This window comes from Ruegeria sp. SAZD013, from assembly GCF_059612525.1.
Genome location: NZ_JBXWQT010000013.1, coordinates 169,353 through 225,794, shown reverse-complemented (window position 1 = coordinate 225,794; position 56,442 = coordinate 169,353). Strand labels below are relative to the sequence as shown.

Genomic DNA, 56,442 nt, shown 5'->3' with positions numbered 1-56,442 from the left:
TGCCGCTGTTCTCGCAATTGCTGCCAGAGGCCGGTGTTTCTCCGGCAACCACGCAATTCATTGGCCTGACACGTTGGGATATCCCTCCGCAAACTCTGGAGCTTCCTGGGGTTCAGGGTGGGTGGTTTGCGTTGCCTGACCCGTCCAAGGCACAAGCCTACCGTCAGCGTTACAACGCAACCTACGGCGAAGCACCGCACCCGATCAGCGGTTTAGCCTATGACGGTATCGCCGCAATTGGGGCCTTGGTCAGCCAGGGCAAATCAGATGCCCTGACCGCTTCGGCCCTGACACAGAACGCCGGTTTCCAGGGCGTTGGCGGCATCTTCCGCCTGCGCCCGGACGGCACCAACGAACGCGGTCTGGCGGTTGCCACGATCCAGAACAAACAGGTGGTTGTGATTGACCCTGCCCCACAAAGCTTCTCTGGCGCCGGTTTCTGATCTGACTGGCGCGATCAACGTGCCCGAAAGCGCGTTGATCTGCCCCGCCGGGGACATCTTCGACAGCACTGCCGTCAATGATGCACTGGCTCAGGCCTTTGAGGCCTGCCCGGACAACACCAAAATGCGGTCCGAGACGGTGCGCATTCTGCGCGAGGCTCAAAAGTCTGGCCGCGCGGTCATTGCAGAGGCATTTGGCGAACGTCCTTTCGACGCGCGGGCACTCACGCGCTCATACACTTACCTGACGGATCAACTGGTTGGGACGGCGATGCTGGTCTCAAGCACACGCCTGCATCCGCTTGCAACGCCCACCCAAGGTGAAAAGATCGCCGTTCTGGCTGTTGGCGGTTATGGGCGCGGGGAAATGGCGCCGTTTTCCGACGTCGATCTGCTGTTTCTCACCCCCTACAAGATCACCGCATGGGCCGAGAGCGTTATCGAGTCGATGCTTTATATCCTTTGGGATTTGCGGCTGAAGGTCGGGCATTCCTCACGCACGATCAAGGATTGTCTGCGGCTGGGCGCCGAGGATTTCACGATCCGCACAGCGATGTTGGAGCAACGCTATCTGGCCGGTGACAAGGCGCTGGCGGACGGGTTGGACCGAAGGCTGAAAGACGAACTGTTCAAGGGAACTGAACGCGAGTTCATCGAAGCAAAGTTGCACGAACGTGATGAACGCCACCACAAACAAGGCGAGCGTTACATGGTCGAACCCAACGTGAAGGAAGGCAAAGGCGGCCTACGCGATTTGCAATCCCTCTACTGGATCGCGAAATATGTCTATGGCGTTCAGGACGTGGCCGAACTGGTGCCTTTGGGCTTGTTCACACCCGAAGAGTTCAAGACCTTCGTTCAGGCCGAAGAATTCCTTTGGGCTGTGCGTTCGCACCTGCATCTTGTCACCGGTCGTGCGACCGAGCAGCTTACCTTTGACATGCAGGTCGAGGTTGCCGCGCGCATGGGGTACGAGGACCGCGCCGGGCGTCGCGCAGTCGAAGTGTTCATGCAGCGGTATTTCCGCGAAGCCACCCGCGTGGGTGAGTTGACGCGCATCTTCCTGACCAAACTCGAATCGCTGCATATGAAAGGTGCGCCGTTGCTGGAGCGCATTTTCCGCAGACGTCGACGGGTCAAGGCAGGGTACAAGGTGGTTCACGGCCGTCTGGATCTGGTGGAACCTGAAAAATTTCTATCCGACAAAGTGAACCTGCTGCGCCTGTTCGAAGAAGGTTTGCGGACAGGTATGCTGATCCATCCCGATGCCATGCGGCTGGTGAGCGCGAACCTGCATCTGATCGATGACGAGATGCGCGGCGACAAGGAAGCCCAGCGCATTTTCCTGGATCTGATGTTGAAACACGGCAACCCGGAACGTGCATTGCGACGTATGAACGAACTGGGCGTGCTGTCCGCTTTCCTACCCGAGTTCGAGCACATCGTGGCGATGATGCAGTTCAATATGTATCACAGCTATACGGTGGACGAGCATACGATCCAATGCATCGTCAATCTTGCCCAGATCGAACGCGGAGAGCTGGTCGAATCCCTGCCTCTGGCGTCATCGATTCTGAAAGGCGGGGTGAACCGAAAGGTGCTGTACGTCGCGCTTCTTCTGCATGACATTGCGAAAGGTCGCCCCGAAGATCACTCGATCCTTGGGGCACAGATCGCGCGCAAGGTGGCGCCTCGGCTCGGCCTGAACAAATCGGATTCCGAAACCGTTGAATGGCTGGTGCGTTATCACTTGCTGATGTCCGACATGGCGCAAAAACGCGATATCTCCGACCCTCGGACGGTGCGCGATTTTGCCAAAGCCGTTCAGACAACCAAACGGCTGGATTTGCTGACGGTTCTGACGGTTTGTGACATTCGCGGTGTTGGCCCGACCACCTGGAACAACTGGAAGGCCACCTTGCTGCGCGCCCTGCATGCTGAAACAAAGCGTGCACTGGAAACCGGTATGGAAGATCTGAACCGGGCGAACCGGGGGGCCGAGGCCAAAACAGCGCTACGCCGCGCCTTGGACAACTGGTCCAAGGCTGACCTCAAGGTCGAGACCGGGCGCCACTACGCCCCGTATTGGCAGGGCCTGAACCTTGCGACGCATATCGAGTTTGCCGAGATGCTGTACGCGCTGGAACAAAGCGGCGATCCCGGCGCGATGGAAATTCGCCTGCAACCTGATGAAGACCGTGATGCGACGCGGGCCTGTTTCGCCATGGGAGATCACCCCGGTATTTTTGCCCGCATCGCCGGGGCACTGGCTCTGGTCGGCGCGAATGTCGTGGATGCACGTAGCTATACCACCAAAGACGGCTACGTGACGGACGCGTTCTGGATTCAGGACGCCGAAGGGCACCCGTTCGAGGCATCGCGCCTTCCACGCCTGACGCAGATGATTCACAAGACCCTGCGCGGCGAAGTCGTCGCCAAGGAAGCACTGAAGTCGCGTGACAAGATCAAGAAACGCGAACGCGCTTTCAACGTGCCAACTCATATCACGTTCGACAATGAGGGCTCTGAAATCTACACAATCATCGAGGTGGACACACGCGACCGCCCAGGCCTGCTGTTTGATCTGACCCGGACCCTGGCCGCGGCGAACGTGTATATCGCCAATGCCGTGATCGCGACCTATGGCGAACAGGTGGTCGATACGTTCTACGTCAAGGATATGTTTGGCTTGAAGTATTACTCGGAAAGCAAGCAGCGCGGACTTGAGGCGAAGCTGCGCACGGCAATCACCGAAGGCGCCGAGCGTGCGGCCTCATGAAGCAAATACGGTTGTTCTCTGGCCTGTTCACGGTCGGCTTCTGGACGCTCGCCAGCCGAATTCTGGGGTTTCTGCGGGAAATACTGTTGACGGCCTATATTGGACCAGGCCCTGTGATGGATGCCTTTGTTGCAGCCTTTCGCCTGCCCAACATGTTCCGCCGCTTTTTCGCCGAGGGGGCATTTAACGCGGCCTTTGTGCCGATGTTCTCCAAACGACTGGAAGCCGACGAAGACCCTCAGGGTTTCGCGCAGGACGCATTCAATCTTCTGGCCGTGGCTGTTCTGGCGCTGGTCGGGCTGGCCATGGTTTTCATGCCCGGTCTGGTGTGGCTGACCGCCGAAGGGTTTTACGGCGATGAACGGTTCGATCTGGCGGTGGATTATGGATATGTTGTGTTTCCATACATCCTGTTCATGTCTCTGGCTGCCTTGTTTTCTGGTGTTCTGAATGCAACCGGGCGGTTTGCGGCAGCGGCAGCTGCACCTGTTCTGCTGAACATTTTCGCCTGCACCGCCCTGATCGCCGGTGCCATGTCCGGCGGCGAAGTGATCCGGTGGTTGATCCCGGTCATTCCGGTGGCCGGTGTCGCGCAACTGGCGCTGGTCTGGGTTGCTACCGAACGCGCCGGCATCCACATCCGCCCCAGCATGCCGCGTCTGACGCCCGAAATGCGACGGATGGTACGTATCGCAGTCCCGGCCGCGCTGGCGATGGGGGTCACGCAGGTCAATCTGGTTGTCGGGCAATTGGTTGCATCGAAAACCGCAAATGCCGTCAGCTGGCTTTTTGCCGCAGACAGGCTCTACCAGTTGCCTTTGGGTGTTGTAGGCATTGCTGTCGGCATAGTCTTGTTGCCGGACCTGTCCCGCCGTTTGCGTGCGAATGACAAAGAAGGCGCACGCAATGCCTTTTCCCGGGCCGGTGAGTTCACACTGCTGCTGACGCTGCCTTCGACTGTCGCCCTCGTGGTTATGCCAACCCCCCTCGTGTCGGTGCTGTTCGAACGTGGTCAGTTCGGCCCCGAGGATACGGCCGCCACGGCCCTTGCGGTTGCCATCTACGGGGTCGGGCTTCCGGCTTTCATGTTGCAAAAATTGCTGCAACCGCTGTTTTTTGCGCGCGAGGATACACGTTCCCCGTTTCACTACGCGGTTGTTGCGATGATCGTGAACGCAGCTCTGGCGTTTGGTCTGTTTCCACTGGTGGGCTGGATCGCACCGGCAATTGCTGCATCGACTGCCGGGTGGGCGATGGTTGTGCTACTGGCCTTGGGCTCACGACGTATGGGTGAAGAGGCACGCTTCGATGACCGGTTCAAAAAGTGCGCGAGCAGGATTGTGGCCGCTTCGCTTGGGATGGGCGCGATCTTATACGCCGCGCTCTACCTGTTCGGGTGGGCGTTGGAAGTTCCCGGCTGGCGTTATCTGGCACTGCTGATCCTGATCATGGTCGCTGCCGTCTCATATTTCCTTCTGGGTCATATCTTCGGCGCCTTCAAACTGTCGGAGTTCAAACACACTCTGCGCCGGTCCTGATCAATCCCGGCGAATGCGTCCGACGATCCGGGACCACGCGCCCGGTGCAACAAGAAAAGACAAGCCAAAACCGGTGGCAAACCCACCCAGATCGGCAACCCATTCCCAGTTGCCACCAAAGATCAGGCCGAAAAGAAACTGTATGCCCATAAGGACTGCAATCAATTGAAATGCCCGTGCTTGGTTTGCACCTACAAGTGACAGTTTGCGCCACAACAGCCACGTGAATGCGCCGATCAGGCCATACACCGGCGGGAACCCTCCAATCAGCGGATAGCGTGGGTCCAGTAACACAGCGTAGGCAAGCGCGCCGCCAATGCCTGATACGATAAAAATCAGCAGCATCGAGAAACCGCCGAACACTTCGCCAACCATTTTGCCCATCGCCAGCACGAAAACACAGACGAAAATCGCCTGCGTGAAATTTGCGGACACGAAGGGGTAGGTCACGAAGCGGATGACATGTTCGAATGGCCAGCGCCCGTTCAGTACCATCCAGTCGAAAATATCCGCCGAGAACGCATAATGCTGGATCGCATCCAGCCGCCAGCCCACCGCTGCTGGTCCTCCAACCAGCCCGCGTGATCCCAGCGTGAAGGCAATTTCTATCCCGATGATGAACAGAACCAGCGCCACCACGGCAGGTGGCAGGGGGTTCACAGGCGGTGTGTAATGTTCACTGCTCATTGGGCTGGCCTTTCGCGGCTGTTGACGTCCCTTTGCCTCATGGGTAAGCGACGGGGGCTGATTTTTCCAGACAGGAGTTCCCTTTGATGACTGAGTCCCAATTCACGCCGCGCGTGTTTTCTGGTGCGCAGCCTTCGGGCAATCTACACCTCGGCAACTATCTCGGGGCGCTTCGGAACTGGGTGAGAATGCAGAGCGAGGAGTTTGAGACTATCTATTGCATGGTCGATCTGCACGCGATCACCGTCTGGCAAGACCCAACCGAGTTGCAGCATGCAACGCGGGAGCTTTGTGCCGGTTACATCGCTTCCGGTCTAAACCCGGAAAAATCAATCTTGTTCAACCAAAGTCAGGTGCCGGAACACGCGCAACTGGCCTGGATATTCAACTGTGTCGCGCGCATGGGATGGATGCAGCGCATGACCCAGTGGAAGGACAAGGCTGGCAAAAACCAGCAGAACGCTTCGCTTGGCCTGTTTGCCTACCCTGCTCTGATGGCAGCCGATATTCTGATCTATCACGCAACCCATGTGCCAGTTGGCGAAGACCAGAAACAGCATCTGGAGTTGACCCGCGACATCGCCATAAAATTCAACAACGATTTTGGCGTCGATTTCTTTCCCATCACCGAACCGGTGATCGAAGGGTCAGCGACAAGGGTCATGAGCTTGCGGGATGGGTCCAAGAAGATGTCAAAGTCCGATCCCTCGGACATGAGTCGGATCAACCTGACCGACGATGCAGATGCGATCGCAAAGAAAATCCGCAAGGCCAAGACCGACCCTGACGCTTTGCCGTCGGATGTCGAAGGTCTGGAGGGCCGCCCCGAAGCGCGTAATCTGGTCAATATCTACGCAGCACTCAGCGAACAAAGCATCGAGCAGGTTCTGGCCGAAGTTGGCGGCAAGCAGTTCGGTGATTTCAAACCGATGCTGGCTGATCTGGCGGTCGCCAAGCTGGCCCCAATCTCGACTGAGATGTCGCGCCTTATGGGAGAACAGGCCGAGATTGACCGGATTCTGGCTCACGGGGCCGAACGCGCCCGCCAGATCGCTGCTCCGATCCTGCAAAAGACCTATGAAATCGTCGGTATGGTCGGATCGGCATCACGCTGAATGCACTGGACCTTCGCCTGACGCCCACCTAGGGTCTGCCTGAACCAGAGGAGGGCGTCATGGCAACCGGCAAAAACATCCGGACCTACTTTCAGGGCCAATGGCATGACGGGGATACACCCATCATGCGCGCAGCGGATCATGGGGCCTGGCTTGGATCATCCGTATTCGATGGTGCCCGCTATTTCGACGGGCTGGCCCCTGATCTGCACGCCCATTGCGCCCGGGTGAACCGGTCCGCCGAAGCCCTGATGCTGACACCCACCATGACAACCGAACAGATGGTCGAATTGGTGCATGAAGGGTTGCAAGCCTACAGCCCTGACACAGCTGTTTATATCCGCCCGATGTATTGGGGCATTGATGGCGACAGCACGGCAATCGTTCCGCAGGAAAACAGCACAGGGTTTGCCATCTGTCTGGAAGAAATCCCGATGGCACCGGAAACGGCTTCAGCCACGCTGTCGACCACGCGGTTCCGTCGCCCGGTACTGGAATCAGCAGTGGTCAACGCCAAGGCCGGGTGCCTTTACCCCAACAATGCGCGCATGTTGCAAGAGGCGCGCTCCAAGGGATTCTCGAACGCACTGGTCGCTGACGCGATGGGCAATGTGGCCGAAACGGCAACAGCCAACATCTTCATGGTCAAGGATGGCGAGGTCTTTACCCCGATCCCCAACGGCACATTTTTGGCAGGGATCACGCGGGCGCGACATATCAAGAATCTGCGCGAGGATGGTGTTACAGTTCATGAAACGGTCTTGGGTTTCGAGGATTTTCACCAGGCGGACGAGGTTTTCATGTCCGGCAATATGAGCAAGATCACACCTGTGACTGCGCTAGAAGACACACAGTTTCAGGTTGGTCCAATTGCCCGCCGTGCCCGCGCACTTTACTGGGACTGGGCTGCAAGCGAACGCTAGTAATCGACATGAACGTGTCCGAGTTGCCAGCACGCAAACGCTCGGGCATGATCTCTTAAAATTGAAGAGGACACCCATGCGTAAGTTCTTAGTTGTTCTGGATGACAGCCGTGAATGCCTGAACGCAATGCGGTTCGCCGCGATGCGTGCCGCGCATACAGGTGGCGGCGTGACGATCTTGTCGGTTATTCCGCCGGACGAGTTCAATCACTGGATCGGTGTTGCCGAAACCATGCGCGAAGAAGCCCGGGAACGTATCCATGCCCATTTCGAAGTCTTCGCCAAATGGATGCGCGACAAACAGAATGTAGAACCTGAACTGGCCATTCGCGAAGGTGATCCGGTGCCGCAGATCATCGAACATGTTCAGTCTGACCCTGAGATCGGCGTTCTCGTTCTTGGGGCGGGAACTGACAAGAAAGGCCCCGGCCCGCTGGTGACCCAGCTCACAAAGAACTCTGGCAGCCTGCCGATCCCGATAACGATTGTTCCCGGTGATCTGAGCAAGGAAAAGCTGGAAGAAATCACCTGAGGATCGAACGTGGCGAAGACGTTGCAGTTCTGGTTCGACTTCGCCTCGACCTATTCCTATCTCAGCGCGATGCGAGTCGAACAGGCCGCACGGGGCACAGGTGTCTCGGTCGACTGGCAACCTTTTCTGTTGGGGCCGATTTTCGCGGATCAGGGATGGCGCACATCGCCGTTCAACCTGTATCCGGCCAAAGGGCGCTATATGTGGCGTGACATGGAACGTCTTTGCAGCGCACGCGGGCTGAAATTAGTTCGGCCTGACCCGTTCCCGCAAAACTCCCTCACCGCAGCGCGCCTGACTCTGGCCCTTGCGCATCGCGAAGAACGGGCTGCCTTCGCAAAGGCTGTCTTCAGCGCTGAATTCGGGGACGGGAAGAACATCTCTGACGAAGGCGTGCTTGAGGATTGCCTGAAGGTGGCAGGTCTGCCTGCGGCAGTGATGAATCGCGCAAAAGATCCGAGCATCAAGGCTGCTCTGTTCGAGCAATCCGCGCGCGCAAAAGCACTTGGCCTGTTCGGCGCACCGAGTTTTGTGGCGGGGGCAGAGCTGTTTTGGGGAGATGACCGGCTGGATGAGGCGATTCGTTACTCGCTCACGATTTAGAATCGTTCCAAATATTGACTTCTCCGACCCCTGAGCGCATATCAGAAACACCTCAGACGGAGCTGCCTCATGTTCATCCAGACCGAATCCACCCCAAACCCGGCCACATTGAAATTTCTGCCCGGCCAAACGGTGCTTGAGGCTGGAACCGCGGATTTCCCGACAGCCGAGGCTGGTGATAAGTCCCCACTGGCCAAACGAATCTTTGCGGTAAACGGTGTGACCGGTGTGTTTTTTGGAAACGACTTTGTCACTGTGACCAAATCCGACGAAGTTCAGTGGGATCACATCAAACCTGCAATTCTTGGCGCAGTGATGGAGCATTATCAATCCGGCCAGCCTGTCATGGGTGCAGACGCGGCAGCGGCCTCGGGTCATGCCGAACATACCGGAGAAGATGCGGAAATCGTCAATCAGATCAAAGATCTGCTGGACAGCCGCGTGCGCCCGGCCGTGGCACAGGATGGTGGCGACATTACCTTTCATGGCTTTGATCGCGGCGTGGTCTATCTGCACATGCAAGGTGCCTGCGCGGGGTGCCCGTCATCGACCCTGACACTGAAGATGGGTATCGAAAACCTGCTGCGCCACTACATCCCTGAAGTGACCGAGGTTCGACCAGTTGCCGTCTGACCCGACGATCCTGGCATTTGATACATCGGCCGCGCATTGCGCGGCCGCTTTGTTGCGTGGCGGTGTGATCGCAATATCCCGTGTCGAAGACATGGCACGCGGCCAGGCCGAACGGTTGATACCCTTGTTGCAAGAAGTACTGACCGAAGCCGGTTGCGTATGGGCCGATCTGGACGCAATCGGTGTTGGGATTGGGCCCGGCAATTTCACGGGTATACGCATTTCGGTCTCTGCCGCCCGGGGCCTTGCCTTGGGCCTTGGCGTCCCCGCGGTGGGTGTTTCTGGATTCGATGCTCTGATTGAACTGGCAGAAGAGAGCCAACGTCCAGCCATCCCTGCGCCGCGCGAACAGGTGTATGTACAACTTCCCGGAACCGGCCCTTGCCTGTTGCCTTTGGGCGAGGCCGAACAGCATGGGCCTTTGTATGTCTGCCCCGACCCCGCATTGCAGGTACAAGCCGTTGCCAGACTTGCCGCAAGACGATGGCACAGCGTCAGTGCGCCTCCAGCCCCGCTATATGTCAGACCTGCGGACGCGGCCCCGTCCCGAGATGTGCCGCCTGTGTTGCTGGACCAATGACGCCTTACGAGATGGCAGCGACACATGCAGCGGCGTTCACCCAGTCACGCCCATGGACTGCCGATGAGTTCGCCAGCCTTTTGGAGAACCGGTTCACTGATTACGTCGGGGATGACCGTTGCTTTGTCCTGTTTCAGGTGATCGCGGGTGAGGCAGAGTTGCTGACGATTGCGACTCACCCCGCGTTTCAAAGACAAGGGCTCGGGTCACAGGCGATGCACGACTGGCACGACCGGGCAGTCACTTTGCAGGCAAACCGCGCTTTTCTGGACGTCGCTGCCGACAATGTTGCAGCAATCGCTTTGTACTGGCGATGCGGGTATCACCAGTGCGGTCAGCGCAAGGGTTATTATTCCAGAAAAACAGGCCCAAATATCGATGCTCTCGTGATGGAACGCCGACTGCCCTAACGGCAACCAAAGATTTTTTAGACCATTTGGTCAGAAATCAATTGACCATCACGGTTGCAAACGTCCTTAATTCCCGCCATCACAACACTTATGCTCGCTAAAAGTGGGTAAACGGGGCTAATCTTACCTCGTGCCAACAAAAAAAATGGGAGACTTAAATGACCCTGATGAAATCCTTGATGGGTGCTGCCGCTGCTGTCGCTCTGACCGCAGGTGCAACTTTCGCCGAACCGGCGCTGATCTTTGACCTGGGCGGCAAGTTCGACAAATCTTTCAACGAAGCCGCGTATAATGGCGCGCAGCGTTGGGCCGATGAGACCGGCGGCGAGTACCGCGAGATCGAGATCCAGTCGGAAGCACAGCGCGAACAGGCTCTGCGCCGTTTCGCAGAATCAGGTGCCAATCCGATCATCACCATGGGCTTTGGTATGGCCGATCCGTTGTCGGCCGTTGCAGGCGATTATCCCGAAACCAAATTCGTGGCTGTCGACGTGAACTGGCTGGACATCCCCAACATCCGCCAGATCGGCTTTGCCGAGCATGAAGGATCGTACCTGGTTGGCATGATGGCAGCGATGGCATCGAAATCGGGAACCGTTGGCTTTATCGGCGGTATGGACATTCCGCTGATCCGCCACTTTGGTTGCGGATACGCACAAGGCGCCAAAGCCGTGAACCCGGACATCAATGTTGTCGCCAACATGACCGGCACCACCCCTGCGGCATGGAACGACCCGGTAAAAGGTTCGGAACTTACAAAAGCACAGATCAGCCAGGGTGCTGACGTGATCTATGCCGCGGCTGGCGGTACAGGTGTTGGCGTTCTGCAAACGGCAGCCGACGAAGGCATCCTGTCGATCGGCGTGGACAGCAACCAGAACCACCTGCATCCGGGCAAGGTCCTGACGTCGATGCTGAAACGTGTGGACGTCGCGGTGTATGACGCGATGAAAGCAGGTGACGCCGTAGAAACCGGCGTTTTCACCATGGGACTGGCCGAAGAAGGTGTAGGCGTCGCCATGGACGATAACAACAAAGAGCTTGTTTCGGTCCAAATGAACGATGCGGTGGAAGAAGCCCGCAAAGCCATCATCAACGGCGATATCACCGTTGTCAGCTATTACGAGAACGACAGCTGCCCCGCACTGCAGTTCTGATATCGCGCGGGGCGGAAGGAACCCTTCCGCCCCGCCATCCACTCTGCCATCCGTGCCACCTGCCGGATGGGCTTTTCGGCAGTTGAGGGTAAGACATGACCGTCCCCGCCATTGAGCTCAAAGGGATCTCCAAATCCTTTGGGCCGGTTCAGGCCAACAAAGACATCTCAATCAGCGTCGCCCCCGGTACGATCCATGGGATCATCGGTGAAAACGGTGCGGGCAAATCCACGCTGATGAGCATCCTCTACGGCTTTTACAAAGCCGACAAAGGTGAAATTTGGATCAACGGGACAAAGACCGAAATCCCTGACAGCCAGGCGGCTATCGCCTCGGGCATCGGGATGGTGTTTCAGCACTTCAAGCTGGTGGAGAATTTCACTGTTCTGGAAAACATCGTTCTGGGTGCCGAAGATGGCGGCCTTCTGGCTCCGTCTCTGGCCAAGGCCCGCAAAGAACTGAAAGAACTGGAAGAAGAATACGAACTGTTCGTTGACCCCGACAAACGCATTGATGAGATCGGTGTGGGGATGCAGCAGCGTGTCGAAATTTTGAAGGCATTGTATCGCAAGGCCGAGATTCTGATTCTGGATGAACCGACTGGCGTTCTGACCCCGGCAGAGGCTGACCAGCTGTTCCGTATCCTGGATCGTCTGCGAGCCGAAGGGAAAACGATCATCGTGATCACCCACAAGCTGCGCGAAATCATGGAAAACACCGATACCGTTTCGGTCATGCGCCGTGGGCAGATGACGGCTACGGTGAAAACTTCAGACACCAGCCCTGAAGAACTGGCCGAACTGATGGTAGGCCGTAAGGTTTTGCTGCAAGTCGACAAGGTGCCTGCGACGCCGGGCAAACCCATCCTTGAGATCGAAAAGCTGAGCGTTTTTGATTCCGCTGGTGTTGAACGGGTTAAAGGTATCGACCTGACCGTTCGTGCCGGTGAGATCGTTGGCATTGCCGGTGTGGCGGGCAATGGACAGTCGGAGTTGCTAGAGGTTCTGGGCGGGATGCGTCCGGGACAAGGCTCGATCAAGCTGAATGGCGAACCGCTGGCACTAAGCGGTGCCGGATCAGACGGTCAGGCGCGTCGTGCACAGCGCATCGCGCATGTGCCCGAAGACCGTCAGCGCGAAGGCCTGATTATGGATTTCCACGCGTGGGAGAACGTGGCCTTTGGCTATCACCGGGACCCCGCTTATCAGCGTGGCCTGTTCATGGACAATTCCGCGCTGCGCGCTGATACCGAAGCCAAGATCGAGAAATTCGATGTTCGGCCACCGGATCCTTGGCTTGCCGCCAAGAGCTTTTCGGGCGGGAACCAGCAGAAAATCGTCGTTGCCCGCGAAATCGAGCGAAACCCTGACCTGCTGCTGGTCGGCCAGCCGACACGTGGCGTTGATATTGGTGCGATCGAGTTCATTCACAAGCAGATCGTTGCCCTGCGCGACCAAGGCAAGGCGATCCTGCTGGTTTCGGTTGAGTTGGAAGAGATCTTCTCGCTGTCCGACCGGATCGCAGTGATGTTCGACGGGCATATCATGGGCGAACGCCTGCCCAGCGAAACAGATGAAAAAGAACTTGGCCTGCTGATGGCCGGTGTTGCAGGAGAGGCCGCGTAGGATGGAAAAAATGCCTAAATGGGCCGATGTCGTTCTGATCCCGCTGATCAGTCTGTTGCTGGCCGCTTTCCTGTCTGCGCTAGTCATCCTCGCCATCGGAGAAAACCCCGTCGAAGCTGTTAAGCTGATGGTTACAGGCGCGTTGGGGTCAACCTATGGCTGGGGCTATACGCTCTATTACGCGACAAACTTCATGTTTACCGGCCTTGCGGTCGCCGTCGCATTCCACGCCCGCTTGTTCAACATTGGTGGCGAAGGTCAGGCGATGTTGGGCGGTCTTGGGGTGGCCATGGTTTGCCTGTACGTCGACTGGCCGCATTGGAGCATTGCATTGCTTGCGGCCTGCGCGGCATCAATGCTGTTCGGTGCGTTTTGGGCCGCTATCCCAGCCTACCTTCAGGCCAAGCGCGGCAGCCATATCGTGATTACCACGATCATGTTCAATTTCATTGCCGCTGCCTTTCTGAACTACATGTTGGTCAACATCATGCGCCCGCAAGGGTCGCAGGACCCGGCAACCGCGCGATTCCCCGAAACCGTCCATCTGCCAACTTTCCAGTCAATGTTCTCGACCGCAGAAAACGTGGTGTTCCGGGGGGCTCCGGTAAACATTACATTCTTCATCGCGTTGCTGGCCTGTGTCGTCGTCTGGGCGCTGATCTGGCGGACCCGGCTGGGCTATGAAATCCGAGCTTATGGCCACTCTGAAACCGGCGCGGTCTATGCCGGTATCTCACCGGTTCGCATTACTATTGTTGCGATGCTGATCTCGGGTGCGCTGGCAGGTTTGATGGCCATCAATAACGTCATGGGCGAGGCGGAGCGCCTTGTCCTGAACTCGACCGAAGGCGCTGGGTTCATCGGGATTGCCGTGGCCCTTATGGGGCGCTCACATCCTTTCGGCGTATTGCTGGCCGCGCTTTTGTTCGGGTTCCTGTATCAGGGCGGGGCCGAGCTGGCACTGTGGGCATCGATCCCGCGCGAGCTGATCGTGGTCATTCAGGCGCTGGTGATCCTGTTCACCGGTGCGCTGGACAACATGGTACGGATGCCGCTTGAGAAACTGTTCCTTGGTATGCGGAAGAGGGCAGAGTAATGGACTTCTTTGTAACCCTCATCCAGGTTCTGGATTCGACCATCCGCCTATCCACGCCTCTTTTGCTGGCCTGTTTGGCCGGTCTGTATTCGGAACGGGCTGGCATTTTCGACATCGGGCTGGAAGGCAAAATGCTGGTGGCCGCGTTCTTTTCTGCGGCTGTCGCGGCGGTTACGGGTTCAGTCTGGCTGGGCTTGCTGGCTGGCATCGGATCCTCATTGGCGCTGTCAGGGCTGCACGGGTTGGCATCGATAACCTTCCGGGGCAACCAGCTGATTTCGGGTGTTGCAATAAACTTTCTCGCCTCGGGCCTGACAGTGCTTGTCGCCCAAAGCTGGTTCCAACAGGGCGGTCGTACGCCCTCGCTCTTTGGTGGCGGCCGGTTCGAGCCTATCAACTTTCCATTTGCCGATGCGCTTGGAGGGGTTCCGATTGTCGGCCCTATCTATTCCGAACTGCTCTCGGGCCATTCGATCCTTGTTTATGTGGCATTCCTGATGGTTCCAGCAACGTGGTGGGTGCTTTTCCGCACACGGTTCGGCCTGCGCCTGCGGGCTGTGGGTGAAAACCCGGCAGCCGTCGACACGGCAGGTGTATCCGTGGTTGGCCTGCGCTTCGCAGCCGTCGCGATCTGTGGCGTACTTTGTGGTATCGCGGGCGCTTATCTGGCGACGGCTTTGCAGGCGGGGTTCGTCAAGGAAATGACCGCTGGTCGTGGCTTTATTGCGCTGGCCGCCTTGATCTTTGCCAAATGGCGCCCGTGGCACGCCATGTGGGCCTGTTTGCTGTTTGGCCTGCTTCAGGCGGTAGCACTTCGGTTCCAAAACATCGATCTTGGCGGCGTAGTGATTCCGGTCCAGGTGATGGACGCCCTGCCCTATATCCTGACAGTTGTTATTCTGGCCGGTTTTGTCGGCAAGGCCGTGCCACCACGGGCAGGCGGAGAGCCCTACATCAAAGAGCGCTGATAAGGCCAGTTCCGAATGGAGTTTCGGTCCTGTTCGCTGCAAGGCGGCATGCAGAGTTGATTTTGCATGCTGCAACCGTTCTAAGAGGGTATGCACGTATACCTTCCCATAGCCGAAGTTTCTGTCAGCCCATTCCTGCTGTTGGGGATCGGTGGGGTCGTCGGTGTTTTATCTGGTATGTTCGGGGTCGGCGGAGGATTTTTGATCACTCCGCTGCTGTTTTTTATCGGCATTCCCCCGGCGGTTGCCGTTGCGACATCAGCCAATCAGGTTGTCGCTTCTTCCATTTCGGGATTGTTGGCGCATCTCAGGCGCAAGACCGTGGACCTGAAAATGGGAAGCGTTCTGCTGACCGGAGGGTTGTTTGGCGCGGCCCTGGGTATGGTGGTTTTCAATTTTCTCAAGCATCTCGGACAGGTCGATCTGGCTGTACAGATTTGCTATGTCGTGTTTCTGGGTGCCATCGGAACCCTGATGTTCATTGAAAGCCTTGCCGCCATCCGAAAAGCCAGAAAGTCCGGGTATCAACCTGCCCCCAAGCGACGCCAGCGTACATGGGTTCACGCACTGCCCTTCAAGATGCGGTTTCGGGCATCAAGCCTTTACATCTCGGTCATACCACCTGCACTGGTCGGGTTTGGTGTTGGCATCCTGTCGGCGATCATGGGTGTCGGCGGCGGGTTCATCATGGTACCCGCGATGATCTATGTTCTTGGCATTCCGACCAAAGTGGTTATCGGGACATCCCTGTTCCAGATCATTTTCGTCGCCGGTTTCACAACCATGATACATGCGTCGACAAATTTCAGCGTCGACATAGTGCTTGCCCTGTTCTTGTTGCTTGGCGGCGTTCTGGGCGCGCAATTGGGGACGCAGATCGGTGCACGTCTGAAAGCCGAACAGCTGCGCATTCTGTTGGCGTTGCTGGTCATGGGCGTTGCCGGAAAGATCGGATTTGACCTTCTATTGCCGCCGTTGGAGATCTTTTCTCTGGCAGAGCCTGGAGGGGTATGATGTTGTTTTCTCCGTACCACGCGACAATAACCGCTCTTGAATTCGAGTTTGATAGAAGGCAAGCCAAGACCCAGCGCAAAGTGACGGTATCATGCATATTTACCTGCCCATAGCCGAAGTCTCGGTAAATGCATTTCTACTCCTTGGTCTGGGTGGAATGGTTGGAATTCTGTCGGGGATGTTCGGGGTCGGCGGCGGGTTTCTCATGACGCCGCTGCTGTTTTTCATTGGCATACCACCGGCTGTTGCGGTTGCGACAGAGGCCAATCAGATTGTTGCATCGTCCTTTTCCGGGGTGCTGGCCCATTTTCGACGAAAGACCGTTGACCTCAAGATGGGTACGGTTTTGTTGACAGGCGGTCTAGTCGGGGCTGCATTGGGCGTTGTTGTCTTTAACTATCTAAAAAGCCTAGGCCAGGTCGACCTTCTGGTAACCCTTTGTTACGTGGTCTTCCTTGGTATCATTGGCAGCCTGATGTTCATCGAAAGCTTGAGGGCGCTGCGCAAAGCCAAGAAAGGCGGGGCAGCGCCAGCCAAGCGCCGCCAACGTGGCTGGGTTCATTCGATGCCCTTCAAGATGCGCTTTCGCACATCAGGTCTTTATATCTCGGTCATTCCACCGGTTGTAGTTGGTCTAAGCGTCGGGGTCTTGTCCGCGATTATGGGGGTCGGTGGCGGCTTCATCATGGTCCCGGCGATGATTTACCTGCTGGGAATGCCCACGAAAGTCGTTGTCGGCACATCGTTGTTTCAGATCATCTTCGTAACCGCATTTACCACGATGCTGCACGCGACCACCAACTATACAGTGGACATTGTCCTGGCGGTATTGCTGCTGGTCGGGGGCGTCATTGGCGCCCAGATCGGAACCGTAATCGGTTCGCGCATGCCGGCAGAACAACTACGCGTTCTGTTGGCGGCGCTGGTTCTGGTCGTCTGCGGCAAGCTGGCCCTTGATTTGCTTCTTGAACCATCCGAGCTTTATTCGCTTGGCAACAGCGGGGGGCATTAAGAATGCTGCGCTATGTCTTTGCCGCTTTGTGCCTGTTCTGCCCGCCCGCCGCAGCCGATGAAGAGCAGGTCGTCCTGGGCCTCAGCCAGGATCGTGTTGCGATCACTGCCGACTTTGACGGGTCTGAGATCCTCATTTTCGGGGCCATCAAACGGGAATCACCCATTCCGCCAGGCCCACCAGTCGCGGTTATTGTAGCGGTTGCAGGCCCGTCCGAGCCCGTAACGGTTCGCCGCAAAGAGCGAAAGCTTGGGATTTGGGTAAACACCGATAGCGTTCTGGTCGACCTGGCACCAAGTTTCTACGCAGTTGCCACCAGCGAACCGTTGGATCAAATTCTGACCGATACCGAAGACCTGCGTCACCGCATTTCGATCGAACGCGCGATCCGGTCGGTCGGAGCGGCGATGCACATCCGTGGTGCTCAGGATTTTGCAGATGCCGTGATCCGTATCCGTGAATCTGAACAGCTGTATTCCATCCGCGAGAACACTGTGGCCGTGGACGAACAAACCTTGTTCCGGACGTCAATTGACATGCCTGCGGACCTGACCGAAGGGGATTACTCAGCTCGGATCTTCCTGACCCGCGGAGGAGAGGTTGTATCGCAATACGAAACCAAAATCGACGTCCGCAAAGTCGGGTTGGAGCGGTTTCTGTACAATATGTCCCGTCAGCAACCCGTTTGGTACGGGCTGATGTCATTGGTTATCGCAATTGCCGCGGGTTGGGGCGCGTCGACAGCGTTCCGACTGTTGCGGGAAAACTGACACTCACCCCCTGCCGATATAGGGCATGGTCGTGGCCATGACCGTCATGAACTGCACATTCGCCTCGGGCGGCAGGGTGGCCATATGCAGAACGGACCGCGCGGCATCTTCAACCGCCATGGTTGGGTCCGGCGTCTGGCCTGCCGCCTGCGCCGCATCCACCAGATCCTGAACCATCTGCGTGCGTGCGTTGCCGATATCGATCTGACCACATGCAATTCCAAAGGATCGTCCATCCAGTGAAAGGCTGCGCGTCAGCCCCGTAATGGCATGTTTGGTCGCCGAATAATGTACAGAATTCGGACGCGGAACATGCGCTGCAATCGAGCCGTTATTGATGATCCGCCCGCCCTGCGGGCTTTGATGACGCATGATCCCAAAGGCCTCACGCGCGCATAGAAACATACCGTTCAGGTTGACGTTGACGGTTTGATACCAATCGTCCAACGCGATTTCGTCGATTGTGCCCCCGCGGGCAAAAATACCAGCGTTGTTAAACAGAACATCAAGTCGCCCTGTCCGATCCATGAATACGTGGAACGCCTGTTTGACTGCGTCCGGGTCGGTCACATCGGCGGGCATTGCTATGGCCGCCGGGTATTCTTGCGCGAGGGCATTCAGCTTGTCCGCGCTGCGCGCCAGCAGCCCGACCGTCCAGCCCTGCGCCAGAAAAAGCTCGGCGGTGGCCCGACCGATGCCAGAGCTTGCACCAGTTACGATTATGGAACCCATGTCTCTTCTGCCTTCAGTGCGAGTGAAACTGCGGGGACCGCGCGCAAATCATCTATCTGCAACGGGTGGGTGGGTTTTGACAATCGATTGCGAACCACCCAGATCAAACGCTCCTGTGCGCGGGTGATCGCGACATAAGCCAAACGCTTCCACAAAGGTTGCCCGGCCTCAGTACGGCCCATCCGGGCGGCGGCGTAAATGTCAGGGGCAAACACCTGAACCGTGTCCCACTGTGATCCTTGTGCCTTGTGTATCGTCACTGCAGCCCCGTGCAAAAACGTCGCCCCCATACGGGCGGCAAAAGGAATGAAGGGCTCTTCCTCATCCGGTTTTTCGATCTGGACAATCGATGCAGCGCTGACCTGTGGGTCTTCGGCCCCCATCACATGCAAGCGAGAAAACCCCGGCTTGCGACCGGGGCCAAGATAGACAACCTGGGCCCCCTTGATCAGGCCGCGCGCCTCAAGATCCAACCGCTTTTTGCGGTGCTTCAACGGCAACTCGATCCCGTCGCAGATCAGCGGCTCACCTTCCAAAAGCTCCGTATCCGGTGCGCCATGAACTTGCCTGAACGCCTGTATCAAACGAATGCGCGTGGCGTTGCGCCAGACCAGAACCGGGCTGCGCGCCATCAGATCAACTTCGACCCGCTGCCCCCAAACGACCCTGTCATCCCGGCGGGCGGTGTCTTCGACCAAACGCTCAAATTCTTCAAATCCCATCGACGGATTGGCAAGAGCGTGCGCCAGATCCAGGATCGGGTTATCCGCGTCTTGCCGATGTACCCGCTGAAGCGTCAGCTTTCGTGGTTCGGGCAAGGCTTCAAACACCATGCTGCCGGACTGATTGACCGGAGCCAGCTGTGCGGGATCACCGAACAGCAGAAGGGTCGGGAATATCTCTTTCAGGTCTTCGAACTGACGATCATCCAGCATCGACGCCTCGTCGACAAACCCGATGTCCAGCGGTTCCTCGCGGCGTTTCCAACCTGTAATGAAGTCAGATCCGCGCAATCCGGCAGCGGCCAGCGCTCCGGGAATCGATTTGTTGTTACGATAAAACGCAGCAGCACGGTCCAAAGCTTCGTCTGTCAGACCTTCGATCTCGGGGCGCTCGTCATTTCCGGCCAGCCATTCGGCGATACGCTCGTATTCCGGGTCATAGACCGGCGTATAAAGGATGCGGTGAATTGTGGTTGCCGGAACACCTCGAAGGCGCAGAACACTTGCGGCTTTGTTCGTAGGGGCCAGAATAGCAAGGCTGCGCTTGTCTCTGGATTTACGACTTTCGTAGTCGCCGGACACGACCTGAACACCGGTCTCAGCCAGCGCTTTGTAAAGTTTGGCCAACAGCAACGTCTTGCCGGACCCGGCCTTGCCGATCACAGCCATCACGCCAGACTTCCCTGCCCCCGGCAGTTTCAGAAGGGCATCGTCCTCCAGGTCGACACCGGCTGAGCGCAGCATCTCGGCGATGCTGTCATACGCGGCGGCCTGATCATCTGAGAAGGTCACATTCGGCAAAGACATGGCGCGACCCTACAGGGCCGCGCCAACCATCACCAGATGCGGATTTGCGTTTTCCGGTCCTTAGGCAGACAGGGCAAATCGGTGCAGTTTGGATCGCCCGAAAGCTGCATTGAACCACATGCGCGAAAGCTCACGCGGGATGCCCGCCCGTTCGGCCACGCGGTTGCAATCATCCGCTGAATAGGGCCATAGCCCGACCGAGATCTGGTCACGCCCTGTGCCTTGGGTTCCAAGAACCTCGGGGGACGACCCGATCAGACGATAGATCCGGATCATGCGGGCATCAAATACACCGGCAATATGCGTCAGGCCAAAGCCCTCCATCATCTCACCGCCGCTGAGCATGATGGCCCCGGCAGTGTGCGGGCTGGCTGTGCGGGACAGGCAGAACCGGGTCACCTCCCAGATCAGAGGGCTGCAAATCGGCTTTCCACCGTTGAGATGCCCAAACACCTCATTGATCATTACCCGGCCGGTTGTCGGCAATACCCGCATTGACCCACCATGGCTGCCATCCGGTTCTTCCCAGATGACATAAAGCGGGTTGAGGTCGTCGTACTCATCCCGCTCTTCTCCTTTTTTGTTGACATGGACGTCCCACCCCAACCGGGTTTTGAACTGATCTGCGCGATCCTTGAACATCCCCTCAGCCAGAGTCGGAAATCTGTGTAACTCATCGGCATATAGATAACGCAACATGACTTTTCCCCTTGTCGTCCTGTGCAGGAACGAAGGGGGTACAGAGTCGTGGTTAATATTGCGTTTTGAGGACGCTTTGCCCTTAAACGACTATTAATCCCCGGCTGAGTGCCGTTGCGATTGCGTGGGTCGTGTTAAGGGCTCCGAGTTTCGATCGGGCGCTTTCAATGTAAACGCGTAACGTGTGTTCGGAAATCGACAGGGAATGCGCCACCTGAGCGCGGCTGTAACCCAGTGCCAAAAGGGTAATGGCGTCGATTTCACGGGGCGACAGGCTGCGCGTTGCATCCGGTTGCCTGTCTTTTTCAAACTCCAGCGCTTTGCGATTGATATAGTGCGCAACAAGAATCAACTCGCGCCCAAAGGTCGAGATGAAGGTCTGCCAAGTTTGATCGTCGCAACTATGGTTAACGGTAAAAAGAGCGAACTGGCCGTTTGGCCCTCGGATCGGGATCGAGCATCCCTGATTGCCGACCCCATGGTCGTGGGCATCCTGAAGGAATGATTTGGCCACCTTGCTGGACCAGTCCAGAGACTTCCAGTCAACCGGGTGAAATCGCTGGAAACACCCCAGAATTACAGGATCAATACGATGATAGTTTTTTTCCCTGTATCGTTCGTCCCAGGCGTCTGAGTAGGTCGTATAGCCGTATTGGTCCCCCGCGCCGTCAACCCAGTGATATGTCAGATGTGCGACCTTCAAAGTGTCTCGCAGACATTCGGCAACGGTGCTGAGCTCTTCAAGCGTGCTGGTGTTTTCCAAATCCTGAAGGATTTGACCCAAATCGGTTTTCGTTCCCATCCGCGGGCGCCCGTGCCTCGTTCTTTAGGGACGCGATCTCGGCCGCCGCAATCAGCCTTGTATCATCAAGCTGTTCTGCAAGCGCGCTCAACCCATTCGCAACGGCAAAAGCGTTGAGGTCCGATAGTACGTCCAATATCCACTCATTTTGCGCCATCAGGGTCTCTCTGAAACAGTTAACGAAGCGTTAACACAACCATAACATGTATGATCTTTTTCGACCTATTCACCGGTTTCTACTCCCCAAAAATAGCGGGAGTAATAATCGCAAGCATTTGAAACCATGAAAAAGGTCTGCAAACAGCAAACCACCCGCGAACCGGCAGTGCGATTCGCGGGTGGTTTTTGTCTAAGGTCCTGAACTGTTTCAGCCTGCGTCCAAAACTTCTTCGAGTGTGCGCAGCCCGGTACGCGGCGCCTGAACAAGCACAGACATGTTGCCCGGCTTGTGTTCATTCCGCAGCATTTTCATATGTGCTTCCGGAAGGTCGTTCCAGGCAAACACCTCGGACATACAGGGGTCCAGACGGCGCTCGACCATCAGCTTGTTCGCCGCTGCCGCTTGTTTCAGATGGGCAAAATGCGAACCCTGCAGGCGTTTCTGGTGCATCCACATGTAACGTACGTCGAATGTGCAGTTGAACCCGGACGTCCCCGCACAAATCACAACCATGCCGCCTTTTTTCACCACGAAGGTCGAGACCGGGAAGGTGCTTTCGCCCGGATGCTCGAACACCATGTCGACATTGTTGCCCTTGCCGGTGATATCCCAGATCGCCTTGCCGAACTTGCGGGCCTCTTTGAACCACTCGGCGTATTCAGGCGTATTGACCGTGGGCAGTTGGCCCCAGCAATTAAAGTCGCGGCGGTTCAAAACCCCTTTTGCGCCCAGACCCATGACGAAATCGCGCTTGCTTTCGTCCGAAATCACCCCGATCGCGTTTGCCCCGGCTGTGTTGATCAACTGGATAGCATAAGACCCCAGACCGCCCGAGGCACCCCAGACCAGAACGTTCTGACCCGGTTTCAGGTCGTGCGGTTCGTGACCAAACAGCATACGGTAAGCTGTCGCGAGTGTCAGCGTGTAGCACGCCGCTTCTTCCCAGGTCAGGTGCTTGGGGCGCGGCATCAACTGCTGAGCTTGCACGCGTGTGAACTGGCTGAACGAGCCGTCAGGTGTTTCATAGCCCCAGATCCGCTGACTGGTCGAGTACATTGGGTCGCCGCCGTTGCATTCTTCGTCGTCGCCATCGTCCTGGTTGCAGTGGATGACAACTTCATCGCCAACCTTCCAGCGCTTGACCTTGTCACCAACAGCCCAGACGATACCCGATGCATCAGAGCCTGCGACATGGTACGGTGCCTTGTGGCCATCGAAGGGGCTGATCGGCTGGCCCAGTGCAGCCCAGACACCGTTGTAGTTAACGCCTGCTGCCATCACCAGAACAAGTACCTCATTGCTGTCCAGCGTGGGTACATCGACCACTTCCTGCTGCATCGCAGTGTTTGGCTCGCCATGGCGTTCCTTTCGGATGGCCCATGCGTACATTTGTTTCGGGACATATCCCATCGGAGGGATCTCACCCATTTCATAGAGGTCTTTTTCAGGTGCCTCATACGACGCGATACCGGTTTCGGTGTCCAAAGCCATGCTGGCCTCCTTTTTCAATACTTTTGCCGCGACGCAGAATCGCGTGCTTTATCAGATGAAATATTGGCCATCGCGAAATATTGCAACCGTTTTTGATGCTAAATTGTAATTTTATGACCCAGCGGTCGCAGAAATTATTTTGCATACGCAGAAACAGAAGGGCGCGCGGAAACCGGTACAGACGCTGCATAATACTCCAGCAAATCACCGCGTTGGCCAGATTCGGAAAGAACATGCCCCTGCCGCTTGAGTATCCGTCGTTCAATCAACTGATCCAAAGCGCTTGATATGGCCGACGCATTGTCTTGGGTCTGCTTACCGTCACGTTCCATCATCGCCTGAATACAGGACCGCAGATCCTGTTCCGCCATCGGCCCATTGTCACGTATCAGCAAACAAGCCGCAGGGGCCGGGACCAACGGGATCGCGTTCTGGATACGCTGCATCAATGTGCGCGCCAGATCGGTCATCATGTCGTCACTGCCCTCGGCCCGGAACTCTTTCAGAGAAATCGGGATTCCGTACCGGACCGATGCCAGCCCGAACCGCTTGTAGCGCCCGATCACTCGCCGCCAGAACTGTTTGAGAATCCAACGCGTGATGACCCCGATCCGGGCCCGAAAACGACGTTCTGTTCCTAACGCTGCGCGGGTCAGAATGGTGTCTTCAAGCACGCGGTCATAATTCAAAGCGACAGGAACGAATACGACATCACGCCCCTGCGACGTCGTCCCATCCATTATATACTTGAGCAATCCAAGCTTTGGGCGGGCGAGCGCTCCTGTCAGGCTTAAACCACCTTCTGGAAACATGGCTTGCGTAACACCGGCTTCGGTCGCATGGCGCACATAGGTGGACAAAACCTGCCGGTAGAGCTCGCTGCCTGACTTGCGCCGGATAAAGTAGGCCCCCATTGCCCGGATCAACCGGCTCAGCGGCCAAACCCGCGCCCATTCTCCTACTGCGTAGGATAAAGCAGAGTGCGGGGCCGCCAGATATGTAACCAACACGTAGTCCATATTGCTTCTGTGGTTCATCACAAAAACAACGGTTGCATCAGGGTCGATTGTCCTGACCGCGTCTTCGTCCTCGTAGCTAAGCCGCACCTCGTAGAACGTGTTGCTTAACAGCCGGGCTAGCCGGATCGCAAAACTGAAATAGGCGAAGGCGGAAAAGGACGGCACGATCTCGCGGGCATAGCGGCGTGCCTGTTCGGACGCAACGGCTTCGGGTATTCCAGTTTCGAGGGCGTGATGCTGAACCGCTTTACCAACCTGCGGATCATAAATCAGCCGTTGAATCATGTCGTGCCGACGGGCCAGCTTGAACGGTTGGATCGGACGTTGCAGGCGCTGGTTCAAACGCGCCACGGCACGTTCCAACCGGCGGCGGAAAAACCATCGGACTGACGGGAACAGAAAATGTGAAGCGAAAGTAACCATGGCAAAGACCACGATCAGCACAAAAAGCCAAAGCGGAAGTTCCACGGTTTGCGTCATGGCCGCACCTTGCCACCAATCGCAGCTGCTCACAATCTGAACAATTGCGGGATGCCGCAACGCAGCGAATTGACATGTCCCGAAAATTGCGCTTTAGAACCTCAGGACGTAATTTTATTGCCCACCGAAACGCGAGGCCCCTTCATGACGCAGATGCAGAAAGATCGCCCCTGGCTCATCCGGACCTATGCCGGTCATTCCACCGCCAAGGCCTCGAACGCGCTTTATCGTGGCAACCTCGCCAAAGGGCAAACCGGTCTTTCAGTTGCCTTCGATCTGCCCACCCAGACCGGATATGACAGTGACCACACGTTGGCACGTGGCGAAGTTGGCAAGGTCGGGGTGCCCGTCTGCCATCTGGGCGATATGCGGGTTTTGTTCGATCAGATTCCGCTGGAACAGATGAACACGTCAATGACGATCAACGCGACCGCCCCTTGGTTGCTAGCCCTTTACATCGCCGCGGCCGAGGAACAAGGCGCTGACGTTTCCAAATTGCAGGGCACGGTCCAGAACGACCTGATCAAGGAATATCTGAGCCGGGGCACTTATGTTTGCCCGCCAAAACCGTCGCTGAAGATGATCGCAGACGTGGCTGAGTATTGCTATTCCAACGTCCCCAAGTGGAACCCGATGAATGTGTGTTCCTATCACCTGCAAGAGGCAGGCGCGACACCGGAACAAGAACTTGCTTATGCGCTGGCAACAGCCATTGCCGTGCTGGACGAGCTGCGCCCCCGTGTTCCGGTCGAAGATTTTCCGGCACTGTGTGGTCGGATTTCGTTTTTCGTGAATGCAGGAATCCGTTTTGTTACCGAAATGTGCAAAATGCGCGCGTTTGTTGATCTTTGGGATGAAATTCTGCAACAGCGGTATAGTGTTGAGAACCCAAAGTTCCGCCGCTTCCGCTATGGTGTGCAGGTAAACTCACTGGGCCTGACCGAACAGCAGCCAGAGAACAACGTATACCGCATCCTTATTGAAATGCTGGCCGTGACGCTGTCGAAAAGCGCGCGCGCCCGCGCGGTGCAGTTGCCTGCATGGAACGAGGCACTTGGCCTGCCACGCCCCTGGGACCAGCAATGGTCCATGCGGATGCAGCAAATTCTGGCCTATGAAACTGATCTGTTGGAATTCGATGACCTGTTCGATGGCAACCCGGCTGTTGATGCCAAGGTCGAAGAATTGAAAGCAGGCGCGCGGGCAGAGCTGGCAAACCTAGATTCGATGGGCGGTGCGGTTGCGTCTATTGAGTATATGAAATCCCGCCTTGTGGATTCCAACGCCGAACGTCTGAACCGGATCGAACGCAACGAAACCGTCGTTGTCGGCGTGAACAAATGGATGGAAGGCGAGGCTTCCCCCCTTCAGACTGAAGATGGCGGCATCATGGTCGTTGATCCTGCCGTGGAACAGGAACAGATCGACCGCTTGAATGCGTGGCGGGCTGAGCGGGACGAAGCGGCTGTTGCAGCGACCTTGGCCGCGTTGCGCCAAGCGGCTCAGACAGGAGCAAACGTCATGGAGCCGTCCATTGCCGCTGCCAAGGCGGGTGTGACCACCGGCGAATGGGCCGAAGAGATGCGCAAGGTCTTCGGCACTTATCGTGGTCCGACCGGCGTTTCCGGATCGGTCTCGAACAAAACCGAAGGGTTGGATGACCTGCGCGCGGCGGTTGATGCCGTCAGCGACAAACTGGGGCGACGCCTGAAATTTCTGGTTGGAAAACCGGGATTGGACGGCCATTCCAACGGCGCCGAACAAATCGCGTTCCGTGCCCGCGACTGCGGCATGGATATCAGCTATGAGGGTATCCGGCTGACCCCGGAAGAAATTGTCACCTCAGCCCGCGACGATGACGCACATGTCATCGGGTTGTCGATCCTGTCCGGTAGCCATCTGCCTTTGGTCGAAGATGTAATGGATCGGCTGCAGAAGGCTGGCTTGTCTCACATTCCCGTGGTTGTTGGCGGAATTATTCCGGATGACGATGCCGCAAAATTGAAAGCCATGGGTGTAGCCAAGGTTTACACCCCCAAAAACTTTGAACTTAATGCGATCATGAGCGATATCGTAACACTGGTTGACCCCAAAAACCTCGCAGCCGAGTAACTGAGGTTTTAGACCCTTAATTCCCCGTTTCTTCCCTTTTGATATTTGGGATGGAATAAACCATTCGTTAGAATTACGGTGCGCACTCAAGTGCACCGTAAATAATATCCTTCGGAGATGAATGATGGGGATCAATCTTGAACAGATGTCGCGTAAAGACCTTTTGGCATTGCGTGACGATGTCGAAAAAGCCTTGGTAGGAGCAGAAAAACGCGAGCGCCGTGAGGCTTTGAAAGCCGCAGAAAAGGCTGCCGCGGAATTCGGATACTCGCTGTCCGAGCTTTCAGGCGACGCACCCCGCGCATCCAAGAACACGAAAACAAAAGAAAAATACCGCAACCCTGCCAATCCGGAACAAACCTGGACAGGTCGTGGCCGCAAGCCGAAATGGGTGCATGACGCGTTGCAGGCGGGTGCCGATATTTCCGATCTTGAAATCTGATCGGGGCGGAACAAACAATGACAATTCATATCGGCGCTGAAAAAGGTGAAATTGCAGAAACCGTTCTATTACCCGGAGATCCTTATCGGGCGAAATGGGCGGCCGAGACGTTTTTGGACGATGTGAAGCAAGTCAATAACGTTCGGGGGATGCTTGGGTTTACCGGAAATTGGAAGGGAAATCCTGTAACGATACAGGGTAGCGGCATGGGAATGCCCTCGCTTTCCATTTACGTAAACGAGTTAATTTGCGATTACGGCGCAAAAACCCTGATCCGAATTGGGTCGTGTGGCGGAATGCAGGAAAGCGCAAAAATTCGAGACGTCATTCTGGCAATGACGTCAACAACGCTGAGTACGCCGTCACGCGGTATCATGAAAGAACTGAACTTTGCACCCTGCGCCGATTGGAGTTTGTTGCAGGCGGCCGCAAAGGCGGCGGCTGCCAAAGCAACCCCTACCCATGTCGGCGGGATTTATTCTTCGGACGTTTTCTATGATGAGCGCCCGGACCTGAATGAACAGATGGTGCGCCACGGGATTCTCGGCGTCGAAATGGAGGCGGCCGAGCTCTATATCCTTGCAGCGCGCCACAAATGCCGTGCTCTGGCAGTTCTCACCGTTTCCGATCACCTTCTAACGGGAGAGGCTCTGCCATCCTCGGAACGTGAAAGCAGCTTTGGAGACATGGTGGAAATCGCGCTACAGGCCGCATTTCCGAGCAGCTGACAATGATGTAGTTGCCCGCTGAACCTAGCGCCCGTGCGTGCGATCATAGCCATTGCGCGCCGGGCTTTCCCAGCCATCCAGGTCTGTGACCGTCGCGGCAAATGTTTCGACCAACAAGGGAAAACACGCGGCTGTGTCCGAGGAATGTTCGGAGGAACAATCCCCACCCGGACAAGCGCTGAGATTGCCCAGCAGATCGATCTCAGCAAAGAACTCCAGATAGTCGCCGGGGCGAACGGGCGATGCTTTCATGAAATACTGACCTGTATCCCGAGTGAAACCGGTACACATGAAGACGTTCAGAACGTCGTGCACCACAGGTTCGGCCTCATCCATCGGAATACTCAGATGATCCGCCAGCGCGCGGGTCAGGTTGGAATGACAACAGTGGTGATACTGCGTGCCGGACAGCAAATTGCCCGTATATGGATCACAACGCGTGCCGATTACGTCATGAACCGATCCCCCGTATGCATCGATCCCGTACCATTCCAGTGTATCCGCTATGATCGTGGCCATCGGGCGCAGATGTGGGAAACTGGACCACATCCGCTCTCCGGTGGTCAGGTGCGTGCCATGCAAAGCCCGCGTTTTTCCGGAATAAAAGCGCTCGGATAAATCATTGCGGTTCCACAGGTTCAAATCGCCAACCTGCGGGCCTTCAACCGATGTGATGCGAAAGAAATGCCCGGCAGGTACATCAAAACAGCACGCCTCACGCGGAGGAACCAGGACTTCGCCGGTTTTGACTGCCCGTTGGCGTACAGATCTCATCCAGGGCAAATCTGGTCGCGGCAAGGCATCGTTCGGATAACAAATAACAGGGGCGACCGAACGACGGGCTTCGGCATCTTCGGGGGGGCGGGCAGTATTCTCAGAACCAGTCATGGCGTGCAGAGTGGCGGATTCTCTGGCTCGCGAAAAGCCCTATTCTCAACCATCACTTGCCTTCAGGCATCGCATAGGTTGGTCCGTCGCAGCGATTTCCGCTCCACAATAGTTGCACCGCCAGATGCCATGACGTCTGTCCTGTCGCCAGCGACAATCACGTGTCAGCGTTGAATGGCGCGAGCGCCAGAAAAAATAGGCGAACACTCCGGCAACCAACAAAAGCAGAAGAACAGGCATTCCTCTGCTTTGCCGATTGACCGAAGTTTTTCAAGGGCTGTCGTATTGGATCAGGCCGCGTTTGCGTATTCGAACAGCTCGGGCTCTTTGTCGGCTTTAACCGGTTCCGGCGTGTAGTAGGCCCATGCCTGCTCCAGCAGTTTCAGCGCCTCTTTAGCGTCGATTTTTTGTTTGGATGTGTTTGCATTCATTGGAGTGATCCTGACTCGAACTCATCACTCCTCCCTGACCAAAAAATAAGGCAATGCAGCCGGGGCCACATCGCCTTATTTTGCAAGATCGACATGCGTTTACCGCAATTCGGTGCAGGTTATTATACCGCGCGTTCGACCATCATCTTTTTAATCTCGGCAATCGCCTTGGCCGGGTTCAAACCTTTGGGGCAGGTCTTGGCACAGTTCATGATGGTGTGGCAGCGATAGAGCTTGAACGGATCTTCCAACTCGTCCAGACGCTCACCCGTGGCCTCATCCCGGCTGTCGATGATCCAGCGATATGCGTGCAACAGAGCAGCAGGGCCGAGATACCGGTCGCCGTTCCACCAGTAGCTCGGGCACGAGGTCGAGCAGCTGGCGCACATCACACACTCATAGAGACCATCCAGCTTTTTCCGATCTTCGATCGACTGCTTCCATTCCTTTGCAGGACGGTTGGTCTTGGTTTCCAGCCACGGCATGATCGACGCATGCTGGGCATAGAAATGGGTCAGATCAGGGATAAGGTCCTTGACCACAGGCATATGCGGCAGCGGATAGATTTTCACGTCGCCCTTGATCTCATCCATGCCATAGATACAGGCCAGCGTGTTGATCCCGTCAATATTCATCGCGCACGAGCCGCAGATGCCTTCACGGCATGACCGGCGAAATGTCAGGGTCGGGTCGATTTCGTTCTTGATCTTGATCAGCGCGTCCAAAACCATCGGCCCGCACGTGTCCATATCGACAAAGTAGGTATCGACACGGGGGTTCTGTCCGTCATCCGGGTTCCAGCGATAGATCTGGAACTTTCGCACATTGGTCGCGCCATCCGGCTTTGGCCAAGTCTTGCCGGTGATAATCCGGGAATTTTTGGGCAGGGTCAGTTGAACCATGTCAATTCTCCATTCAGCACAAGGCCGCCTTTCAGCCTGTCCGGGCGCGCTGAGACGCCCCTCGGTTATAATGCCCCCAATGGGCGATGTTCACGTCAAAATCCGACGCGAGCCAGTCCGCAACGCGTTGCGGATCGTCACAGTCGATATCAAAGCGCAGGAAGCGCGGGTTGCCGTCGAAATAGGCTTCTACTTCGGCATGGTGCACATCATACATATGTGCCCAGCCGTGTTTCACTTCATCGGCCGTTTGTCCATTGGCCTTGCAGCATCGCTCAAGGTACCTACCGCCGGAATGGTTGGCACGGGATGCGATCCAGTCATCGCGATTGCGCGTGTTCAGCAAGAAAAAGGCGTCCGGGTAAGCCGCATGCAATTCACGGAAGAAACGCGCCCCGTCCAGCATGAAGCGTGAGCTGACGAAAGCGATGTCGGTGAAGGCCCGCACCGCTCCGAACCCGTCCAGTGGTCGTCGCCCCATGGCTATGTTGGTCAACATGCGGTGCGCAAGGTTTCGGCCCTGGTCATCTTCCCAATGAACTGACGGTATCCCGCTGTTCTGGAACAGCCTGTGAAACGAGGTCGTTGCACAGCGGTTCAGCCCGATCAGGATGATCTTGGGATAGCCTGAACCGGATTGCAGGACCTCGACCGTCATGACAAGCACCGGACGCGGACCGACCACTGGCCAATGGCCATTGCGGTTTTCGTGGGTATTTGGCGCTTGCTCACCATTGCCTGCTGTCCGAGCCTTTTAGAACGTACGTGCCTTGGGTGCGATTTTCTTCAGGCTGATGCCACCTTCCTCTTCGGTCGTCAGCGGATCGACGATCACGGGACGATAGCTGAGCTCAACCTTGTTGCCTTCGACCCGACTAACCGTGTGAACACGCCAGTTTTCGTCATCACGTGCAGAGAAATCCTCGTGCGCGTGGGCACCACGGGATTCCTTGCGCGCCTCTGCGCCGACGATCGTGGCCAGCGCGTTAGGCATCAGGTTGGTCAGTTCCAGCGTTTCCATCAGGTCACTGTTCCAGACCAGCGACCGGTCTGTGACTTTCAGATCGTCCATCTTCGCAGCGATTGCCGTCATCTTCTCGACGCCTTCGGCCATGGTCTTGGCGGTACGGAACACGGCAGCATCCGCCTGCATGGTTTTCTGCATCTCAAGCCGCAACTCGGCGGTCGGGATGGAACCGCTAGCGTTGCGCACCGCGTCGAACCGGTCAAAGGCCTTATCGACCGATGCCTGGTTCAGAACCGGGTTCGCAGCTTCAGGATTCACGACTTTGCCTGCCCGGATCGCCGCCGCGCGGCCAAAGACCACAAGGTCAATCAGCGAGTTCGAGCCCAAGCGGTTCGCGCCGTGGACCGAGGCGCAACCGGCTTCGCCCACTGCCATGAGGCCCGGAACCACAGCTGTCGGGTTCTCGGCCGTTGGGTTCAGAACTTCACCCCAATAGTTTGTGGGGATACCGCCCATGTTATAGTGCACGGTTGGCAGAACCGGGATCGGTTCCTTGGTGACATCCACGCCGGCAAAGATCTTGGCGCTTTCCGAGATGCCGGGCAGACGTTCTGCCAAAGCTTCGGCTGGGAGGTGACTGAGGTTCAGGTGAATATGATCCCCTTCCGCACCGACACCACGGCCTTCGCGGATTTCCAAGGTCATCGAGCGCGAGACGTAATCGCGCGGTGCGAGGTCCTTGTACTGGGGGGCGTAACGCTCCATGAACCGTTCACCTTCCGAGTTGGTCAGGTAACCGCCCTCGCCACGCGCGCCTTCGGTGATCAGGCAGCCCGATCCGTAGATGCCGGTCGGGTGGAACTGAACGAACTCCATATCCTGCAGCGCCAAGCCCGCGCGGGCCACCATACCGCCACCGTCACCGGTGCAGGTATGGGCCGAGGTCGCGCTGAAATAGGCGCGGCCATACCCGCCGGTCGCCAGCACAACCATCTTGGCATTGAAGACATGCATCGTGCCATCGTCCAGCTTCCAGCAGACAACACCCTGACACTGGCCGTCATCGGACATGATCAGGTCGATGGCGAAGTATTCGATATAAAACTCGGCATTGTTCTTCAGCGACTGGCCATACAGCGTATGAAGGATCGCGTGGCCGGTCCTGTCCGCAGCGGCACAGGTGCGCTGGACTGCCGGGCCTTCGCCGAATTCAGTGGTGTGACCACCAAACGGGCGTTGATAGATCTTACCCTCTTCGGTTCGGCTGAACGGAACGCCATAGTGCTCCAGTTCGTAAACAGCCTTGGGCGCTTCCCGAGCTAGGTATTCCATCGCATCGGTATCGCCCAGCCAATCCGAGCCTTTCACAGTGTCGTACATGTGCCACTGCCAGTGGTCGGGCCCCATGTTTGACAACGACGCGGCGATACCGCCCTGAGCGGCCACAGTATGCGAACGGGTTGGGAAAACCTTGGTTACGCAAGCCGTGCGAAGACCCTGTTCCGCCATACCCAGTGTTGCCCGCAGACCGGCCCCACCGGCACCGACAACGACCACGTCATATTCATGCGTTTCGTATTCGTATGCAGCCATTTCTTTCAGCTCCGGGAATTAAAGGGCAATGCGAGCGACGGCAAAGATGCCAGCCGCAGCCGCGCCATAAGACAAGCAGGTCAACAGAATGATCAGGACCTTTTCAAGCGTGCCGTGAACATAATCTTCAAGCATCACCTGCGCACCGTCCGCGAAGTGTTTGAAGCCAACCGCCAGCGTCAGTGCTGCCACGATGGCAGGGAAAGGTCGCGAGTAGTAGTCGAGAACGACCTCGAATGGCTGGCCCAGGATCGGGCCAAAGGTGAATACAAACAACGGCACAAGGATCAGCAAAGCAACCGAGCTGACTTTCATCGCCCAGAAATGGGCAGTACCGGATTTCGCCGAGCCAAGTCCAGCGGCGCGTTTGCGGTCGGTCAGATAACGCATGTCAGGCCTCCAATCACGCGACGAGGACAAGGGTCAGAAGGGTCAAGACGACCGATCCGATAACAACAGCCCAACCCATTTTGGTCGCTGTCGGAATATCCAGACCAACTGCATTGTCCCAGATCAGATGCCGCACACCGGCCAGCGTGTGATACCAGAGCCCCCAAACGGACAGCGCCATCACAAGGTCTCCAAGCATCGAGGTTATTACCCCATTCGCTACGGCAAAGGCCTCGGGCGAGGTTGCAGCGGCCAGAAACCACCAGACGATCAACAGAGCTGCGAGCAGAAGGGCGTTACCGGTGATGCGCGTCAGGATGGACGTGATCGACGTCAGCTGCGGGCGATAAATCGACAGATGCGGCGAAAGTGGGCGATTGCCCCGATTTACATCGGCCATGGCGGCTCCTTTTCGGTTGGCTACCGAACGTTTTACTGGTTTTTGCGACACTGTCACGTGCTGCGAGTGCAAAAACCATCAAATTGCGCTCAATTATACGGATAATTCAATTATGTGATCACACAAAATAATCTCGTGATCACATATCACATTCCGCACTGTCAATGTTAGCGTTTTCAAGGCCGAAGAGATGTGATCACGAATCTCTCAAGCCGTCATTTCAGGTCTGCCGTTTGCTGCGTCACTTCGCGCAGCAGTTTTCGACGAATTCGTTCCGGGTAATCCGCGAACCCGGTGGCAGAAACGACAAAGGCACCTTCGCCCACGATGACATTCTCAAAGAAATATGCCGTCAGGTCCGGTTCGCTTTCCTCAATAGCCAGCGCGTTGACAACGATTCCCTCGGCGCGCAGGGCCGCATGTACCCGTGTAGGTTCAATCCCTTCATTGGACACACCGTCCCCTGAAAGGTCAATCAGATGCCGTCGGCAGTCGGAAACCGAATCAAATGAACTCAGGGTCATTTGAAGCGCCTCGCCGATTGCCGTCGAAAAATTCCGCCAGATGCGCGGATCGGCGGCGACCCGGTCTGCAAACTGATCCAGCGTGGCAAAGCTATCGATACGGGTCCAGGGGATAGTGATCCGCTGGCGCGATGAGCCGGTCCACTGCACCAGCATCAGCCGCGCCTGCCCCCGCACCAGTGCCTCGGACACGATCGGGTCGCGCAAACCTGCGGCCAACCCATCCATCTGGATGCGATATTCGCTGCTATCGACCGAACCAGAAACGTCCACAGCCAAAGCCAAGGCCAGATCGCAGGCCTGAGCCGCAGGTGCCAGAGTGACGCTGGCCAATATCGCGCGTAGCAGGTTCATTGTGCGAACCTATCACGCCTTGCAAGCCGTGGCGTCACATATCCGTCAGATCACCTATTTGGGCATCAATGCCCAATAGTCGAGATCCAGAAGAACATCTGGCAGGTACCGCCCTTCTTCGTTCTTCAGCTTGAACGGATCACCGCCCTTGGTCGCGACCAGACGCAATCGCACAGCGCCTATGCCGGGAACCCCGGTTTCCGCTTTGTCCAAAACTTCGGACCATGCCTTGATCGTATCACCCGCAAAACAAGGGTTAGCATGGGCGCCACCATTCAAGCCGACAATCATCTGCGCATTTGCAAGGCCATTGAAGGAAAATGCCCGCGCCATCGAGATTACATGCCCACCGTAAATGAGCCGCCCTTCCGGACGGAACGTCAGGTCGTAATGCACCTTGGCGGTGTTCTGCCACAAACGTGTGGCCAGCATATGCTCGGCCTCTTCCACGGTGACACCGTCCACATGATCGATGGTTTCACCGACCTCATAATCGCCCCAGCGGTGCGCCTCGCCCGCGAGGGCAAAATCGTAGTTTGCAAAATCGAGCCCTTCCGGCACGATCAGGTCCTGCGGATCAAGCACAGCCTTCAAATCGGGAACAACCGTCTCGGGCGCGGGTGCATCCATGTTTGCCTTGCGCACCATGACCCAGCGCACATATTCAAGAACCACCTCGTCCAACTGGTTCAACCCGCGGGTACGAACCCAGACAACACCAGTTTTTCCGTTGGAATTCTGCTTCAGGCCGATAACCTCTGATACGGATCGCAGCGTATCGCCGGCAAAAACAGGTTTCAGCCAACGACCTTCGGCATAGCCCAGATTGGCAACCGCGTTCAGAGAAACATCAGGCACGGTCTTGCCGAACACGATGTGGAACGCGGCCAGATCATCTATCGGGCTTTCCGGCAACCCACAGTCCCGGGCAAATTCATCCGAGGAGTAAAGCGCGTGACGTGCGGGATAGAGCGCGTGATACAAGCCGCGCTCTCCCTCGGTCACGGTGCGAGGTACTGCATGCTGCAACACCTGCCCGACAGAATAGTCCTCGAAAAATCGGCCCGGATTTGTTTTTGCCATTACTGCTGTCCCAGTTTCATGTCGGGGGAATAGTCGGCCTCGACCTCTTTGGTCACGGCCTGCGCGCAACGCATTACGTTGCCGTTGGCATCAAAGGCGTAAGCCGGGTCGCCATACAGCTCCCATCCCTTTGACAGGGCGTCGGACACCTTGTGACAGAAGGCCGAAGTGTCTTCTTCGGTCAGCAAGCGATAAAGCTTCGACATCAAATCAAATCCTTATGAGCCGAACGGAGATGGGCCAACCAGCCCATGGATGTACCCGATAATTCCCATCAGAACGATCGAAGCCACAACGAACATCGCATCCTTGCCGTAAGTGCCAGGCTCTGCCGGGGTCCACTCAGGTTCAGACTTGTTGATTACAATGACTTCGACCACCGCCCATGCCAGAAGGCCACCAAACAGGATGATCGAGGCCAGATCGCCGTTCACCAACAGGTGCGCAAAAGCCCACAGTTTGAACCCGCCGAGCATCGGGTGGCGCAGCTTGTTCAGAAGCCGGCCTTTTGTGCCCGCAGGACTCATCAAATAAATCGCGATCAAAACCAACAGGTTGTTGACGTGAATCAGAAAGGTCGGCGGCGCCCAAACGTGGATGAAGTCGGTCATGCGATACCCGAAGATCATCAGAAGGATCGACGCGACCAAAGCCAGGGCAACAGCGCCTTTACCCGCGTCACCCATTGCGGCACGGCGTTCAGGTGCCACACGTTTGAACAGATGCGCCCCCCACCACAGCGCCACACCCAAGATCAGAAGAACAAAGCCCATGCTGGCCTACCCCGCTTGCAAAGCTAATATCGCCTCTGCTTTTGCCAGAATTTCGCGGGCAGTTACAACGTGCAGATTTTCGACAATCTTGCCATCGACAACGGCGACCCCTTGGCCAAGGGCCTCGGTCTCTTCAAAGGCCGAGATCTGGCGGCGAGCCAGGTCGATCTCATCATCCGATGGCGCGAAGGCGGTATTTGCCACTTCGACCTGGGCCGGGTGGATCAGCGTTTTGCCATCAAAGCCCATATCGCGGCCTTGCGCACATTCGAACGCCAGACCTTCGACATCCTTGAAGGCGTTGTAAACACCGTCGATGATGATCAGCCCTTCGGCCTTGGCAGCCAACAAGCACAGCCCTAACGAGGTCATCATCGGCAGGCGATCTGGGCGGAAGCGGGTTTGCAGCTCTTTCGCCAGATCATTTGTTCCCATCACGAATCCGGCCATCAGCGGATGCGCGGCGATTTCTGCTGCGTTCAGCATTCCACGCGGGGTTTCCATCATAGCCCAGATCGGCAAATCTCCGGTGATCGCAGCCAGCGCGTCTACGTCAGCCGCCGAATTCACTTTAGGCAACAGGACAACGTCGGCATCCATTTCGCGCACAGCCTCGGCATCCGCACGGCCCCATTCGGTGTCTAACCCGTTGATCCGAACAATCTTGACGCGTGATCCGTACCCTCCGGCAGCCAAAGCCGCCTTGAGCGTTTCGCGCGCATTGTCCTTTTCGTCGGCTGCGACCGCATCTTCCAGATCAAATATGATTGCATCTACCGGCAGAGTGCGGGCCTTTTCCAAAGCCCGGTCCCGGGACCCGGGGATATAGAGAACCGAACGATAGGGGCGCTGACGAGGATCCATGGACCACTCCCATTGAAATAAAGTTGCGCGGAATGGGGCATTTTTTACCGGAAAGTTCAAGCCCAAAATTGCCGCACCGCAGCAAACACGACGCAACGTGCTTTGCCTTAACTGAATTTCGGCCCCTGCGCGGCACCCTGACCGGCAGAGGGAACCGAAAGGATTCGGGATGCGAAAGACAATGTTCAAGATGACGATGGGACTAGGGATCATGGTACTTGCGGCACAACAGGTACAGGCCCAGGGGCAAAACTGCGCACCGCGAGAGGATGTGCTGGAAAGGTTGACCGACACTTATGGCGAAACGCGCAGGGGCTTTGGTCTGGCCCAGCAAGGCGCGGTCATGGAACTTTTCGCCTCAACTCAAAGCGGCAGCTGGACCATCACGGTGACCTTGCCCAACGGGGTCACCTGCCTCGTCGCTTCGGGGCAAGCTTTTGAGGCTGTAGCCGAAGCGCTGCCCCCGAACGCCTGATCAGGTAAGTGCGTCCCAGATCAGCTTACCGCCGGTGAGGGTCAGCAGCACATAGGCAATTCCAAAGAACAGGCGTTCGGACAACATGAAATGTGCACGGACGCCCAGCCAGGCACCGAGAACAGCAAACGGTGTTAACAGCATATCGGCCCATGCCGTCTGCCACGTGAACATGCCAAGATAAGCGTAGGGTACAAACTTCGCGATATTAATCACCCAGAAGACCAATACTGTACTGGCTTGAAACTCGGTCTTGGTCAGCCGTTGGGACAACAGGTAAACGGCAGCCGGAGGGCCTCCGGCATGGCTGACAAAGCTGGTGAATCCCGCGACCAGCCCTGCAAACAGGCCAGCGGAGGGCGGCAACCGTCTGGCAAACCCGCGCACCCAGCCTTTTGACTGTGCGATGTGCCAGATCACGAACCCGACCGAGATGCCGCCTATCAACAGGCGCAGCAGGTCATCATCCGTTGAACGGTAGAGCCATGCCCCCATTGCCACACCGGGTACAGCACCCAGGATCAGCAGGCGCGCATCCCCCCAGTTCCACCGCTTCCAATAAGGGCCCAAAGTGGCCACATCGATCACCATCAGAATCGGCAGCATCAGGGCCAGGGCCTGCCCGGGCGTTAGGATCAAGGCCAGAATCGATGATGACGCAAAGGCCACGCCCGAGCCGAAACCACCCTTCGAGATACCCGCAAAAATCACCGCCGGGATCGCCACTGCAAAAAACATCAGGTTCAATTCAAACATGCACCGGTCCCGGTTTTGGCTTGTCTCAAAGGCCCTTTAGCGCAACCACATAGGGTCTCGCAAACGGTATGCGGTTGTATGCCACGTCGCAGAACTCTTGCCTAATGCCGTTTTAACGACTAGCACAGCCGCGATTTCAAAACCGACCGGAGATATTCCAAATGGCCAGACCCAAGATTGCGCTGATCGGCGCGGGGAACATCGGCGGCACGCTTGCGCATCTTGCAGCTGTCAAAGAACTGGGTGACGTTGTCCTGTTTGACATCGCTGACGGGTTGCCACAGGGCAAGGCGCTTGACATCGCCGAATCCGGCCCGTCCGAAGGCTTTGACGCCTCGATGAAAGGCACCAGCGACTATGCCGATATCGCCGGCGCGGATGTCTGCATCGTGACCGCAGGCGTAGCCCGCAAACCGGGCATGAGCCGCGATGACCTGCTGGGCATCAACCTGAAAGTCATGAAGTCGGTCGGCGAAGGTATCGCAGCACATGCGCCCGATGCGTTCGTGATCTGCATCACCAACCCGCTGGACGCGATGGTCTGGGCGCTGCGCGAATTCTCGGGCCTGCCGCATAACAAAGTCTGCGGCATGGCTGGCGTGCTGGATTCAGCACGTTTCGCGCATTTCCTGTCGGAAGAGTTCAACGTCTCGATGCGCGATGTGACCGCGTTCGTATTGGGCGGCCACGGCGACACCATGGTACCATCAGTTCGTTATTCGACCGTTGCTGGTATCCCTCTGCCTGATCTGGTTGAAATGGGCTGGACCTCGCAAGAAAAGCTGGACGCCATCGTACAGCGCACCCGTGATGGTGGCGCCGAAATCGTAGGCCTGCTGAAAACCGGATCGGCTTATTACGCGCCCGCCACCTCGGCGATCGAAATGACCGAAGCCTATCTGAAAGACCAAAAGCGTGTTCTGCCTTGTGCGGCGTACTGCAGCGGTGAGTTGGGCGTTAACGGCCTTTATGTCGGGGTGCCGACAGTCATTGGCGCAGGCGGCGTCGAGCGCATCGTTAACATCAAGCTGAACGAAGACGAGCAAGCCGGTTTCGACAATTCGGTCAACGCCGTGAAAGGCCTGATCGAGGCGTGCAAAGGCATCGACAGCTCGTTGGCGTAAAACTGCCAGACAATCCGAATTTGAGGCCGGCCCAATTATGGGCCGGTTTTCATTTTCCACCGCGGACCCCGGCCGCATATGTTGGCGCAAACGTCGCAAATCCCTTTTTTCGAATGTGATTTCAAAAAACTGTGCAGGAATATCGAATCAATCGATGGCACTTGAATTTTTGTGATCACACCCTAAAAACCCGTGATCACAAATGTTGAAAATCTTCGACAATTTCCCGTCTCAGGTCAAAAAACCCTTTAAATTTGCCCGCTAGACACGCCTATAACGGTTAAACGCAGTCAGACGGGACAATTTCGATGAACATTCACGAATATCAGGCCAAGGCTCTTCTTCGCAGCTACGGCGCTCCGGTCTCCGATGGTCGCGCCGTGCTGCGCGCCGAGGAAGCCAAAACCGCAGCCGGTGAACTGGATGGGCCGCTTTGGGTCGTCAAGGCGCAGATACACGCGGGCGGCCGCGGCAAAGGATCCTTCAAAGAGGCCGATGCAGGTGAAAAGGGCGGTGTCCGTCTGACGAAGTCGGTCGAAGAAGCGGCCGAAGAAGCCAAGAAGATGCTGGGTCGCACTCTGGTCACCCATCAGACGGGTCCGGCAGGCAAGCAGGTCAATCGCATCTATATCGAAGCCGGTTCCGGCATCGAGCGTGAACTGTACCTGGCCCTGCTGGTAGATCGTCAGACCAGCCGTATCTCGTTTGTCTGCTCGACGGAAGGCGGTATGGACATCGAAGAGGTTGCTGCCGCGACGCCCGAGAAAATCCTGTCCTTCTCGGTTGACCCGGCCACCGGTTACCAACCCTACCACGGCCGCCGCATTGCGTTTTCGCTGGGTTTGGAGGGCGCGCAGGTCAAGCAATGTGTCAGGCTTATGGGCATCCTCTACAAGGCCTTCGTCGAGAAGGATATGGAGATGCTGGAGATTAACCCACTGATCGTATCCGACAGTAGCGACCTGAAAGTGCTGGATGCCAAGGTTGGCTTTGACGGCAATGCGGTCTACCGCCACCCGGATATCGCCGAACTGCGCGACACGACCGAGGAAGATCCCAAGGAACTGGAAGCCAGCAAATACGACCTGAACTACATCGCACTGGATGGTGAGATCGGCTGCATGGTGAACGGTGCCGGTCTGGCGATGGCTACGATGGACATCATCAAACTGTATGGTGCCGAACCTGCCAACTTCCTCGACGTGGGTGGCGGTGCAACCAAAGAGAAGGTGACCGAGGCATTCAAGATCATCACCTCGGACCCGCAGGTCAAAGGCATTCTGGTCAATATCTTCGGCGGCATCATGCGCTGTGACGTCATCGCCGAGGGCGTGGTGGCTGCGGTGAAAGAGGTCGGTCTGCAGGTTCCGCTTGTCGTGCGACTGGAAGGCACCAATGTCGAGAAAGGCAAAGAAATCATCAACAACTCGGGTCTGGACGTGATCGCGGCGGACAACCTGAAAGACGGTGCCGAGAAGATCGTCAAGGCGGTTAAGGGGTAAGCAAGTTGCTGTGGAGTGGGCTACAGGCCGACCCCACGGCAACTACAATCCAACTTTATCCATTTCACGCGGGAAATCGAAAGAAACAATCGATCTGATGTCCATCCCCATCTTCCTCATAGGCCTAGAACGCGCCACCGGGCGGGCGCGTTTGATGGCGCAGGAGCTGCAAAAGGCAGGCCTGTCGGCAACGCGCATCAACGCTGTTGATTGCGACGCCGCCACCCGTGAGGAATTCCTGCGTGAATGCCGGTCTGAGGGACCTTGGGGCTATTTCCATACCAAGGACATGGCCTGCACTCTTAGCCACGCCAAAGCGTGGGAGGCCGTTGTCGCCTCTGGCGCGGAACAGGCCTTGATCCTTGAGGATGATGTTTTCCTGTCGCCAGAACTGGCGGATTGGTTGAACGATGCATCCTGGTGGCCAGAGGATGCCGATATCGTGCGGTTCGAACGCTGGCGCAGTACAAAGCTATACCTCGCACTTGAGCGCAAAAGCTCATCCCATCTGGGTCGGGAACTGCGCCTGATGCACTCACGCCACCCCGGAGGTGCAGCATATGCGTTGACCCGGCAAGCGGCAGAACACTTTCTGGCGCAAAAGCCCTATGACATCACGCTGGATGGCCTGTTGTTCAACCCGTCAGCCTCGCCTGCGGCGCGTCAGGTCAATGTCTATCAGGTGGTCCCCGCGATGGTCGAGCAAGGCAACGAAGCGCCGGGCGAAATCCAGATGGGTGCCCCCCGCGAACGCCCTACGGGGTGGCCGCTGGTCCGACAAAAAATCAGGCGCGGTATCGCCGAAATCAGCAGTGGCCTGCGCACGATGGCCAACCTGGCCCTTGGTCGCGCCACGCTTCAGAAAATTACCTATGCGCCGCAGGTTCTTCCAGCGGCAGAACCCTATCAATCCAACACCGCCTAGAGAAAGGGACAAAATGGCAGTCCTCATCGACGAAAACACCAAAGTGATCTGTCAGGGCTTTACCGGCTCGCAAGGTACATTCCACAGCGAACAGGCCATTGCCTATGGCACCAAGATGGTTGGCGGCGTAACCCCGGGCAAAGGCGGGATGGAGCATCTGGGCCTGCCCGTGTTCAACTCGGTCCACGAGGCAAAGCACGTGACCGAAGCCAACGCATCGGTGATCTACGTACCGCCACCATTCGCGGCGGACTCGATCCTCGAAGCGATTGATGCCGAGATGGAAGTGATTGTCTGCATCACCGAAGGTATCCCGGTTCTGGATATGATGAAGGTGAAACGCGCGCTGGAAGGCAGTAAGTCGCGCCTGATCGGCCCGAACTGCCCCGGTGTCATCACGCCTGACGCCTGCAAGATCGGCATCATGCCCGGCCATATTCACAAACGCGGGAGCGTGGGTGTCGTTTCCCGCTCGGGTACGCTTACTTATGAAGCCGTGAAACAGACAACGGATGTAGGACTGGGCCAGTCCACCTGTGTGGGCATTGGCGGCGACCCGATCAAAGGGACTGAACATATCGACGTGCTGGAATGGTTCCTGGCAGATGACGAAACCACGTCGATTATCATGATTGGCGAGATCGGCGGCTCGGCCGAGGAAGAGGCCGCACAGTTCCTGGCAGATGAGGCCAAGAAAGGCCGCAAAAAGCCGGTTGCAGGCTTCATCGCAGGCCGCACAGCCCCTCCGGGCCGCCGCATGGGCCACGCAGGTGCCATCGTCGCCGGTGGCAAAGGCGGTGCCGAGGACAAGATCGAAGCCATGCGCTCGGCCGGTATCGTCGTGGCCGAAAGCCCGGCGCAGCTGGGTGAGGCTGTACTGGAAGCGATTGGGTAAGCGCGATGGCGCACCATAGCATAGGCTTTGCGGAGCGGGGGAAGAAGTTCCCTCGTTTTCGGCATGTTTTGGCCTTTCTTCTTGGTGGCCTGTACTCCGCCTCAATAGCTAGTGCGACCGCGTCGCCTGACTTCTCCAAGCCAACAAAGGACGTAATCGAACTTTGCACTTGGTCGACCGAGAATAGCGCAACTGTTGCGAAAGAGTTTTATGCAAGAGGGTGGATGCCTTTCCGAGCACCCTTCACTGACAAAATGCTGAATATTGTCGCGGACGGATATTTACTGCCTGCATTTACCTACAAGGATCACAACCCGCTAGAGTTGGATCTAGAAACTGGAGTGTCTATCGGAATTCTCGATCACGTAAACGCAATTTCTGAAGGGGCAGAATTAGGCTACTATGAAGTGTTGTGGACGGACCAAGACTCTATCGCATTTTTGTTGCTGTCTGACCGCAAAGGCGGCACTGCTTCCGGCGAAAGTTTGGGTTGTAACTATTCCAGTACTTCGACCGATGACACTAAAAAAATAAGAGATGCAATCTGGGCATTTAACATCAAGGACCTAGGCGAAACTCGCGAACGTGGGTATGGTCCGTCTAGGTACCTTTCGGCGACAACTTGGGGATACACATCTGGCCAAACCAACGTAAACGCGCAGGATTTGGACCGGGAGCCTGTCGAACTGACAAATCGCCCACTTCGAGAACCCGATCTGGGTGCCGGCCCCGCAAAAATTAGATTTTGGAGATTTGACGAAGTGGAGTTCAACGAGGCCTTCGGCAGAACGCCTCATACCGCCTTAACTCTGGACATAAGGCGTCGCACAATAAGGCAAAAGCCATGACCTTCTCTGACGCCATCCGCACCTGTTTCTCCAAGTTCTTCACCTTCTCAGGGCGTGCCTCTCGGCCCGAATACTGGTTCTTTTTCCTGTTCATCGTGATCTGGAGCATCCTTGCCGGGATCATCGATGCGCAGTTCTTCACTCAAGTTGCAGTGACCGAAACCGAAACATCCAAATCCGTGTCGGCCACGTCCTCGCAACCGGTGCAGGGCATCGTCAGCCTGATCGTCTTCTTTCCCCATCTGGCAGTTGCTTTCCGGCGGATGCACGATACCGGTCGCAGCGGGCTGTATGCTCTGCTGCCGATCCTGTTGATCCTTGGCGCCGGAGCTGTGCTCGTTTTCGGTATCGGCTTGGCCTCTCATTTCCAGCATGGCGGCAGGCTAGATATCCTGTTCACCCGCGCCACGTTGCTCATCGTTCTTCCGACACTACTGGTACTGGTGGTGTCGCCCCTCCTGGTTCTATGGTGGCTGACACGCCCCAGCCAGCCAGGCACCAATCAATACGGTCCCAACCCAACAGAGGTAGCCCTATGACCGAACATTCGCCCAATTCCGCCTTTCATGCCTCAAGCTTCATGCAGGGGCATAATGCCGAATATCTGGAGCAGCTTTATGCGCAATACACAAAGAACCCCGGTGCGGTGGATGCCGCATGGGGCGCGTTCTTTGATGCCATGGGCGATGATGCCCCCGATGTTCAACGCGAAGCCGAAGGCCCGTCCTGGGCGCGCACCGACTGGCCGCCGATGCCAGCAGACGACCTGACTGGTGCGCTGACTGGTGAATGGGCCGAGATTGACGCCAAAGCGGCGGGCAAGAAGATCAAGGACAAGGCGGCTGAAAAAGGGGCTGAGGTCAGCGACGACCAGATCAAACGCGCCGTGCTGGACAGTTTGCGAGCACTGATGCTGATCCGGGCCTATCGCATCCGGGGCCATCTGGCCGCGGATCTGGACCCGCTGGGCATGCGCGCTGCCAGCACCCATCCTGAGCTGGACCCGAAGACTTACGGTTTCACCGATGCCGACATGGATCGCCCGATCTTTATCGACAACGTGCTGGGATTACAGGTCGCTTCGATGCGGCAGATCGTTGAGATCGTGAAACGCACATATTGCGGCACCTTTGCGCTGCAATACATGCATATCTCGAACCCGGAAGAGGCCGCGTGGCTGAAGGAGCGGATCGAGGGCTATGGCAAGGAAATCGCGTTCACCAAGGAAGGCCGCAAGGCGATCCTGAACAAGATGGTCGAGGCCGAGGGCTTTGAGAAGTTCCTGCACGTCAAGTACATGGGCACCAAGCGCTTCGGTCTGGACGGTGGCGAGGCGCTAATCCCGGCGATGGAACAGATCATCAAGCGCGGTGGCGCGCTTGGCCTCAGTGACATCGTCATCGGGATGCCGCACCGGGGTCGCCTGAACATTCTGGCCAACGTGATGGGCAAGCCTTATCGCGCGATTTTCAACGAATTCCAGGGCGGTAGCTTCAAGCCAGAGGACGTGGACGGCTCTGGCGATGTGAAATATCACCTCGGCGCCTCCAGCGATCGCGAATTCGATGGCAACAGTGTGCATCTGTCATTGACCGCCAACCCCTCTCACCTTGAGGCGGTAAACCCGGTAGTTCTGGGTAAGGTTCGCGCCAAGCAAGACCAACTGGGCGACACGGACCGTACCAGGGTCATGGCGATATTGCTGCACGGTGACGCGGCCTTTGCCGGTCAGGGTGTTGTGGCCGAGGGCTTTGGCCTGTCCGGCCTGAAAGGGCACAGAACCGGCGGCACCATGCACATCGTGGTCAACAACCAGATCGGGTTCACTACCGCGCCGCATTTCAGCCGCTCGAGCCCCTATCCCACCGATATCGCGCTGATGGTCGAGGCCCCGATCTTCCATGTGAACGGCGACGACCCCGAGGCGGTAGTTCACGCCGCGAAGGTGGCGACCGAGTTCCGCCAGAAGTTCCATAAAGACGTGGTTCTGGACATCTTCTGCTATCGCCGGTTTGGCCATAACGAGGGCGACGAGCCCATGTTCACCAACCCGATCATGTACAAGAAGATCAAAACCCATAAGACAACGCTTTCCTTGTATACCGAGCGACTGGTCAAGGACGGGCTGATCCCCGAGGGTGAGATCGAAGATATGAAGGCCGCCTTTCAGGCCCATCTGAACGACGAATTCGAGGCCGGGAAGGACTATAAACCCAACAAGGCCGACTGGCTGGATGGGCGCTGGTCGCATCTGGACAGGAACAAGGATGATTATGTCCGGGGTGAAACAGCGATCTCGGCAGAGACACTGGCGGAAATCGGAGCCGCGCTGACCAAGGCTCCTGACGATTTCGCAATGCACAAAACCGTTGAGCGGTTGCTGGAACATAAGAAACAAATGTTCGAGACCGGTGCAGGCTTCGACTGGGCCACGGGCGAGGCACTGGCGTTTGGCTCGTTGCTGACCGAGGGATACCCCGTGCGTCTGGCCGGACAGGATGCAACACGGGGCACGTTCAGCCAGCGACACTCTGGGTTTGTTCATCAGGAAACCGAAGAACGGTATTACCCGCTTAACAACATCCGTGCCGGGCAATCCCAATACGATGTCATTGATTCGATGCTGTCGGAATACGCGGTGCTGGGTTTCGAATACGGCTATTCGCTGGCAGAACCGAACGCTCTGGTTCTGTGGGAGGCGCAGTTCGGCGACTTTGCCAACGGTGCGCAGATCATGTTCGATCAGTTCATCAGCTCGGGTGAAAGCAAGTGGCTGCGGATGTCCGGTCTGGTCACACTGCTGCCGCATGGCTTTGAAGGGCAAGGCCCAGAACACTCGTCAGCGCGTTTGGAACGGTTCCTGCAAATGTGCGGTCAGGACAACTGGATCGTGGCGAATTGTACGACACCCGCGAACTATTTCCACATCCTGCGCCGTCAGTTGCACCGGACCTTCCGGAAACCACTGATCCTAGTGACGCCGAAGTCGCTGTTGCGTCACAAGCTGGCCGTCAGCACGGCGGATGACTTCACCACAGGCTCCAGCTTCCACCGGGTGCTGTGGGATGACGCGCAAAAAGGCAACTCTGACACCAAGCTGGTGGCCGATGACAAGATCAAGCGCGTCGTCATGTGTTCCGGCAAGGTCTATTTCGACCTGTTGGAGGAACGCGATGCGCGTGGCATCGACGACATCTACCTGATGCGGATCGAACAATTCTATCCGTTCCCGGCACATTCACTGATCAACGAACTCGAACGGTTCAAGAATGCCGAGATGGTCTGGTGTCAGGAAGAGCCCAAGAACCAAGGTGCGTGGACCTTTATTGAACCCAACATTGAATGGGTCCTGTCCCGTATCGATGCAAAACACACGCGCCCGACCTATGCCGGTCGCGCCACATCGGCCTCGCCCGCAACGGGGCTGGCCAGCCAACACAAAGCCCAACAAGAAGCGCTGGTAAACGAAGCGCTGAGCATTGAAGGAAAGTAAGCGATGACGATTGAAGTTCGTGTTCCCACGCTTGGCGAATCGGTCACCGAAGCCACAGTTGCAACCTGGTTCAAAAAGCCCGGTGATGCGGTCGCCATGGATGAGATGCTGTGTGAGCTGGAGACAGACAAGGTCACCGTCGAGGTTCCTTCACCCGCAGCGGGTGTAATGGGTGAAATCGTGGCAGCCGAAGGCGAAACCGTCGGTGTTGATGCCTTGCTGGCAACGATTGCGGCTGGAGAAGGCGCAGCGCCAGCTGCAGCTCCGGCAGCGGCACCTGCCGCATCGGCCGGGTCGGTTGACGTGATGGTGCCGACACTTGGTGAATCTGTGACAGAAGCAACCGTTTCGACCTGGTTCAAAAAGGTTGGCGACAACGTCGCGCAGGACGAGATGCTGTGCGAATTGGAAACCGATAAAGTCTCGGTTGAAGTTCCCGCACCGACTTCGGGTGTTCTTGCAGAAATCGTTGCTCCAGAAGGTTCGACCGTGGATGCGGCTGCCAAGCTGGCTGTCATCTCCGGAGCAGCCGCTGGTGCAACAGCCGCGCCGGCCCAGGCAGCGGCGGCTGCGCCCGCAGCAACCAGCACAGGAAAAGACATCGCAAACGCGCCGTCAGCCCAGAAGGCAATGGCCGAAGCCGGACTGTCAGCTGATCAGGTCACCGGAACAGGCCGCGACGGTCGCATCATGAAGGAGGACGTGGCCAAAGCCGTTGCAGCAGTTTCGGCCCCGGCACCTGTGGCGGCTGCCCCCACCCCTGTGGCCCAAGCCCCGCGCGCCCCTGTGGCTGCCGAGGACGAGGCACGCGAAGAACGCGTGCGGATGACCCGCCTGCGTCAGACAATCGCCAAGCGTCTGAAAGATGCACAGAACACAGCCGCGATCCTGACCACCTACAACGAGGTGGACATGACCGAGGTCATGGCCCTGCGCAATCAGTACAAGGACCAGTTCGAGAAGAAGCACGGCGTAAGGCTGGGCTTTATGTCCTTCTTCACCAAGGCCTGCTGCCATGCCCTGAAAGAAGTGCCCGAGGTCAATGCCGAGATTGATGGGACCGACATCGTCTACAAGAACTTCGTGCATATGGGCGTCGCCGCCGGTACGCCGCAGGGTCTGGTCGTGCCTGTCATCCGCGATGCGGACAGCATGTCCTTTGCCGCGATCGAAAAAGCCATCGCCGAAAAGGGCAAGCGCGCCCGTGACGGCAAGCTGAGCATGGCTGAGATGCAGGGTGGCACCTTCACCATCTCGAATGGTGGTGTCTATGGCTCGCTGATGTCCTCGCCGATCCTGAACCCCCCGCAGTCGGGTATTCTGGGCATGCACAAGATCCAGGACCGTCCGATGGTCATCAATGGTGAGATCAAGATCCGTCCGATGATGTATCTGGCCCTGTCCTATGACCACCGGATCGTCGATGGCAAAGGTGCCGTGACCTTCCTCGTCCGTGTGAAAGAGGCGCTGGAAGACCCGCGCCGCCTGCTGATGGACCTGTAAGCATGGCAACGCATGTCCTCTGGCAGGCCGATGTGGCCGATTTCAATGCTTGGCTGAAAGTGTTCCGCGAGGACAAACCGATGCGCAAGGCCGCGGGTATCCGCGACCTTCATGTCTGGCGCGACCCCGACCAAAAGGACCACGCCATCGCGATGTTCGAGGTTACAAACCTGGACAAGGCCAAAGCCTTCTTTGGTTCCGAAGAATTGGCGATGCATCACGAGCGGGGCGGAATTGCCCATATCTCGATCAAGCTGCTGGAACCTGTTTGACAAAGACTATTTCCGACCCGCCAAATCGGGTCGGGGAAGCGCCGGATCGTCCGGTCGATTTAGGAGAATGTAATGGCAAATTATGACGTCATCGTAATCGGCGCCGGACCCGGCGGCTATGTCTGCGCGATCCGCTGCGCTCAACTGGGTTTGAAAACCGCCGTGGTCGAAGGGCGCGAAACACTGGGTGGCACTTGCCTGAACGTGGGCTGCATTCCCTCTAAGGCGCTGCTACATGCCAGCCATCAGCTGCACGAGGCCGAGCATAACTTTGCCAAGATGGGCCTGAAGGGCAAAGCGCCTTCGGTCGATTGGAGGCAGATGCAGGCCTACAAGGACGAAGTCATCGACGGCAACACCAAGGGCATCGAATTCCTGTTCAAAAAGAACAAGATCGACTGGCTGAAAGGTTGGGGATCAATCCCTGCCGAAGGTCAGGTAAAAGTGGGTGATGAAGTCCACGTGACCAAGAACATTATCATCGCATCCGGGTCGGAACCATCTTCCCTGCCCGGTGTTGAAGTTGATGAGAAAGTTGTCGTGACCTCGACCGGTGCTTTGTCACTGAACAAGATCCCGAAGAAAATGGTTGTGATCGGCGCGGGTGTGATCGGTCTGGAGCTGGGATCGGTTTACAGCCGCCTGGGCGCTGAAGTTACCGTGATCGAGTTCCTCAAGGAGATCACGCCGGGCATGGACCCAGAGGTGCAAAAAACCTTCCAGCGCATTCTCAAGAAACAGGGCCTGACATTTGTCATGGGCGCGGCGGTGCAGAAAACCGAAGCGACCAAGACCAAGGCCAAAGTTACTTACAAGCTGCTCAAAGACGACAGTGAACATGTGATCGACGCCGACACTGTGCTGGTTGCCACAGGCCGCAAACCCTATTCGGATGGTCTGGGACTGGACGCTCTGGGCATCGAGATGACACCGCGTGGTCAGATCAAGGTTGGTGCCGACTGGCAGACCAACGTGCCGGGCATCTATGCAATTGGCGACGTGACCGAAGGCCCGATGCTGGCGCACAAGGCCGAAGACGAAGGCATGGCCGCAGCCGAGCAGGTTGCAGGCAAGCACGGTCATGTCAACTATGGCGTGATTCCGGGCGTGATCTACACCTGGCCCGAAGTCGCCAATGTCGGTGAAACCGAAGCGACGCTCAAAGAACAGGGTCGTGCCTATAAGGTCGGCAAGTTCATGTTTATGGGCAATGGGCGTGCCAAGGCGAATTTTGCGGCAGACGGGTTCGTCAAGATTCTGGCCGACAAGGAAACCGATCGCATCCTGGGTGCCCATATCATCGGCCCCGGCGCGGGCGATCTGATCCACGAAGTTTGTGTGGCAATGGAATTCGGTGCTTCTGCCGAGGATCTGGCGCTCACCTGCCACGCGCATCCGACGTATTCAGAAGCGGTGCGCGAGGCTGCCCTGGCCTGCGGAGACGGCCCGATCCACAGCTAACACCCCTGACCCCGGCGGCGATCAGCTTGCCGGGGTCAGCCATGCATCCAGATATGTTTCCAGTCTGTCTGTGAACGTTGTCGCTGAATGCAGCGCGCAATATTGTAAGGACATGGCCTGAATGGCAAAGGCCTGCACGCCTTCTGCCAACAGCTCAGATGGTACATCCTTGCGCACCTCTGCGGTTTCAAGCCACATCATCACGACCCGAAAATATCGTTCAAAACAATAGGCAATCGGCCCAATATCTGCGATAGCCGTTGCCCCCGAGTATCTGATCAACAGATCGAACACGTACCGTTCGGACGTCATGAATTCGTGGACCGGTTCCAGCGAAGCGATGATCTCTGGTACCGTTTTGGGTGGAGTTCCGGATTGGGCAAGATCCAGACACGCATTCAGCTTGTCCGCTATCAAGATTTCCATCAGCGCGTCCTTGTCGCGGAAATGCGCAAAGAAGGTCCCCTTGGCAACACCCGCGGCCTTTACAACTTCATCCACCCGCAAAGCTTCATATCCGCCGTGTCGGATAACCTCTTCCGCAGCTGAGAGAAGCTTGGCGCGGGTCTTGATGGTACGTTTCTGGATCGTTTTTTGCATAACGCCCAATCGCACATTTTTTGACCGTGGTCAAATTTTATATTGACCGTGGTCATTTTTTGATTCTATAAACTGACCACGGTCATTTTCAGGAGAACTACAATGCACCCCAAGAAAATCCTCATCCTCGATGGACATCCTGCAGAAAGCAGCTTGTCACGCACATTCGCAGAAACCTATGGCGAGGCAGCCCGCAAAAACGGACATGACGTCCGGATAGTCCATCTGAGCGACCTACAGTTCGATTTTGATTTCGGTCAGGGCAACTATCACGACTTCAAGCCGCTTGAACCGGTTCTGGAACACGTGTTGCAGGACTTCGAATGGAGCGATCATTTGGTCCTGACCACACCTATGTGGTGGGGCGGGCTGCCTGCAAAACTCAAAGGATTGATTGACCGGATGTTCATACCTGGACGGACATTCGACACCCGCAACACGACGATGGCCGGCCTGCCAGCCCCGATGCTGACCGGACGCACCGCGCGCGTTATCCTGACCTCAGATACGCCCGGCTGGTTCATGCGTCTGATGTACAGGCAAGCGCTTATTCGGCAGGTTCGCGGCCAGATCCTCGGGTTTGTTGGCTTCAAACCAACGCGGTTTACGTACTTTTCAGGCGCAAGCTATCCCAAACCGGGCAGCGTTGATCGCTGGATCAAAAAGGTGTCCAGAATCGGAGCCGCCGCAGCTTGACTGAACAGCCGTCCGTTACCTACCACATTGTTTTGGCGGCGCGTGCAGCCCAGTCTTTGTCATATTGCGCGCCGCCCTCTTCACCTTCTGACGCCTCGGACAGAAGCTGCCCAATCGTCGGAAGGTCCTTGCTTTCGTCGCCACAAGTCCAAGTTCGGGCGCGTATCAGTGCACGCGCGCACTGGCTGTAAATTTCATCAATCTGCACAACGATAACCGTCGCCGGAACCTTGCCAGCCTTTTCGAACTGGTTGCGCAATGCCGCGTCTGCGGTCAATCGGGCCGTTCCGTTCACCCGAACGACATTGTCAGAGCCCGGCACAAAGAACATCAGCGAAACGCGCGGGTCCCGAACGATGTTACGCAAGCTGTCCAGGCGGTTGTTTCCCCGCCAGTCAGGCAGCGCCAGTGTTTTTTGGTTCAATTCGCGCACAACAGCACCATCGTCCCCGCGTGGGCTTCCGTCCACCCCCTCGGGACCAACTGTACTGAGAATGCAAAGACGCGAGGCTTCAATCCACTTGCGATAGAGCGGAGTTAAGTGTCGAACGACCTTTCGTAACGAAGCAGCACCTGGCGTTCCGTACAACGCCTCGAGAGCTTCTACTTTTTCAATGAATTCCATCAGGATCAAACCCCACTTCGCGCATCAACTCGTTCGAGCGTGTTTCAATCACTTTCTCCAACCGCGCGAGGAACTCATCGCGGGCAACACCCGGTTTGATCGGCTCCAGAAAATCTACAATGGCAAGGCCGGGTTTACGCAAAACGCCTGTGCGGGGCCAGAACACGCCAGCATTCGTCGCAACCGGAACGCACGGAAAACCAAGGCCTTCATACAGAATCGCCGTACCAACCTTGTAGGGTTTCTTTGCGCCCGGCGCCACACGCGTGCCCTGCGGATAGATTACCAGCTGTCCAGGTTCAGAAAACTCTTTTGAGACGTCCTTGACCATTTTTGCCACAGCCGCACCGCGCTTGCCTCGATTGACCGGGATACAGCCAAGGCGTCGCGCATACATGCCAATAACGGGTGTGAACAACAGCTCGCGCTTCATGATAAACTTGCCGTGCGGAATGGCGTCGAAAATCATGATGATATCAAGAAACGACTGATGTTTGGCCCCGATGACCACTTCATTCGTCGGGGCATTGCCCCGCACCTCGCAACGGATACCAACCATCCACCGGGCCAGCCACATGGTGCTTTTGGCGTAGGTTTTACACGCTTTCAGCGCACCGTTTCTGGAAAACAGCGCATAAGGCAGAAACGCGATGCCAAGGACCAGCATCCAGGCATAGATTACAATCATGAAGATGAGGGAACGAACCCACTGAATTGCCATCAACATCAGGAAAGCTCCTTCAACTTGCGTCGGGCTGCGGCCCATGTGGCAACAAAGGCAACGGCTGCCCCAAGGACGGGGATAAGAACCGGCAACACCCAGTCTTTACCCTGAAATCCAACTCCGGTCAGAAATCCACCCGCATCCGAAGCTTCGGGCAAAAGCAAGACACCTGTCATTCCCAGAAGGGTCCCAACCGAGGCGCCGAAAAACGCGCGATAGGTAAACCGCCGTACAAAAGCACCTGCGATGAAACCATCCTGCGCGCCAACCAATCGCAGAACTTCGATAATCTGCGCATTGGCCGCGAGTGATGCGTTGGCCGCAAGAGTGATCATCGCAGCGGTCGCGCCACCGATCAGCAGGATTGATATCCACCCCAGACGACGCAGGGACATCGCAGCATCGACCAGCGGTTCGCGCCATCGCGTGTGATCATCAAGAACCGCGCCGGGCACCTCGGCCCCCAATCGCAATCGCAGTCCGATTGCATCCAGCCCCGGTTCACCCTCGATGATCTCTATCAGCTGCGGGATTGGCAAAGTATCCAACGGCAGGTCCGGCCCGAACCAAGGTGACAGCAACGCGGCTTGTTCATCTGCGCTAAGCGCACGGGCAGACGCGACACCGGGTGTCTGGCTGAGGACGGTCAATGCCGCTTCTGTTTGGGCAGCAAGCTGCTCGGCCGGTGCATTGATGCGTAAGGTTACGGCGCCCGCCAGTTCCGAAGCCCACCGATCCGCGATGCGGCCAGAGGCGAGGGACAAAGCCAAAGCGAAAACAGCAAGAAATGCCATGGCACCAGCGACAAACAGGGTCAGGTGGGCGGTGTAGCCGGTTGGCGGAACAACGCGGTCAGCACGGGTATCGCCGCGCAGCAGGTTTCGGATATCAGCCCCAGTCACAGGTCTGCCCCCGCCAGATGCAGCTTTCGCTGCGAAATCCGCAAAACACGCGCCTGAACATGGCTTTTTGCAGCTCGGATCAGGCTCAGGTCATGGGTGGCAATCAGAACGGTCTTTCCCATGCGGTTCAGCTCAACCAGCAGGTGCAGCAAACGTTGCGACATCTCCCAATCGATATTGCCCGTGGGTTCATCCGCCAATATGACATCGGGCGACAGGATGACGGCACGCGCCAGAGCTGCTCGTTGACGTTCACCGCCGGATAATTCCGGTGGCCGTGCTTCGAGACGTGCACCAAGCCCCACCCAGCTAAGCAGTTCGGTCAGATTGTCTTGCCCGGACGATTCCCCGCGCCCGGACACCATCAGTGGCAAGGCGACATTTTCAGCAAGCGTCATATGGTCAAGAAACTGGCAATCCTGATGCACAACGCCGACACGGCGGCGCAGCACGGCCAGCTGATCCCGATCAAGGGTCGAGACGTCCTGATCAAACACGCTAAGACGCCCTGAGGTCGGCAACAGCGCCCCGTAACACAACTTGAGCAATGTCGTCTTGCCCGCCCCCGACGGCCCGGTCAGAAAATGGAACGACCCTGGCTGTAATTGAACCGAGACATCGCTCAGCAACTCGCCGCCACCGTAGGTATAGCTGACATTTTCCAGCTCGATCACACGTGCCCCCAATATTTTGCCGCTCTTCTTGCCCGAGCAGGGCGACGGTTTCAATGGCTCTACCGAGTCCAATTGGTGACACTTGACCTATGAAACCGAAAACGCCCTTTGCTGTTGGGTCTTAACGGAATATCATCCCTGAAAAAACTATTATCGGCCCTTCACCCGGTCGAGGAGGCAGTATGCGTCTTACATGTCCGAATTGCACTGCGCAGTACGAAGTTCCTGACGAGGTCATCCCCGAGGAAGGCCGCGACGTGCAGTGTTCGAACTGCGATCAAACCTGGTTTCAGGCCAAGCATCCATCCGAGCCGACGGTTGAACCGAACGCGCCCGAGGACAAGCCTGTTGTGGCAGATACACCTGACACCGAGGTCGAGGCCCAGAAGGACGCCGAGCCCGCAGAAAAAACAGCGCCAGAGGTTGAAAAACCTGCTGCATCCACAGGAAATGTTGCCCCATCAGTCGCCAGTATCCTGAAAGAAGAAGCCGCACGAGAAGCAGAGTTGCGCGCGCAGGAAGGCGGCGGCCTGGAAAGCCAGCCCGATCTGGGCCTAGAAGCCCCACCAGAGCCAAAGGTCAGGCCCAAACGCCCTGCAACTTCGGAAACCGCCGTTGATGCCGGGCAAAAGGATGCACTGCCGGATGTCGATGCCATCAACTCGAGCATGCGGTCCGACCCCGCAGAAGATGTGGCGCAGGCGCCCCGCAAGTCCGGTGGGTTCTTGCGTGGTTTTGCGCTGATGCTGATCATCGGCGTGGTTCTGTACCTGATCTACGGGAATGCCCGCCAAATCAGCGAGGCTGTACCGCAGGCCGATCCGCTGCTCAGCTCATATGTGTCGCTGGTGGATCAGGCGCGAATCTGGCTCGAAACTCAGGCAGGATCTGGAGCGCAGAACTGAGAGCTAGAACCGCTCCAGCAACCGCTTGAGGTATTCCAACTCGATCTGGGGACGGTCTGTTTCACCGGTCCGGCGACGGATTTCATCCAGCAACTCGCGGGCCCGGCGATAGACATCTTCGCCTTGCAACAGGTTCTCGTCGGTTGAAATCGAACCCGCAGCACCCGGGTTTCGGCCCAGCGGATCGCGGTTGTTGGCCTGCATGTCGCCGTCTTGTGTTCCCTGCCCCGGTTGGTTCTGCTGTTCCTGCGCCATAGCTTCACCCAGCGACCGCATCCCTTCGCGCAACGCTTCCATCGCTTCGGACTGACGGTCGATAGCTTCGGCGAGATCATCGCCACGCAGGGCCTGCTCGGCCTCGTCCATGGCACGCCCGGCCCGATCCAGCGCTTCGCGGGCGGCGTCACCTTCGGGTGTGCCGACACCGGGCAGTCCTTGTTGCTGGCGACCCAGCTCGTCTCTCAACGCTTGCTGTCGGTCGGCGAGCGAACCTTGCCCCTGCTCACCGTCTCCGGCCTGATCCGAACCTTCACCCTGTCCGCCCTGCCCTTCGTGGCTTTGCCCCCGACCTTGACCACCGTTGCGACCTTCGTTCCCTTGGCTTTCACCTGATTGCGCGCCGGGGTTGAACTGTTCCTGCAAATCACGAAAGGCCTGATCGCTAAGACCCTGCTGTTCGCGCAGGGTTTCGGCGAGACCTTCCATGGCCTGCTGGCCTTCAGATTGCTGCCCTTGGCCCTGACCCTGAGTTACACGCATGTTCTCCATCATCTGCTGGAATTCTTCCAGCGCCTGCTGAGCTTCGGCCATGCGA

The 56,442-nt window shown here is 57.1% G+C and carries 59 protein-coding genes (2 of these 59 running past the window's edge); 33 read left to right on the top strand and 26 right to left on the bottom strand.

Annotation, left to right across the window (positions count from 1 at the left end; all coding sequences use genetic code 11):
- The 3 genes in view from AC2FLU_RS03225 to murJ are tightly spaced (each overlapping or abutting the next) and all read left to right on the top strand, a layout consistent with a single transcriptional unit that may run on beyond the window.
- Positions 1–443, top strand: partial view of a penicillin-binding protein activator gene (locus AC2FLU_RS03225; RefSeq protein ID WP_496808297.1) — the 3' end only. The gene continues 730 nt to the left of window position 1, outside the view; the window shows 443 of its 1,173 coding nt (coding positions 731–1,173); the start codon falls outside the window, past its left edge; the stop codon is at positions 441–443.
- Positions 403–3,222, top strand: a complete 2,820-nt coding sequence (locus AC2FLU_RS03220) for a [protein-PII] uridylyltransferase (RefSeq protein ID WP_480475156.1) — start codon at positions 403–405, stop codon at positions 3,220–3,222. The genes AC2FLU_RS03225 and AC2FLU_RS03220 overlap by 41 nt, the downstream gene beginning before the upstream one ends.
- Complete coding sequence (gene murJ / locus AC2FLU_RS03215) at positions 3,219–4,760, top strand: murein biosynthesis integral membrane protein MurJ (RefSeq protein WP_496808298.1); 1,542 nt, start codon at positions 3,219–3,221, stop codon at positions 4,758–4,760. The genes AC2FLU_RS03220 and murJ overlap by 4 nt, the downstream gene beginning before the upstream one ends.
- Here murJ and AC2FLU_RS03210 read toward each other — a convergent pair whose 3' ends face one another.
- Positions 4,761–5,447: a rhomboid family intramembrane serine protease gene (locus tag AC2FLU_RS03210; protein WP_480604774.1), complete on the bottom strand. Its 687-nt coding sequence runs from the start codon at positions 5,445–5,447 to the stop codon at positions 4,761–4,763.
- A gap of 86 nt (positions 5,448–5,533) precedes the next feature.
- On the opposite strand from AC2FLU_RS03210, the gene trpS reads away from it, so the two are divergent.
- The 14 genes from trpS to AC2FLU_RS03140 all read left to right on the top strand — a co-directional run bounded on the left by trpS (position 5,534) and on the right by AC2FLU_RS03140 (position 17,885).
- Positions 5,534–6,562, top strand: coding sequence for a tryptophan--tRNA ligase (gene trpS / locus AC2FLU_RS03205; protein WP_480518485.1), 1,029 nt, complete (start codon positions 5,534–5,536; stop codon positions 6,560–6,562).
- A gap of 59 nt (positions 6,563–6,621) precedes the next feature.
- Entirely contained in the window at positions 6,622–7,485 is an 864-nt protein-coding gene (locus AC2FLU_RS03200) for a branched-chain amino acid aminotransferase (protein ID WP_480483196.1), read from the top strand.
- A gap of 76 nt (positions 7,486–7,561) precedes the next feature.
- The gene (locus tag AC2FLU_RS03195; RefSeq protein ID WP_267366250.1) at positions 7,562–8,017 is read left to right on the top strand and encodes a universal stress protein; all 456 of its coding nucleotides are present in this window, start codon (positions 7,562–7,564) and stop codon (positions 8,015–8,017) included.
- A 9-nt stretch (positions 8,018–8,026) separates the two neighbouring features.
- Positions 8,027–8,620, top strand: a complete 594-nt coding sequence (locus tag AC2FLU_RS03190; RefSeq protein ID WP_496808299.1) for a 2-hydroxychromene-2-carboxylate isomerase — start codon at positions 8,027–8,029, stop codon at positions 8,618–8,620.
- Between the two features lie 69 nt (positions 8,621–8,689).
- Complete coding sequence (locus AC2FLU_RS03185) at positions 8,690–9,253, top strand: NifU family protein (protein ID WP_480475144.1); 564 nt, start codon at positions 8,690–8,692, stop codon at positions 9,251–9,253.
- Positions 9,243–9,833, top strand: coding sequence for a tRNA (adenosine(37)-N6)-threonylcarbamoyltransferase complex dimerization subunit type 1 TsaB (tsaB, locus tag AC2FLU_RS03180; protein ID WP_480518481.1), 591 nt, complete (start codon positions 9,243–9,245; stop codon positions 9,831–9,833). The genes AC2FLU_RS03185 and tsaB overlap by 11 nt, the downstream gene beginning before the upstream one ends.
- Positions 9,834–9,844: 11 nt before the next feature.
- Positions 9,845–10,243 carry a GNAT family N-acetyltransferase gene (locus AC2FLU_RS03175; RefSeq protein WP_496811858.1) on the top strand — a complete coding sequence of 133 codons (399 nt, stop codon included), beginning with the start codon at positions 9,845–9,847 and terminating at the stop codon, positions 10,241–10,243.
- A 158-nt stretch (positions 10,244–10,401) separates the two neighbouring features.
- The gene (locus AC2FLU_RS03170; protein ID WP_480486668.1) at positions 10,402–11,400 is read left to right on the top strand and encodes a BMP family lipoprotein; all 999 of its coding nucleotides are present in this window, start codon (positions 10,402–10,404) and stop codon (positions 11,398–11,400) included.
- A 95-nt stretch (positions 11,401–11,495) separates the two neighbouring features.
- A complete protein-coding gene (locus tag AC2FLU_RS03165) occupies positions 11,496–13,025 on the top strand; it encodes an ABC transporter ATP-binding protein (RefSeq protein ID WP_480475136.1) in 1,530 nt (509 codons plus the stop codon).
- Position 13,026: 1 nt separating this feature from the next.
- Positions 13,027–14,121, top strand: a complete 1,095-nt coding sequence (locus tag AC2FLU_RS03160; protein WP_480475134.1) for an ABC transporter permease — start codon at positions 13,027–13,029, stop codon at positions 14,119–14,121.
- Positions 14,121–15,089: an ABC transporter permease gene (locus AC2FLU_RS03155; protein WP_480475132.1), complete on the top strand. Its 969-nt coding sequence runs from the start codon at positions 14,121–14,123 to the stop codon at positions 15,087–15,089. Before AC2FLU_RS03160 ends, AC2FLU_RS03155 begins: the two co-directional genes overlap by 1 nt.
- A gap of 90 nt (positions 15,090–15,179) precedes the next feature.
- Positions 15,180–16,103 (top strand): sulfite exporter TauE/SafE family protein, encoded by a 924-nt coding sequence (locus tag AC2FLU_RS03150; RefSeq protein ID WP_480483182.1) that lies wholly within the window; start codon positions 15,180–15,182, stop codon positions 16,101–16,103.
- A 91-nt stretch (positions 16,104–16,194) separates the two neighbouring features.
- Entirely contained in the window at positions 16,195–17,115 is a 921-nt protein-coding gene (locus AC2FLU_RS03145; RefSeq protein WP_480475128.1) for a sulfite exporter TauE/SafE family protein, read from the top strand.
- Positions 17,116–17,117: 2 nt separating this feature from the next.
- Positions 17,118–17,885, top strand: a complete 768-nt coding sequence (locus AC2FLU_RS03140; protein WP_496808301.1) for a TIGR02186 family protein — start codon at positions 17,118–17,120, stop codon at positions 17,883–17,885.
- Between the two features lie 3 nt (positions 17,886–17,888).
- Here the strand turns inward: AC2FLU_RS03140 and AC2FLU_RS03135 are convergent, their stop codons facing one another.
- The 6 genes from AC2FLU_RS03135 to AC2FLU_RS03110 form a co-directional block, all read right to left on the bottom strand.
- Positions 17,889–18,617, bottom strand: coding sequence for an SDR family oxidoreductase (locus tag AC2FLU_RS03135; RefSeq protein WP_480554204.1), 729 nt, complete (start codon positions 18,615–18,617; stop codon positions 17,889–17,891).
- Positions 18,605–20,146: an ATP-dependent DNA helicase gene (locus AC2FLU_RS03130; RefSeq protein ID WP_496808302.1), complete on the bottom strand. Its 1,542-nt coding sequence runs from the start codon at positions 20,144–20,146 to the stop codon at positions 18,605–18,607. The genes AC2FLU_RS03135 and AC2FLU_RS03130 overlap by 13 nt, the downstream gene beginning before the upstream one ends.
- A gap of 60 nt (positions 20,147–20,206) precedes the next feature.
- Positions 20,207–20,845, bottom strand: coding sequence for an acyl-homoserine-lactone synthase (locus AC2FLU_RS03125; protein WP_480518471.1), 639 nt, complete (start codon positions 20,843–20,845; stop codon positions 20,207–20,209).
- An 82-nt stretch (positions 20,846–20,927) separates the two neighbouring features.
- A complete protein-coding gene (locus tag AC2FLU_RS03120; RefSeq protein ID WP_496811857.1) occupies positions 20,928–21,647 on the bottom strand; it encodes a helix-turn-helix transcriptional regulator in 720 nt (239 codons plus the stop codon).
- 367 nt (positions 21,648–22,014) lie between these two features.
- Positions 22,015–23,298 carry a crotonyl-CoA carboxylase/reductase gene (ccrA, locus tag AC2FLU_RS03115; RefSeq protein WP_480475116.1) on the bottom strand — a complete coding sequence of 428 codons (1,284 nt, stop codon included), beginning with the start codon at positions 23,296–23,298 and terminating at the stop codon, positions 22,015–22,017.
- A gap of 134 nt (positions 23,299–23,432) precedes the next feature.
- A complete protein-coding gene (locus AC2FLU_RS03110; protein ID WP_480622913.1) occupies positions 23,433–24,797 on the bottom strand; it encodes a 1-acyl-sn-glycerol-3-phosphate acyltransferase in 1,365 nt (454 codons plus the stop codon).
- Between the two features lie 51 nt (positions 24,798–24,848).
- Between AC2FLU_RS03110 and AC2FLU_RS03105 the strand changes: the two genes are divergently transcribed.
- The 3 genes from AC2FLU_RS03105 to deoD all read left to right on the top strand — a co-directional run bounded on the left by AC2FLU_RS03105 (position 24,849) and on the right by deoD (position 28,079).
- Positions 24,849–26,909 carry a methylmalonyl-CoA mutase family protein gene (locus tag AC2FLU_RS03105; RefSeq protein ID WP_480518463.1) on the top strand — a complete coding sequence of 687 codons (2,061 nt, stop codon included), beginning with the start codon at positions 24,849–24,851 and terminating at the stop codon, positions 26,907–26,909.
- A 124-nt stretch (positions 26,910–27,033) separates the two neighbouring features.
- Positions 27,034–27,351, top strand: coding sequence for an H-NS histone family protein (locus AC2FLU_RS03100; RefSeq protein WP_480494290.1), 318 nt, complete (start codon positions 27,034–27,036; stop codon positions 27,349–27,351).
- A gap of 17 nt (positions 27,352–27,368) precedes the next feature.
- Positions 27,369–28,079: a purine-nucleoside phosphorylase gene (deoD, locus tag AC2FLU_RS03095; protein WP_496808303.1), complete on the top strand. Its 711-nt coding sequence runs from the start codon at positions 27,369–27,371 to the stop codon at positions 28,077–28,079.
- Between the two features lie 24 nt (positions 28,080–28,103).
- Here the strand turns inward: deoD and AC2FLU_RS03090 are convergent, their stop codons facing one another.
- From AC2FLU_RS03090 to AC2FLU_RS03035, 12 genes are all read right to left on the bottom strand, one after another.
- Positions 28,104–28,967 (bottom strand): urea carboxylase-associated family protein, encoded by an 864-nt coding sequence (locus tag AC2FLU_RS03090; RefSeq protein WP_480518457.1) that lies wholly within the window; start codon positions 28,965–28,967, stop codon positions 28,104–28,106.
- Positions 28,968–29,257: 290 nt separating this feature from the next.
- On the bottom strand, positions 29,258–29,398 hold the full coding sequence (locus AC2FLU_RS03085) for a hypothetical protein (RefSeq protein WP_267363816.1): 141 nt from the start codon (positions 29,396–29,398) through the stop codon (positions 29,258–29,260).
- Between the two features lie 122 nt (positions 29,399–29,520).
- On the bottom strand, positions 29,521–30,300 hold the full coding sequence (locus AC2FLU_RS03080; RefSeq protein WP_117870326.1) for a succinate dehydrogenase iron-sulfur subunit: 780 nt from the start codon (positions 30,298–30,300) through the stop codon (positions 29,521–29,523).
- 31 nt (positions 30,301–30,331) lie between these two features.
- Positions 30,332–30,958 carry a sulfotransferase gene (locus tag AC2FLU_RS03075; RefSeq protein WP_480622917.1) on the bottom strand — a complete coding sequence of 209 codons (627 nt, stop codon included), beginning with the start codon at positions 30,956–30,958 and terminating at the stop codon, positions 30,332–30,334.
- A gap of 96 nt (positions 30,959–31,054) precedes the next feature.
- On the bottom strand, positions 31,055–32,860 hold the full coding sequence (gene sdhA / locus AC2FLU_RS03070; protein ID WP_496808304.1) for a succinate dehydrogenase flavoprotein subunit: 1,806 nt from the start codon (positions 32,858–32,860) through the stop codon (positions 31,055–31,057).
- Positions 32,861–32,878: 18 nt separating this feature from the next.
- Positions 32,879–33,250 (bottom strand): succinate dehydrogenase, hydrophobic membrane anchor protein, encoded by a 372-nt coding sequence (sdhD, locus tag AC2FLU_RS03065; RefSeq protein WP_480475100.1) that lies wholly within the window; start codon positions 33,248–33,250, stop codon positions 32,879–32,881.
- A 13-nt stretch (positions 33,251–33,263) separates the two neighbouring features.
- Positions 33,264–33,650: a succinate dehydrogenase, cytochrome b556 subunit gene (sdhC, locus tag AC2FLU_RS03060; protein WP_480475098.1), complete on the bottom strand. Its 387-nt coding sequence runs from the start codon at positions 33,648–33,650 to the stop codon at positions 33,264–33,266.
- A 215-nt stretch (positions 33,651–33,865) separates the two neighbouring features.
- Positions 33,866–34,528, bottom strand: coding sequence for a DUF1194 domain-containing protein (locus tag AC2FLU_RS03055; protein WP_480475096.1), 663 nt, complete (start codon positions 34,526–34,528; stop codon positions 33,866–33,868).
- Between the two features lie 54 nt (positions 34,529–34,582).
- A complete protein-coding gene (locus AC2FLU_RS03050; RefSeq protein WP_480518447.1) occupies positions 34,583–35,611 on the bottom strand; it encodes a MaoC family dehydratase in 1,029 nt (342 codons plus the stop codon).
- Positions 35,611–35,817: a DUF1737 domain-containing protein gene (locus tag AC2FLU_RS03045; protein ID WP_209506521.1), complete on the bottom strand. Its 207-nt coding sequence runs from the start codon at positions 35,815–35,817 to the stop codon at positions 35,611–35,613. The genes AC2FLU_RS03050 and AC2FLU_RS03045 overlap by 1 nt, the downstream gene beginning before the upstream one ends.
- A gap of 12 nt (positions 35,818–35,829) precedes the next feature.
- Complete coding sequence (locus AC2FLU_RS03040; RefSeq protein ID WP_480494302.1) at positions 35,830–36,384, bottom strand: NnrU family protein; 555 nt, start codon at positions 36,382–36,384, stop codon at positions 35,830–35,832.
- A gap of 6 nt (positions 36,385–36,390) precedes the next feature.
- Positions 36,391–37,248, bottom strand: coding sequence for an HpcH/HpaI aldolase/citrate lyase family protein (locus AC2FLU_RS03035; RefSeq protein WP_480494304.1), 858 nt, complete (start codon positions 37,246–37,248; stop codon positions 36,391–36,393).
- A 169-nt stretch (positions 37,249–37,417) separates the two neighbouring features.
- On the opposite strand from AC2FLU_RS03035, the gene AC2FLU_RS03030 reads away from it, so the two are divergent.
- Positions 37,418–37,723 (top strand): hypothetical protein, encoded by a 306-nt coding sequence (locus AC2FLU_RS03030; protein ID WP_480494306.1) that lies wholly within the window; start codon positions 37,418–37,420, stop codon positions 37,721–37,723.
- Here the strand turns inward: AC2FLU_RS03030 and AC2FLU_RS03025 are convergent, their stop codons facing one another.
- The gene (locus AC2FLU_RS03025; protein WP_480475086.1) at positions 37,724–38,479 is read right to left on the bottom strand and encodes a sulfite exporter TauE/SafE family protein; all 756 of its coding nucleotides are present in this window, start codon (positions 38,477–38,479) and stop codon (positions 37,724–37,726) included.
- Between the two features lie 161 nt (positions 38,480–38,640).
- Here AC2FLU_RS03025 and mdh point away from each other — a divergent pair, with 161 nt between their 5' ends.
- The 10 genes from mdh to lpdA all read left to right on the top strand — a co-directional run bounded on the left by mdh (position 38,641) and on the right by lpdA (position 50,502).
- Entirely contained in the window at positions 38,641–39,603 is a 963-nt protein-coding gene (gene mdh / locus AC2FLU_RS03020; RefSeq protein WP_480518443.1) for a malate dehydrogenase, read from the top strand.
- Positions 39,604–39,911: 308 nt separating this feature from the next.
- Positions 39,912–41,105 carry an ADP-forming succinate--CoA ligase subunit beta gene (gene sucC / locus AC2FLU_RS03015; RefSeq protein ID WP_496808305.1) on the top strand — a complete coding sequence of 398 codons (1,194 nt, stop codon included), beginning with the start codon at positions 39,912–39,914 and terminating at the stop codon, positions 41,103–41,105.
- Between the two features lie 97 nt (positions 41,106–41,202).
- Positions 41,203–42,030 carry a glycosyltransferase family 25 protein gene (locus tag AC2FLU_RS03010; RefSeq protein WP_496808306.1) on the top strand — a complete coding sequence of 276 codons (828 nt, stop codon included), beginning with the start codon at positions 41,203–41,205 and terminating at the stop codon, positions 42,028–42,030.
- A 13-nt stretch (positions 42,031–42,043) separates the two neighbouring features.
- Positions 42,044–42,925 (top strand): succinate--CoA ligase subunit alpha, encoded by an 882-nt coding sequence (sucD, locus tag AC2FLU_RS03005; protein WP_209506539.1) that lies wholly within the window; start codon positions 42,044–42,046, stop codon positions 42,923–42,925.
- A 5-nt stretch (positions 42,926–42,930) separates the two neighbouring features.
- Positions 42,931–43,773: a hypothetical protein gene (locus AC2FLU_RS03000; RefSeq protein ID WP_496808307.1), complete on the top strand. Its 843-nt coding sequence runs from the start codon at positions 42,931–42,933 to the stop codon at positions 43,771–43,773.
- A complete protein-coding gene (locus AC2FLU_RS02995) occupies positions 43,770–44,312 on the top strand; it encodes a DUF805 domain-containing protein (RefSeq protein WP_480773331.1) in 543 nt (180 codons plus the stop codon). The genes AC2FLU_RS03000 and AC2FLU_RS02995 overlap by 4 nt, the downstream gene beginning before the upstream one ends.
- Entirely contained in the window at positions 44,309–47,266 is a 2,958-nt protein-coding gene (locus AC2FLU_RS02990) for a 2-oxoglutarate dehydrogenase E1 component (RefSeq protein WP_480475078.1), read from the top strand. Before AC2FLU_RS02995 ends, AC2FLU_RS02990 begins: the two co-directional genes overlap by 4 nt.
- A 3-nt stretch (positions 47,267–47,269) precedes the next feature.
- Positions 47,270–48,769 carry a 2-oxoglutarate dehydrogenase complex dihydrolipoyllysine-residue succinyltransferase gene (gene odhB, locus AC2FLU_RS02985; protein WP_480518439.1) on the top strand — a complete coding sequence of 500 codons (1,500 nt, stop codon included), beginning with the start codon at positions 47,270–47,272 and terminating at the stop codon, positions 48,767–48,769.
- 2 nt (positions 48,770–48,771) lie between these two features.
- Entirely contained in the window at positions 48,772–49,041 is a 270-nt protein-coding gene (locus AC2FLU_RS02980) for a hypothetical protein (RefSeq protein ID WP_480483134.1), read from the top strand.
- A 72-nt stretch (positions 49,042–49,113) separates the two neighbouring features.
- On the top strand, positions 49,114–50,502 hold the full coding sequence (gene lpdA, locus AC2FLU_RS02975) for a dihydrolipoyl dehydrogenase (protein ID WP_496811856.1): 1,389 nt from the start codon (positions 49,114–49,116) through the stop codon (positions 50,500–50,502).
- A gap of 21 nt (positions 50,503–50,523) precedes the next feature.
- Here lpdA and AC2FLU_RS02970 read toward each other — a convergent pair whose 3' ends face one another.
- Positions 50,524–51,102, bottom strand: a complete 579-nt coding sequence (locus AC2FLU_RS02970) for a TetR/AcrR family transcriptional regulator (protein ID WP_480475070.1) — start codon at positions 51,100–51,102, stop codon at positions 50,524–50,526.
- Between the two features lie 102 nt (positions 51,103–51,204).
- Here AC2FLU_RS02970 and AC2FLU_RS02965 point away from each other — a divergent pair, with 102 nt between their 5' ends.
- Positions 51,205–51,798, top strand: coding sequence for an NAD(P)H-dependent oxidoreductase (locus tag AC2FLU_RS02965; protein WP_480518435.1), 594 nt, complete (start codon positions 51,205–51,207; stop codon positions 51,796–51,798).
- 19 nt (positions 51,799–51,817) lie between these two features.
- Here AC2FLU_RS02965 and AC2FLU_RS02960 read toward each other — a convergent pair whose 3' ends face one another.
- Genes AC2FLU_RS02960 through AC2FLU_RS02945 form a run of 4 tightly spaced genes read right to left on the bottom strand, consistent with a single transcriptional unit; the run spans position 51,818 to position 54,723 of the window.
- Positions 51,818–52,423, bottom strand: a complete 606-nt coding sequence (locus AC2FLU_RS02960) for a pyridoxamine 5'-phosphate oxidase family protein (protein WP_480475066.1) — start codon at positions 52,421–52,423, stop codon at positions 51,818–51,820.
- Entirely contained in the window at positions 52,410–53,150 is a 741-nt protein-coding gene (locus AC2FLU_RS02955) for a lysophospholipid acyltransferase family protein (protein WP_496808308.1), read from the bottom strand. Before AC2FLU_RS02955 ends, AC2FLU_RS02960 begins: the two co-directional genes overlap by 14 nt.
- On the bottom strand, positions 53,150–54,049 hold the full coding sequence (locus AC2FLU_RS02950; protein ID WP_480475063.1) for a cell division protein FtsX: 900 nt from the start codon (positions 54,047–54,049) through the stop codon (positions 53,150–53,152). Before AC2FLU_RS02950 ends, AC2FLU_RS02955 begins: the two co-directional genes overlap by 1 nt.
- Positions 54,046–54,723, bottom strand: a complete 678-nt coding sequence (locus AC2FLU_RS02945; protein ID WP_480476894.1) for a cell division ATP-binding protein FtsE — start codon at positions 54,721–54,723, stop codon at positions 54,046–54,048. The genes AC2FLU_RS02950 and AC2FLU_RS02945 overlap by 4 nt, the downstream gene beginning before the upstream one ends.
- 182 nt (positions 54,724–54,905) lie before the next feature.
- On the opposite strand from AC2FLU_RS02945, the gene AC2FLU_RS02940 reads away from it, so the two are divergent.
- Positions 54,906–55,628: a zinc-ribbon domain-containing protein gene (locus AC2FLU_RS02940; protein WP_480475061.1), complete on the top strand. Its 723-nt coding sequence runs from the start codon at positions 54,906–54,908 to the stop codon at positions 55,626–55,628.
- Between the two features lie 3 nt (positions 55,629–55,631).
- Here AC2FLU_RS02940 and AC2FLU_RS02935 read toward each other — a convergent pair whose 3' ends face one another.
- A protein-coding gene (locus AC2FLU_RS02935) for a TIGR02302 family protein (protein WP_480518636.1) crosses the window boundary here: on the bottom strand, positions 55,632–56,442 show its end. Its footprint extends 1,673 nt past the window's final position; only the last 811 of its 2,484 coding nucleotides appear in the window; its start codon lies beyond the right edge, outside the window; its stop codon occupies positions 55,632–55,634.

Coding starts and splice junctions, on each gene's coding strand:
- murJ (WP_496808298.1), top strand. CDS start 3,219: ATGAAGCAAATACGGTTGTTCTCTGGCCTGTTCACGGTCGGCTTCTGG.
- AC2FLU_RS03210 (WP_480604774.1), bottom strand. CDS start 5,447: ATGAGCAGTGAACATTACACACCGCCTGTGAACCCCCTGCCACCTGCC.
- trpS (WP_480518485.1), top strand. CDS start 5,534: ATGACTGAGTCCCAATTCACGCCGCGCGTGTTTTCTGGTGCGCAGCCT.
- AC2FLU_RS03200 (WP_480483196.1), top strand. CDS start 6,622: ATGGCAACCGGCAAAAACATCCGGACCTACTTTCAGGGCCAATGGCAT.
- AC2FLU_RS03195 (WP_267366250.1), top strand. CDS start 7,562: ATGCGTAAGTTCTTAGTTGTTCTGGATGACAGCCGTGAATGCCTGAAC.
- AC2FLU_RS03185 (WP_480475144.1), top strand. CDS start 8,690: ATGTTCATCCAGACCGAATCCACCCCAAACCCGGCCACATTGAAATTT.
- AC2FLU_RS03175 (WP_496811858.1), top strand. CDS start 9,845: ATGGCAGCGACACATGCAGCGGCGTTCACCCAGTCACGCCCATGGACT.
- AC2FLU_RS03170 (WP_480486668.1), top strand. CDS start 10,402: ATGACCCTGATGAAATCCTTGATGGGTGCTGCCGCTGCTGTCGCTCTG.
- AC2FLU_RS03165 (WP_480475136.1), top strand. CDS start 11,496: ATGACCGTCCCCGCCATTGAGCTCAAAGGGATCTCCAAATCCTTTGGG.
- AC2FLU_RS03160 (WP_480475134.1), top strand. CDS start 13,027: ATGGAAAAAATGCCTAAATGGGCCGATGTCGTTCTGATCCCGCTGATC.
- AC2FLU_RS03155 (WP_480475132.1), top strand. CDS start 14,121: ATGGACTTCTTTGTAACCCTCATCCAGGTTCTGGATTCGACCATCCGC.
- AC2FLU_RS03150 (WP_480483182.1), top strand. CDS start 15,180: ATGCACGTATACCTTCCCATAGCCGAAGTTTCTGTCAGCCCATTCCTG.
- AC2FLU_RS03145 (WP_480475128.1), top strand. CDS start 16,195: ATGCATATTTACCTGCCCATAGCCGAAGTCTCGGTAAATGCATTTCTA.
- AC2FLU_RS03140 (WP_496808301.1), top strand. CDS start 17,118: ATGCTGCGCTATGTCTTTGCCGCTTTGTGCCTGTTCTGCCCGCCCGCC.
- AC2FLU_RS03135 (WP_480554204.1), bottom strand. CDS start 18,617: ATGGGTTCCATAATCGTAACTGGTGCAAGCTCTGGCATCGGTCGGGCC.
- AC2FLU_RS03130 (WP_496808302.1), bottom strand. CDS start 20,146: ATGTCTTTGCCGAATGTGACCTTCTCAGATGATCAGGCCGCCGCGTAT.
- AC2FLU_RS03125 (WP_480518471.1), bottom strand. CDS start 20,845: ATGTTGCGTTATCTATATGCCGATGAGTTACACAGATTTCCGACTCTG.
- AC2FLU_RS03120 (WP_496811857.1), bottom strand. CDS start 21,647: ATGGGAACGAAAACCGATTTGGGTCAAATCCTTCAGGATTTGGAAAAC.
- ccrA (WP_480475116.1), bottom strand. CDS start 23,298: ATGGCTTTGGACACCGAAACCGGTATCGCGTCGTATGAGGCACCTGAA.
- AC2FLU_RS03110 (WP_480622913.1), bottom strand. CDS start 24,797: ATGACGCAAACCGTGGAACTTCCGCTTTGGCTTTTTGTGCTGATCGTG.
- AC2FLU_RS03105 (WP_480518463.1), top strand. CDS start 24,849: ATGCCGCAACGCAGCGAATTGACATGTCCCGAAAATTGCGCTTTAGAA.
- AC2FLU_RS03100 (WP_480494290.1), top strand. CDS start 27,034: ATGGGGATCAATCTTGAACAGATGTCGCGTAAAGACCTTTTGGCATTG.
- deoD (WP_496808303.1), top strand. CDS start 27,369: ATGACAATTCATATCGGCGCTGAAAAAGGTGAAATTGCAGAAACCGTT.
- AC2FLU_RS03090 (WP_480518457.1), bottom strand. CDS start 28,967: ATGACTGGTTCTGAGAATACTGCCCGCCCCCCCGAAGATGCCGAAGCC.
- AC2FLU_RS03085 (WP_267363816.1), bottom strand. CDS start 29,398: ATGAATGCAAACACATCCAAACAAAAAATCGACGCTAAAGAGGCGCTG.
- AC2FLU_RS03080 (WP_117870326.1), bottom strand. CDS start 30,300: ATGGTTCAACTGACCCTGCCCAAAAATTCCCGGATTATCACCGGCAAG.
- AC2FLU_RS03075 (WP_480622917.1), bottom strand. CDS start 30,958: ATGACGGTCGAGGTCCTGCAATCCGGTTCAGGCTATCCCAAGATCATC.
- sdhA (WP_496808304.1), bottom strand. CDS start 32,860: ATGGCTGCATACGAATACGAAACGCATGAATATGACGTGGTCGTTGTC.
- sdhD (WP_480475100.1), bottom strand. CDS start 33,250: ATGCGTTATCTGACCGACCGCAAACGCGCCGCTGGACTTGGCTCGGCG.
- sdhC (WP_480475098.1), bottom strand. CDS start 33,650: ATGGCCGATGTAAATCGGGGCAATCGCCCACTTTCGCCGCATCTGTCG.
- AC2FLU_RS03055 (WP_480475096.1), bottom strand. CDS start 34,528: ATGAACCTGCTACGCGCGATATTGGCCAGCGTCACTCTGGCACCTGCG.
- AC2FLU_RS03050 (WP_480518447.1), bottom strand. CDS start 35,611: ATGGCAAAAACAAATCCGGGCCGATTTTTCGAGGACTATTCTGTCGGG.
- AC2FLU_RS03045 (WP_209506521.1), bottom strand. CDS start 35,817: ATGTCGAAGCTTTATCGCTTGCTGACCGAAGAAGACACTTCGGCCTTC.
- AC2FLU_RS03040 (WP_480494302.1), bottom strand. CDS start 36,384: ATGGGCTTTGTTCTTCTGATCTTGGGTGTGGCGCTGTGGTGGGGGGCG.
- AC2FLU_RS03035 (WP_480494304.1), bottom strand. CDS start 37,248: ATGGATCCTCGTCAGCGCCCCTATCGTTCGGTTCTCTATATCCCCGGG.
- AC2FLU_RS03030 (WP_480494306.1), top strand. CDS start 37,418: ATGCGAAAGACAATGTTCAAGATGACGATGGGACTAGGGATCATGGTA.
- AC2FLU_RS03025 (WP_480475086.1), bottom strand. CDS start 38,479: ATGTTTGAATTGAACCTGATGTTTTTTGCAGTGGCGATCCCGGCGGTG.
- mdh (WP_480518443.1), top strand. CDS start 38,641: ATGGCCAGACCCAAGATTGCGCTGATCGGCGCGGGGAACATCGGCGGC.
- sucC (WP_496808305.1), top strand. CDS start 39,912: ATGAACATTCACGAATATCAGGCCAAGGCTCTTCTTCGCAGCTACGGC.
- AC2FLU_RS03010 (WP_496808306.1), top strand. CDS start 41,203: ATGTCCATCCCCATCTTCCTCATAGGCCTAGAACGCGCCACCGGGCGG.
- sucD (WP_209506539.1), top strand. CDS start 42,044: ATGGCAGTCCTCATCGACGAAAACACCAAAGTGATCTGTCAGGGCTTT.
- AC2FLU_RS03000 (WP_496808307.1), top strand. CDS start 42,931: ATGGCGCACCATAGCATAGGCTTTGCGGAGCGGGGGAAGAAGTTCCCT.
- AC2FLU_RS02995 (WP_480773331.1), top strand. CDS start 43,770: ATGACCTTCTCTGACGCCATCCGCACCTGTTTCTCCAAGTTCTTCACC.
- AC2FLU_RS02990 (WP_480475078.1), top strand. CDS start 44,309: ATGACCGAACATTCGCCCAATTCCGCCTTTCATGCCTCAAGCTTCATG.
- odhB (WP_480518439.1), top strand. CDS start 47,270: ATGACGATTGAAGTTCGTGTTCCCACGCTTGGCGAATCGGTCACCGAA.
- AC2FLU_RS02980 (WP_480483134.1), top strand. CDS start 48,772: ATGGCAACGCATGTCCTCTGGCAGGCCGATGTGGCCGATTTCAATGCT.
- lpdA (WP_496811856.1), top strand. CDS start 49,114: ATGGCAAATTATGACGTCATCGTAATCGGCGCCGGACCCGGCGGCTAT.
- AC2FLU_RS02970 (WP_480475070.1), bottom strand. CDS start 51,102: ATGCAAAAAACGATCCAGAAACGTACCATCAAGACCCGCGCCAAGCTT.
- AC2FLU_RS02965 (WP_480518435.1), top strand. CDS start 51,205: ATGCACCCCAAGAAAATCCTCATCCTCGATGGACATCCTGCAGAAAGC.
- AC2FLU_RS02960 (WP_480475066.1), bottom strand. CDS start 52,423: ATGGAATTCATTGAAAAAGTAGAAGCTCTCGAGGCGTTGTACGGAACG.
- AC2FLU_RS02955 (WP_496808308.1), bottom strand. CDS start 53,150: ATGTTGATGGCAATTCAGTGGGTTCGTTCCCTCATCTTCATGATTGTA.
- AC2FLU_RS02940 (WP_480475061.1), top strand. CDS start 54,906: ATGCGTCTTACATGTCCGAATTGCACTGCGCAGTACGAAGTTCCTGAC.